The sequence below is a fragment of the Pseudomonas sp. P4_C4 genome (assembly GCF_056402055.1).
The window spans coordinates 1-57,671 of sequence record NZ_JBFUID010000009.1 but is presented as its reverse complement, the minus strand read 5'-3'; the positions used below and the strand labels follow the sequence as shown (position 1 = coordinate 57,671).

Annotated in this window: 49 protein-coding genes and 1 pseudogene (1 of these 50 running past the window's edge); 23 read left to right on the top strand and 27 right to left on the bottom strand. The window is 59.0% G+C overall.

Annotated elements, in window-relative coordinates:
• From AC1DXW_RS07365 to AC1DXW_RS07330, 8 genes are all read left to right on the top strand, one after another.
• Window positions 1-563, top strand: partial view of an energy transducer TonB gene (locus AC1DXW_RS07365; RefSeq protein ID WP_477755166.1) — the 3' portion only. Its footprint begins 253 nt before the window's first position; only the last 563 of its 816 coding nucleotides appear in the window; the start codon falls outside the window, past its left edge; it ends in the stop codon at window positions 561-563.
• A gap of 44 nt (window positions 564-607) precedes the next feature.
• The gene (locus tag AC1DXW_RS07360) at window positions 608-1,333 is read left to right on the top strand and encodes a MotA/TolQ/ExbB proton channel family protein (RefSeq protein WP_477755165.1); all 726 of its coding nucleotides are present in this window, start codon (window positions 608-610) and stop codon (window positions 1,331-1,333) included.
• 1 nt (window position 1,334) lies between these two features.
• Window positions 1,335-1,736 (top strand): ExbD/TolR family protein, encoded by a 402-nt coding sequence (locus AC1DXW_RS07355; protein WP_477755164.1) that lies wholly within the window; start codon window positions 1,335-1,337, stop codon window positions 1,734-1,736.
• 269 nt (window positions 1,737-2,005) lie between these two features.
• Window positions 2,006-2,587, top strand: a complete 582-nt coding sequence (locus AC1DXW_RS07350) for an alpha/beta hydrolase (RefSeq protein WP_477755163.1) — start codon at window positions 2,006-2,008, stop codon at window positions 2,585-2,587.
• Between the two features lie 55 nt (window positions 2,588-2,642).
• Entirely contained in the window at window positions 2,643-3,569 is a 927-nt protein-coding gene (locus AC1DXW_RS07345) for a sigma 54-interacting transcriptional regulator (protein WP_477755162.1), read from the top strand.
• Between the two features lie 195 nt (window positions 3,570-3,764).
• Window positions 3,765-4,829, top strand: a complete 1,065-nt coding sequence (locus tag AC1DXW_RS07340; RefSeq protein ID WP_477755161.1) for a hypothetical protein — start codon at window positions 3,765-3,767, stop codon at window positions 4,827-4,829.
• Between the two features lie 32 nt (window positions 4,830-4,861).
• Window positions 4,862-9,568 (top strand): RHS repeat domain-containing protein, encoded by a 4,707-nt coding sequence (locus AC1DXW_RS07335; RefSeq protein WP_477759876.1) that lies wholly within the window; start codon window positions 4,862-4,864, stop codon window positions 9,566-9,568.
• Between the two features lie 178 nt (window positions 9,569-9,746).
• Complete coding sequence (locus tag AC1DXW_RS07330; RefSeq protein ID WP_477755447.1) at window positions 9,747-10,529, top strand: MetQ/NlpA family ABC transporter substrate-binding protein; 783 nt, start codon at window positions 9,747-9,749, stop codon at window positions 10,527-10,529.
• A 112-nt stretch (window positions 10,530-10,641) separates the two neighbouring features.
• On the opposite strand, the gene AC1DXW_RS07325 is transcribed toward AC1DXW_RS07330, so the two are convergent.
• On the bottom strand, window positions 10,642-11,838 hold the full coding sequence (locus AC1DXW_RS07325) for an AAA family ATPase (RefSeq protein ID WP_477755448.1): 1,197 nt from the start codon (window positions 11,836-11,838) through the stop codon (window positions 10,642-10,644).
• Window positions 11,839-12,013: 175 nt separating this feature from the next.
• Between AC1DXW_RS07325 and AC1DXW_RS07320 the strand changes: the two genes are divergently transcribed.
• Genes AC1DXW_RS07320 through AC1DXW_RS07310 form a run of 3 tightly spaced genes read left to right on the top strand, consistent with a single transcriptional unit; the run spans window position 12,014 to window position 17,225 of the window.
• Complete coding sequence (locus tag AC1DXW_RS07320) at window positions 12,014-13,117, top strand: efflux RND transporter periplasmic adaptor subunit (protein WP_477755449.1); 1,104 nt, start codon at window positions 12,014-12,016, stop codon at window positions 13,115-13,117.
• Window positions 13,114-14,178, top strand: coding sequence for an efflux RND transporter periplasmic adaptor subunit (locus AC1DXW_RS07315; RefSeq protein ID WP_477755450.1), 1,065 nt, complete (start codon window positions 13,114-13,116; stop codon window positions 14,176-14,178). The genes AC1DXW_RS07320 and AC1DXW_RS07315 overlap by 4 nt, the downstream gene beginning before the upstream one ends.
• Complete coding sequence (locus tag AC1DXW_RS07310; protein WP_477755451.1) at window positions 14,175-17,225, top strand: efflux RND transporter permease subunit; 3,051 nt, start codon at window positions 14,175-14,177, stop codon at window positions 17,223-17,225. The genes AC1DXW_RS07315 and AC1DXW_RS07310 overlap by 4 nt, the downstream gene beginning before the upstream one ends.
• Window positions 17,226-17,429: 204 nt before the next feature.
• Here the strand turns inward: AC1DXW_RS07310 and AC1DXW_RS07305 are convergent, their stop codons facing one another.
• Window positions 17,430-18,059, bottom strand: coding sequence for a class I SAM-dependent methyltransferase (locus AC1DXW_RS07305; protein ID WP_477759875.1), 630 nt, complete (start codon window positions 18,057-18,059; stop codon window positions 17,430-17,432).
• Between the two features lie 146 nt (window positions 18,060-18,205).
• On the bottom strand, window positions 18,206-18,562 hold the full coding sequence (locus AC1DXW_RS07300) for a DUF6124 family protein (protein ID WP_477753097.1): 357 nt from the start codon (window positions 18,560-18,562) through the stop codon (window positions 18,206-18,208).
• Between the two features lie 503 nt (window positions 18,563-19,065).
• On the opposite strand from AC1DXW_RS07300, the gene AC1DXW_RS07295 reads away from it, so the two are divergent.
• Entirely contained in the window at window positions 19,066-21,795 is a 2,730-nt protein-coding gene (locus AC1DXW_RS07295; RefSeq protein ID WP_477753098.1) for an RHS repeat domain-containing protein, read from the top strand.
• Window positions 21,796-21,804: 9 nt separating this feature from the next.
• Here AC1DXW_RS07295 and AC1DXW_RS07290 read toward each other — a convergent pair whose 3' ends face one another.
• The 11 genes from AC1DXW_RS07290 to AC1DXW_RS07240 all read right to left on the bottom strand — a co-directional run bounded on the left by AC1DXW_RS07290 (window position 21,805) and on the right by AC1DXW_RS07240 (window position 33,286).
• A complete protein-coding gene (locus AC1DXW_RS07290; RefSeq protein ID WP_007972909.1) occupies window positions 21,805-22,449 on the bottom strand; it encodes a methionine ABC transporter permease in 645 nt (214 codons plus the stop codon).
• Window positions 22,439-23,560: a methionine ABC transporter ATP-binding protein gene (locus tag AC1DXW_RS07285; RefSeq protein ID WP_477753099.1), complete on the bottom strand. Its 1,122-nt coding sequence runs from the start codon at window positions 23,558-23,560 to the stop codon at window positions 22,439-22,441. The genes AC1DXW_RS07290 and AC1DXW_RS07285 overlap by 11 nt, the downstream gene beginning before the upstream one ends.
• 2 nt (window positions 23,561-23,562) lie before the next feature.
• Window positions 23,563-24,372 carry a MetQ/NlpA family ABC transporter substrate-binding protein gene (locus tag AC1DXW_RS07280; protein ID WP_477753100.1) on the bottom strand — a complete coding sequence of 270 codons (810 nt, stop codon included), beginning with the start codon at window positions 24,370-24,372 and terminating at the stop codon, window positions 23,563-23,565.
• Window positions 24,373-24,501: 129 nt separating this feature from the next.
• Window positions 24,502-25,854 (bottom strand): LLM class flavin-dependent oxidoreductase, encoded by a 1,353-nt coding sequence (locus tag AC1DXW_RS07275; RefSeq protein ID WP_477753101.1) that lies wholly within the window; start codon window positions 25,852-25,854, stop codon window positions 24,502-24,504.
• Window positions 25,854-27,047: an SfnB family sulfur acquisition oxidoreductase gene (locus AC1DXW_RS07270; protein WP_477753102.1), complete on the bottom strand. Its 1,194-nt coding sequence runs from the start codon at window positions 27,045-27,047 to the stop codon at window positions 25,854-25,856. Before AC1DXW_RS07270 ends, AC1DXW_RS07275 begins: the two co-directional genes overlap by 1 nt.
• Window positions 27,048-27,070: 23 nt before the next feature.
• The gene (locus tag AC1DXW_RS07265) at window positions 27,071-28,303 is read right to left on the bottom strand and encodes an SfnB family sulfur acquisition oxidoreductase (RefSeq protein ID WP_477753103.1); all 1,233 of its coding nucleotides are present in this window, start codon (window positions 28,301-28,303) and stop codon (window positions 27,071-27,073) included.
• Window positions 28,304-28,521: 218 nt separating this feature from the next.
• On the bottom strand, window positions 28,522-29,286 hold the full coding sequence (locus tag AC1DXW_RS07260) for a hypothetical protein (protein WP_477753104.1): 765 nt from the start codon (window positions 29,284-29,286) through the stop codon (window positions 28,522-28,524).
• Between the two features lie 485 nt (window positions 29,287-29,771).
• Window positions 29,772-30,527 (bottom strand): L-cystine ABC transporter ATP-binding protein TcyN, encoded by a 756-nt coding sequence (gene tcyN, locus AC1DXW_RS07255; RefSeq protein WP_477753105.1) that lies wholly within the window; start codon window positions 30,525-30,527, stop codon window positions 29,772-29,774.
• Between the two features lie 4 nt (window positions 30,528-30,531).
• On the bottom strand, window positions 30,532-31,197 hold the full coding sequence (gene tcyL, locus AC1DXW_RS07250) for a cystine ABC transporter permease (RefSeq protein WP_046040764.1): 666 nt from the start codon (window positions 31,195-31,197) through the stop codon (window positions 30,532-30,534).
• On the bottom strand, window positions 31,197-31,997 hold the full coding sequence (gene tcyJ, locus AC1DXW_RS07245) for a cystine ABC transporter substrate-binding protein (protein WP_223457337.1): 801 nt from the start codon (window positions 31,995-31,997) through the stop codon (window positions 31,197-31,199). Before tcyJ ends, tcyL begins: the two co-directional genes overlap by 1 nt.
• 296 nt (window positions 31,998-32,293) lie before the next feature.
• Entirely contained in the window at window positions 32,294-33,286 is a 993-nt protein-coding gene (locus AC1DXW_RS07240; RefSeq protein WP_477753106.1) for a D-cysteine desulfhydrase, read from the bottom strand.
• A 190-nt stretch (window positions 33,287-33,476) separates the two neighbouring features.
• On the opposite strand from AC1DXW_RS07240, the gene epsC reads away from it, so the two are divergent.
• On the top strand, window positions 33,477-34,403 hold the full coding sequence (gene epsC / locus AC1DXW_RS07235; RefSeq protein ID WP_477753107.1) for a serine O-acetyltransferase EpsC: 927 nt from the start codon (window positions 33,477-33,479) through the stop codon (window positions 34,401-34,403).
• 376 nt (window positions 34,404-34,779) lie between these two features.
• A complete protein-coding gene (betT, locus tag AC1DXW_RS07230) occupies window positions 34,780-36,735 on the top strand; it encodes a choline transporter BetT (protein ID WP_477753125.1) in 1,956 nt (651 codons plus the stop codon).
• Window positions 36,736-36,759: 24 nt separating this feature from the next.
• On the opposite strand, the gene AC1DXW_RS07225 is transcribed toward betT, so the two are convergent.
• Window positions 36,760-37,020 carry a hypothetical protein gene (locus AC1DXW_RS07225; protein WP_477753108.1) on the bottom strand — a complete coding sequence of 87 codons (261 nt, stop codon included), beginning with the start codon at window positions 37,018-37,020 and terminating at the stop codon, window positions 36,760-36,762.
• Between the two features lie 239 nt (window positions 37,021-37,259).
• Here AC1DXW_RS07225 and AC1DXW_RS07220 point away from each other — a divergent pair.
• The 3 genes and pseudogenes from AC1DXW_RS07220 to mgrA form a co-directional block, all read left to right on the top strand.
• A pseudogene (locus AC1DXW_RS07220) lies at window positions 37,260-37,334 on the top strand (type II toxin-antitoxin system HicA family toxin); the annotation flags it as partial.
• On the top strand, window positions 37,331-37,795 hold the full coding sequence (locus tag AC1DXW_RS07215; RefSeq protein ID WP_477753109.1) for a type II toxin-antitoxin system HicB family antitoxin: 465 nt from the start codon (window positions 37,331-37,333) through the stop codon (window positions 37,793-37,795). The pseudogene AC1DXW_RS07220 and the gene AC1DXW_RS07215, both read left to right, overlap by 4 nt.
• Window positions 37,796-37,953: 158 nt before the next feature.
• Window positions 37,954-38,991: an L-glyceraldehyde 3-phosphate reductase gene (mgrA, locus tag AC1DXW_RS07210; RefSeq protein WP_477753110.1), complete on the top strand. Its 1,038-nt coding sequence runs from the start codon at window positions 37,954-37,956 to the stop codon at window positions 38,989-38,991.
• A gap of 117 nt (window positions 38,992-39,108) precedes the next feature.
• Here mgrA and tauD read toward each other — a convergent pair whose 3' ends face one another.
• From tauD to AC1DXW_RS07175, 7 genes are all read right to left on the bottom strand, one after another.
• Window positions 39,109-39,945: a taurine dioxygenase gene (tauD, locus tag AC1DXW_RS07205; RefSeq protein WP_477753111.1), complete on the bottom strand. Its 837-nt coding sequence runs from the start codon at window positions 39,943-39,945 to the stop codon at window positions 39,109-39,111.
• 133 nt (window positions 39,946-40,078) lie between these two features.
• Window positions 40,079-40,912 (bottom strand): taurine ABC transporter permease TauC, encoded by an 834-nt coding sequence (gene tauC, locus AC1DXW_RS07200; protein ID WP_477753112.1) that lies wholly within the window; start codon window positions 40,910-40,912, stop codon window positions 40,079-40,081.
• Window positions 40,909-41,703 carry a taurine ABC transporter ATP-binding subunit gene (tauB, locus tag AC1DXW_RS07195; protein WP_477753113.1) on the bottom strand — a complete coding sequence of 265 codons (795 nt, stop codon included), beginning with the start codon at window positions 41,701-41,703 and terminating at the stop codon, window positions 40,909-40,911. The genes tauC and tauB overlap by 4 nt, the downstream gene beginning before the upstream one ends.
• A 15-nt stretch (window positions 41,704-41,718) precedes the next feature.
• Window positions 41,719-42,696 (bottom strand): taurine ABC transporter substrate-binding protein, encoded by a 978-nt coding sequence (tauA, locus tag AC1DXW_RS07190; RefSeq protein ID WP_477753114.1) that lies wholly within the window; start codon window positions 42,694-42,696, stop codon window positions 41,719-41,721.
• Between the two features lie 226 nt (window positions 42,697-42,922).
• Window positions 42,923-44,506: a glutamate--cysteine ligase gene (gene gshA / locus AC1DXW_RS07185; RefSeq protein WP_477753115.1), complete on the bottom strand. Its 1,584-nt coding sequence runs from the start codon at window positions 44,504-44,506 to the stop codon at window positions 42,923-42,925.
• A 232-nt stretch (window positions 44,507-44,738) separates the two neighbouring features.
• The gene (locus tag AC1DXW_RS07180; RefSeq protein WP_477753116.1) at window positions 44,739-45,122 is read right to left on the bottom strand and encodes a PaaI family thioesterase; all 384 of its coding nucleotides are present in this window, start codon (window positions 45,120-45,122) and stop codon (window positions 44,739-44,741) included.
• Window positions 45,122-47,446 carry a Tex family protein gene (locus tag AC1DXW_RS07175; protein ID WP_477753117.1) on the bottom strand — a complete coding sequence of 775 codons (2,325 nt, stop codon included), beginning with the start codon at window positions 47,444-47,446 and terminating at the stop codon, window positions 45,122-45,124. Before AC1DXW_RS07175 ends, AC1DXW_RS07180 begins: the two co-directional genes overlap by 1 nt.
• 361 nt (window positions 47,447-47,807) lie before the next feature.
• Here AC1DXW_RS07175 and ompR point away from each other — a divergent pair, with 361 nt between their 5' ends.
• Both ompR and AC1DXW_RS07165 read left to right on the top strand, forming a co-directional pair.
• On the top strand, window positions 47,808-48,548 hold the full coding sequence (ompR, locus tag AC1DXW_RS07170) for an osmolarity response regulator transcription factor OmpR (RefSeq protein WP_007972873.1): 741 nt from the start codon (window positions 47,808-47,810) through the stop codon (window positions 48,546-48,548).
• A gap of 115 nt (window positions 48,549-48,663) precedes the next feature.
• Window positions 48,664-49,977: an ATP-binding protein gene (locus AC1DXW_RS07165; protein ID WP_414876977.1), complete on the top strand. Its 1,314-nt coding sequence runs from the start codon at window positions 48,664-48,666 to the stop codon at window positions 49,975-49,977.
• Between the two features lie 155 nt (window positions 49,978-50,132).
• Here AC1DXW_RS07165 and rimK read toward each other — a convergent pair whose 3' ends face one another.
• Window positions 50,133-51,038, bottom strand: a complete 906-nt coding sequence (rimK, locus tag AC1DXW_RS07160) for a 30S ribosomal protein S6--L-glutamate ligase (protein WP_007972871.1) — start codon at window positions 51,036-51,038, stop codon at window positions 50,133-50,135.
• On the bottom strand, window positions 51,035-51,514 hold the full coding sequence (gene rimB, locus AC1DXW_RS07155; protein WP_477753119.1) for a retropepsin-like aspartic endopeptidase RimB: 480 nt from the start codon (window positions 51,512-51,514) through the stop codon (window positions 51,035-51,037). The genes rimK and rimB overlap by 4 nt, the downstream gene beginning before the upstream one ends.
• A 216-nt stretch (window positions 51,515-51,730) precedes the next feature.
• Between rimB and AC1DXW_RS07150 the strand changes: the two genes are divergently transcribed.
• The 3 genes from AC1DXW_RS07150 to AC1DXW_RS07140 all read left to right on the top strand — a co-directional run bounded on the left by AC1DXW_RS07150 (window position 51,731) and on the right by AC1DXW_RS07140 (window position 54,988).
• On the top strand, window positions 51,731-52,135 hold the full coding sequence (locus tag AC1DXW_RS07150; protein WP_108216131.1) for an RNA-binding S4 domain-containing protein: 405 nt from the start codon (window positions 51,731-51,733) through the stop codon (window positions 52,133-52,135).
• Window positions 52,136-52,363: 228 nt separating this feature from the next.
• Window positions 52,364-53,266: an Hsp33 family molecular chaperone HslO gene (gene hslO / locus AC1DXW_RS07145; protein WP_477753121.1), complete on the top strand. Its 903-nt coding sequence runs from the start codon at window positions 52,364-52,366 to the stop codon at window positions 53,264-53,266.
• Window positions 53,267-53,446: 180 nt separating this feature from the next.
• The gene (locus tag AC1DXW_RS07140) at window positions 53,447-54,988 is read left to right on the top strand and encodes a phosphoenolpyruvate carboxykinase (protein ID WP_056726915.1); all 1,542 of its coding nucleotides are present in this window, start codon (window positions 53,447-53,449) and stop codon (window positions 54,986-54,988) included.
• A gap of 58 nt (window positions 54,989-55,046) precedes the next feature.
• Here the strand turns inward: AC1DXW_RS07140 and AC1DXW_RS07135 are convergent, their stop codons facing one another.
• The 3 genes from AC1DXW_RS07135 to AC1DXW_RS07125 are packed head-to-tail and all read right to left on the bottom strand — an operon-like array spanning window position 55,047 to window position 57,165.
• Window positions 55,047-55,400 (bottom strand): DUF1493 family protein, encoded by a 354-nt coding sequence (locus AC1DXW_RS07135; protein WP_477753122.1) that lies wholly within the window; start codon window positions 55,398-55,400, stop codon window positions 55,047-55,049.
• The gene (locus AC1DXW_RS07130; RefSeq protein WP_477759874.1) at window positions 55,397-56,674 is read right to left on the bottom strand and encodes a type II toxin-antitoxin system HipA family toxin; all 1,278 of its coding nucleotides are present in this window, start codon (window positions 56,672-56,674) and stop codon (window positions 55,397-55,399) included. The genes AC1DXW_RS07135 and AC1DXW_RS07130 overlap by 4 nt, the downstream gene beginning before the upstream one ends.
• The gene (locus AC1DXW_RS07125) at window positions 56,671-57,165 is read right to left on the bottom strand and encodes a helix-turn-helix domain-containing protein (protein ID WP_477753124.1); all 495 of its coding nucleotides are present in this window, start codon (window positions 57,163-57,165) and stop codon (window positions 56,671-56,673) included. Before AC1DXW_RS07125 ends, AC1DXW_RS07130 begins: the two co-directional genes overlap by 4 nt.
• A gap of 347 nt (window positions 57,166-57,512) precedes the next feature.
• Between AC1DXW_RS07125 and AC1DXW_RS07120 the strand changes: the two genes are divergently transcribed.
• Window positions 57,513-57,671 (top strand): transposase domain-containing protein (locus AC1DXW_RS07120; RefSeq protein WP_477759889.1); only part of this gene is annotated, 159 nt, incomplete at its 3' end.

Below are 57,671 nucleotides of genomic sequence, written 5' to 3'. Positions count from 1 at the left end.
TTCCGCCGATGACCATCGAGTTCTCGCGGCCGGCGCCACCGGTGGTCGAACCACTGCCACCACAACCCGTGCCGCCAGTGGTTGAGCCGCCTCCGCCCGTGGAAGACGAACTGGCCGTGAAACCACCGCCACCGAAGCCGGTTCCCAAGCCTAAACCGGTGGCCAAACCGATACCGATACCGAAACCGGCGCCCAAGGCGGTTGAGCAACCACCCGCGCCTGTGACACCGGCAACGCCCGTCGCCGCCCCGGCATCACCTGCACTGCCGGCGCCCGCGCCTGTGACACCGGCCTCCGCAACGGCCGGCTACTTGAAAAACCCGGCGCCGGAATACCCGTCGCTGGCCCAGCGTCGCGGCTGGGAAGGCACGGTGTTGTTGCGCGTGCACGTGCTGGCCAGCGGCAAGCCCGGCGAGATCCAGATCCAGAAAAGCAGCGGTCGTGATGCACTCGACGAGGCCGCGCTGAACGCGGTGAAACGCTGGAGTTTCGTGCCGGCCAAGCAAGGTGATGTCGCCCGGGACGGCTGGGTCAGCGTGCCCATCGATTTCAAGATTCATTAAACCGAAACCAATTTCGCGCGAAACGTTTACACGAGGAATACACCATGACTTTACTGGCATCTCCACTTGAATCCATCGAAAGCGCGGTGATCTGGCTGCTGGTGGTTTTTTCCGTCGCGACCTGGGGTCTGGCATTGCTCAAGGGCGTGCAGTTCGGTCGCCTCAAGGCACAGGATCGAAAGTTTCATCAACAGTTCTGGGCTGCGTCGAGCCTCGACTCGGCGGCCGAACTGAGCGAAACACGGCCCGGTGCCGCGGCCCGTGTCGCGCAGGCCGGTTATGCGGCCATCCAGGTGGGCGAGGCGCCGCAAGCGGCGGATTTGAGTCAGGCGATCAACCATCAGGATCGCCTGGAGCGGGCCTTGCGTCAGCAGATCGTGCGCGAGCGCCGGTCGCTGGAAACCGGGTTGGCGGTGCTCGCGAGCATTGGCAGTACCTCGCCGTTCATTGGGTTGTTCGGCACGGTGTGGGGAATCATGGAAGCGTTGAAAGGCATCAGCGCGGCGGGCTCGGCAAGCCTGGAAACGGTTGCCGGACCGATTGGCGCGGCATTGGTCGCCACCGGTGTGGGGATCGCCGTCGCGGTGCCGGCGGTGCTGGTGTACAACTATTTTTTGCGCCGTTTGAAACTGACGGCGGCGGACCTGGATGACTTCGCCCATGACTTCTACAGCCTGGCGCAGAAGAGTTCGTTCCGTGTGCTGATCCACCCGAAGGCGCACAAGGTGGCAGCCCAGGACAATGCGCAGAAAGTGAAGGAGGCGTCCTGATATGGCTTTCTCCACGCAAGACTCTGATGAGGTGCTGAGCGAGATCAACGTGACGCCACTGGTGGATGTGATGCTGGTGTTGCTGGTGGTGTTCATCGTCACCGCGCCGCTGCTGACCAACGCAATTCCGATCAACCTGCCCAAGACCGAAGCGGTGGCGCCGGTGGAGCAGAAAGATCCGTTGGTGGTGAGCATCGACGGTGCCGGCAAACTGTTTATCAACAAGGACGAGATACAACCGGACTTGCTGGAGTTCAACCTCAAGTCGGTGAAGGCCAAGGACCCCGAGGTGCGCGTGCAGTTGCAGGCCGACAATGGTGTGAATTACGGCGAGGTGGCGCGGGCCATGGCGTCGATTGAGCGGGCAGGGATTACCAAACTGTCGGTGATTACTGCGCGTTAACGGATTTTCGTTTTCCGGGGCCGTCTCCTTGGCAGGGTGCGGCCCTTTTTTTATTCCCGAAACAGAATTGACCCCTGTAGGAGCTGCCGCAGGCTGCGATCCTTTGACCTTGTTTTTTTAAAATCAAAAGATCGCAGCCTGCGGCAGCTCCTACAGAGATGGTTGTATATTCTATGTTGGTCTTAATAAATAGCTTCTTATTCCTTAACGAATATAAATCCTCTCCCTATACTCGACCGAGAACAGACACGCAGCAGGAGAGCTCCCCCATGCGCAACGAATCAATTCGCTACCTGATTGTGCCGGGCTGGCAAGGATCGCCGGAAGATCATTGGCAAAGCCACTGGCAGAACAGCCTGCCGAACAGTGCGCGGGTGGAGCAGGCCGACTGGCTGACGCCACGTCGCGAAGACTGGGTCGCGGCGCTGGCCGAGGCGATTGCCGCCGACAGCACGCCGGTCATCCTGATCGCCCACAGCCTGGGTTGCATCACCGTCGCCCATTGGGCAGCGAGCGCCCCCGTGCAGTTTTTGCGTCAAGTACGCGGTGCCTTGCTCGTCGCGCCGGCAGATGTCGAACGCCCGGCCTGCGTGCCGGCCTTGCGTAACTTCGCGCCGATTCCGACGGACCTGCTGCCATTCCCGAGCCAGGTTGTCAGCTCCGACAACGACAGCGCCGTCAGTGCACCGCGTGCCCTGGAACTGGCGCGTCATTGGGGGGCCGAGGCGGGGATTCTGGCGGGGGCGGGGCATATCAACGTCAAGTCCGGTCACCAGCGCTGGGAGCAGGGTTTTGCCTATCTCTATCGCTTGCAGAACCGCATGGAACACCACGCCCTGCGTCGCGCTTGAACACTTTCTTTATTTAACGCCCCCGTCTCCCGGCGGTTTTGGGCGGGAGTCTGCCATGAGCTTTGAAACCTTCGGTCAGCCGCTGCTGACCTTTCCCGATGCCGAAAAAAGTCCCCTGAGCATCCGCGCCAAGGCGCTAGTGTTTGTCGATCCGCGTTCGCGGCAATTGCGTGAAGACCTGGAGCAACTGGCCACGCGTTCAGTGTCAGTGCTGATCCGTGGCGAAACCGGCACCGGCAAGGAATTGCTGGCGCGGCATATCCATCGCGCCAGTGATCGCGGCGGGTTATTCGTCTCGGTCAACTGCGGCGCCATCAGCCCGACTTACGCCGACGCCGAGTTGTTCGGCTATGCGGCGGGCAGTTACAGCGGCTCGGCGAGCAGTCGTGCCGGGTGGTTCGGTTCGGCTAACGGCGGCACGCTGTACCTGGACGAAATCGGCGACCTGCCGCTGCCGATCCAGATCAAGCTGCTTGCCGCACTGGAAAACCACGAAGTCACCCGCGTCGGTGCCCAGCAGCCGAGCCCGGTGGATGTGCGGCTGGTGGCGGCCACCAGCATCGATCTGGCCCAGGCGGTTGCCGCCGGAAAATTCCATGAACGGCTCTATCACTACCTCAGCGAAGGCCCGCTCGAATTGCCGGCGTTGCGTGAGAGGGTGGGGGATATCCTCTCGCTGGCGGAGTACTTCCTCGGCATCTACAGCCAACGCCTGGACCTGCCGGTACCGCTGATCAGCGAGGAGGCGCAACAAGTGTTGGAGCGGCACAGTTGGCCGGGCAATACCAGGGAGCTGGAGAACGTCATTCACTTTGCATTGCTGGTCAGTACGGGTGACGAAATATTGCCGGAACATTTGAATCTGTCGGTTGCCCGGCCATCTGCGGTTCTTATACAAGGATGGATAGATCAACTTGTTCAACAAGGAGATGTCGCTGAAGTCCGGGCGCTGAAAAAACATTTCACAAGCATCAATATATAAACTCATTGATTATATTTATAACGAAACCAGGCAATTGATTGTTGCTTGGTTTTTTTGTGGGGGCTGATCCTTGTTTTATATTTTGTAATATTTGCAGTGTGGTTGTGACAATTTTGCGTTTTGCAGGCCGATGGGGTTTGATATATCTTTTAACTTCTCTTGGATACATTGATATCCGTCATTGTTAAATATCATATGAAAAAGGATTTTTCTGTGAGGCTTGTTGAAAATAATGCTGCGATAGCCCCGGGTGCCGACGATGAGTTGGAAGATATCAATCTCCTTGCCGAAGGTCATATGCCTGCTGATCCGGGGATGGCACCCCAGTCTTTTCAAGAGGCTGATTCTCCTGAGTGGATAGACCTCAAACGATTTCAAGTCTTCTCGACGTCGGGCGGAAATACAATTTACGCCAATGGGTATCAGCAGTTGAAATTGATGGTGGTTGTGCAAGCTGTAGACGATGGGCAAAAGGTAGTAGGCATTTCCCAAAGCGAGTTCGACAGCATTCAACTGCTGGATGCCTATTCCGGCAAAGCCCTGCCGATAGACAACATCCGAGACGGCGAGGAACTGGCATGGAAATGCGCGCTGGAACGACGCTTACCATACGAGCCGTTTCCTCACACGGGTGAACCGCGTGGCCCGGTTGTGCGGGGGAAAGCCATCTTTCTCAAGGAGTTCTACGTCAGCAGCAACTCTCCCGAGCCCATCAAGCTGATTGCAGCCATTACCCGTTCGGACGGGAAGGCATTCTATTCGGAAGAAACCTCGGAATTCGGTGAAATAAGCCTGAGGACCGTTCCACCGCCGATCTATCGAAAAGAACAGTTCAGGGTCAAACACCTATCCGGCAACTTGCAACCGACAGAGAACCTTGCCAAGGTTGATCGATATGTTCTGGATCTGTTAGTGGATCAGCACCATATAAAATTCATCGATTGCTCGATTAGCGGCGTGTTGCATGCACGCAGCGAGTATCCCGATTATCTCGGGTATTACGCCGTTGGCTATTTTAAAGGGCTCAAGGCTAATCATGGCACGGAGGTGTTGTGGGAAACAGCCGATAAACTTGCGACCTGCCATGAAGAACAAGGCAAAGTCACTTTTTTGATGCACTTTGCCAGAAAGGGCGGAACGTCCCATGTTCGATATGATCATTTGTTGGTGAGGGTGTTTGTTCGGGATATGTATGGGAACAGGCATGAAGTCGACGTCGCAATGAATACCCGAAATCCTTCGATGATCGAAGTTGTTTAATTTTACTGTGTCTGCAAAGTCAAGGAATGATGATGAGTACAGCAGTGCCAGAAGTGGAGTCCAACGCATTCAATTTTTCTGAGTTTATCCAGTCTGGAGTTGATGTCCGTACCGGCTCTTATAGTACCAGCATTAATCTCGCGGGGTGGGTGGCTAACAATATCAATGGTCCGCAGGTATCCTTTAGTATTTCATTCGATAGTTTCCGCACAACAGATCTCGGTTGGGGACGCGGTTGGTCATTGGGTTTGAGCTCCTACAATCGGAAGACCCGTAAACTGACCCTTGCAAGCGGAGTTTCTTATCGTGTCTACATCAGCCGAGGGCGGCTCGTCGTCAAGGATAAAAAGCTTCAAGACACCCTGGTCACGCTCGACGGCGACAATCTGGTTGTCAGCCATAAAAACGGTCTGATCGAGAAGTTGGTCAGGCCGGATGAAACGTATGACGAATGGTTGCCCGAACAGGTTCACTCCAACGAAGGGCGCTCGATCAGTCTGAAATACATGTTGGTACGGGGCCGCCGTGTCCTGCACGAAATTCACGATCAGCAACACCGCCTCGTGGCCCTGAGTTATGAAACGAAAGATCAACCCGCCAGCATTACCGTATGGCCTGATCATCCGCAAAGACGCTTGAAGTTTGTTTTGCGGGTTCGCGATGGATGGCTCCGGCAGATATCCCTTGATCACGGTACCGCCGAGCACCTTGCATGGTCATTCGATTACCAATTACTCAATGGTTTTCTGGTCATGACGGATGTCCGCGCGCCGGGTGGCAGTGTCGAGAGTATTGAGTACGCTCCTCAGAAGCACCGGTTACCGCTCGGGGCACCAATCAATGCTTTGCCGGCGGTGCGGCGCAGTGTTCTGGTGCCGGGTACAGGGTTGCCGACGATCACCCGTGTCTATGAATACTCCGACAAAAATTTCCTCGGCTATCAATCGGGACTTCGTTGGGTGCAGGACGGGGACCATCTGCACGGGCACAAAGGGCCTTACACCTACTCCTGTACCGAACGCCTGGTTACGGGTGTGGGCGACAAGACAGTTGAACTGAGTCGCATCGAAAGAACCTACAACCGCTTCCACCTGATGACCTCGGAAAAGTCCCTTTCCAACGGGAAGGTGCAGCAACGAACGATTACCTATCACGATGTTGACGGTCTGGACTTCTCCGATCAGCCCGCCCATTTCCAACTGCAGAAGACATCTGTCGTCAGTTATGTCGATACTTCTACGAACGCCGCGCCCCGAACCGAAACCACCCATACGACCTATGATGAATCCGGCAATCTGCTAACGCAGATAAATCCGAGCGGAGCCCGGGAGGAATACGTCTATTATCCGGCAGAAGGTGCCGAGGGTTGCCCCCCCAACCCACTGGGTTTCGTCACGGCATTGAAGGAGCGATCGGTCACGCCTTCACCTGATTTTGCCCCGGCGCCGACGGTCATTGTCCGTTTTTCCTACATTGACTTGCCCTCCATGCGCGAAGACGGTCACCGGTTTTTGTTGCCTCAAAGCGAAAGGCTGTTTGAAGGAGGGAATAAAGAGCCATGCGTGGATACTCGATTCGAGTACATCGATGATGCCAGCGATGCGTTTTACGGACGCCTCAAGAGTCGCTCGCAAGCCGAGCACAACGGCAACCGCCGTCTCGAATTCAAATATTCAATTGATGGAGATTGGGTAGAAACCCTTCAACAATTGTACGTGGGTAGCGAAAGGCATGATCGCAAAGTCTGGCATGACCGATTTATCGGACAGGAAGTCAAGCTTCGGGATGGGGGCGGCAGTGAGTTGTTGAAGAAGTACGACAATCTGAACCGTGTCGTTCGCGAGACAGCGGCATTCGATGGAACGGATATCGCGTCACGCATCACTGAATTCTACGGCGAAAGCCAGTCAGAGGACGGCGCAACCATCGGCATCACTAACATACGGGGTGTGCTGAGCAAGATTTGGCTCGACGGGGTCGGGCGCACGACCAAAGTCAAAGTTCAGGATGTCGATTCACCCGAAAAGCCAATGCGTTTGAGCTATGAGGCCCACTACGACAATTTTGGTCGACTGGTGAGCGAAGTCAGCCAGGATTGGTGCGATGACAAGGCCACTGCGTCAACCACGACCTACAGCCACGACGGCTGGGGGCGCGTATGCAGAACGGTAGGTCCTGATGGTGTCGCGGTGAACGATGTGTTTGACCCGGTTTCATTGACTCGAACATGCTGGTGCGACGGCGCTGGAAAAACCCGTTCTGTATTGAACGTGTTCGGTAAGCCAGATCGGGAAGAACGCATCGATTCCGAAGATGTGGTCACTATTACCGCGACTTTTTCCTATGACGGACTTGGGCGTTGCCTGACGCAAACCAACGAGGCAGGATTCGAAACGCGCTTGCGTTATGACCTTTTCGGTCGTCTGATCGAGACGGTTCTGCCGGATGGTACTTCGATAAAAAAAAAGTATGACCCTCTGAGCACGGGTGATCATCCGATCGAAATCAGTGCCGATGACTACGTGTTGGGCACCCGGACTTATGACGGTTTATTACGTGTCACCCGTACGACCGTCGGCGGCAGAACCGCAACAAGGACCTATGAAGGTGGGGGCGCTCAAGCTGTGCAGCAAGTGACGGCGGCGGGCGATATTTTCAGGTTCACTCTTGATCCCATGCTCAACGGGGCCGTGACCGCGCGGATGGGCAGCCACGCTCAATCAGCCAGATATCGATTTGATCCATTGACCGGGCAACTCGTCGAAACCTCCAGCCCTGCCATCCAGCGCCGGGTTGAGTACGCCAGGTCGGGCAAAGAGAAGTCCCAGGAGTGGATCTCCAGAGAAGGCCGCTTCGGCACCGCCACTACCCGTTCATTGAATGGGCTGCCCATCAGCTTTACCGATGTTAACGATGTAGAAACTACTTATGTCTATGACGCTGCGGCGCGGCCCGTAGAAATTAAGCAGGGACCGGTTCTGGCGAAGTACACCTACGGTGCCCGGGGCCAGTTGCTGACATTGAGTGTCGAGGACACCGCCTCGAAACGTTCGTTGACGACCGCCTTGAATCACGATGAATTCGGTCGTGAGATCCAGCGTATTTCGCAGTTCGGCGACGGATCTCGCCTGGAAATCCTTCAAGTGTTTGGGGCCGATGACAAACTTCAACAGCGATCGTTGGTGTCCGGTACGCAATCACGTACAGAAACCTTCGCCTACGACAGGCGCGGGCGCCTGAAGCGCTATGACTGTGAGGGCACGCAGGCACCGATCGATGCCTGGGGAAAACGCATTGATTTTCAGGAATTCACCTACGACTACCTCGATAACCTGTTGACGGTGCGTACGGGGTTCGATGGGGAGGTGAACCTGTGCAGGTTTTCCTACGATCGCCCTGATAAAACCCAGTTGAGTTCACTGACTCACAGTCACGCGCACTATCAACCCGGGCAAGTGAGCTTCGAATACGATGCCAACGGTAATCTGCTCAACGATAACCAAGGGCGCACGTTCAGATATGACACGCTGAGTCGGCTCGAAAGTGTGGCCAGCGCTGGCGGTCGTGCGCATTATCAATTCGACGGCGAAGATCAATTGCATGCGGTGGCTGCCGAATCCGGAGAGCTGATCAGGCTTTTCTATAGCGAGCATGCACTGTGCAGCGAAGTGGCCGGTAACCACCGACGCAGTCTGTTGTCAGGCGACGGCAAGTCCTTGGCCGAGCAGCAAGGTGACGACGTTGTCTTGTTTGTCACGGATGGTCAGGGCACGGCCCTTGCGCGCCTTGGATCTCAAGACGAATCTGTTTTGTCTTGTCTTCCTTATGGTGATCGCCCCGCATCGAGCGGACTTGGCGCCCTGCTGGGGTTTCAGGGTGAGCGACTGGACCCGTCAACCGGGTGCTATCTGCTCGGCAGGGGTTATCGGGCCTACAACCCCCGATTGATGCGATTTCACAGCCCCGACAGTTGGAGCCCCTTTGAGGATGGCGGCATCAATGCCTATGCCTATTGTCTGGGAGATCCGGTCAATCTCAAGGATCCCACCGGGCATATCTCGACCTTGGGGTGGGTGAAAATCGGTGTGAGCGCCGCCCTGGCTGCCGCCGCGATTGCCCTGACAGTCGTTACCATGGGCGCAACCGCACCACTCGTACCGATCTCGGCTAACGCCTTCGCCTTGTTAACGCTGGAGGTCATTTCCGCGACGGTTTCAATTGCCTCGGCGGTTGTCGATGAGCTGGCCCCGGATACCGTTGGCGCCCAGCTATTGACCTACTCGTCGATAGCGCTGGGAGTGGTGTCGCTCGGGGCCACCGCGGTTGCAAAAATTGGCAGTAAAGGCATTGGCTTTGCGTTGACGAAAAGTGTGCGCTCCCTGGAGTACGTGGCGACTGCACAACGAGGGGGCGCGCGCGCAGCCGCTGGGCGGCGTCTATATGCCGCTGCTTCTACGGCAAATGAGGCGGTGAAAAGTACCGTCAAATTGCAGAGCCGGCTCAATAACGTGTTGACGGTAAAAACGGTAATCAGTGGGGCGAGTATCGCTGCTACATCAGCGTTCGTGGCCGCGAATTCGGAAAAGTACGCCGCCAAAGTCGACGCAATTCTTCAAAAAAGCTGGCCGTCACTGGCCGAGGATTTCAGTGCTCAGGAGACTCGAAGAGATGTGGTGGACGCTCTGGAGTCATTTACCCATGAGATTGCCGAGCAGATCCTCAAACTGCGCTGCAATTGAGCAATGATGACCAGTGAGTTAGATTCTTTCAAAATGGAATATCAAAGCGAATAAAAGTTATTGTCCGGGAATAAAAAATCTCGGTATTGTCCGCTTCACACCAGCGATAGCACTTCACTGGCACTCTCGTTTTCAAGCCGTCGCCACAAGCGACTGTGATTTTCGATAAGGACACTGCATGAAAAAGGTTCTGTTGTTCACCGCACTGGCAGCTGCCCTGACCGCGGGCCTGGCCCAGGCTGGCGAGAAACTGGTGGTTGCCGCGACCCCGGTCCCACACGCCGAGATTCTCGAGCTGATCAAGCCAACCCTCGCCAAAGAAGGCGTGGACCTGGAAATCAAAGTCTTCACCGACTACGTTCAGCCGAACGTGCAGGTCGACCAGAAGCGTCTGGACGCCAACTACTTCCAGACCCTGCCGTACCTGAAGAGCTTCAACGAAGGCAAAGGCACTCACCTTGAAACCGTGATTGGCGTGCACGTTGAACCTTTCGGCGGCTACTCGAAGAAAGTCAAAACCCTGGCTGAGCTCAAAGATGGCGCGACCATTGCCATCCCGAACGAAGGCAGCAACAGCGGCCGTGCCCTGATCCTGCTGCAGAAGGCTGGCCTGATCGAGTTGAAAGACCCGAAAAACGCCGTGTCGACCCCGAAAGACATCGCCAAGAACCCGCACAACTTCAAGTTCAAGGAGCTTGAGTCCGCGATGTTGCCGCGTGTGCTGGATCAGGTCGACCTGGACATGATCAACACCAACTACGCACTGGAAGCGGGTCTGAACCCGGCTAAAGACGCCCTGGTAATCGAAGGTGCCGATTCGCCTTACGTGAACTTCCTGGTGGCCCGTCCGGACAACAAGGACAGCGTTGCCATCCAGAAACTGGCCAAGGCCCTGACCAGCCCGCAAGTGAAAGCATTCATCGAGAAGAAGTACAGCGGCGCGGTACTGCCGGCGTTCTGATTCGCGAAGCAAACCCCTTTAAGGTTTCAAACGCCGACGGCTGATTTAGCGTCGGCGTTTTTTTTGGGGCGATGGATTGCTCAGACTGGCGTCCCGGCAAATCACGCGTCGTTCAATCCGGCCAATACCATGCCGGTTCATCCAGCATGCGCTGGCCGACAATTGCGGTCTGGCCAAGATCTTTCTCCAGCACGATGCAGTTGCAGTCGGGGTCTTGCTGCAATGCCGAAATCAATCGCCGGGCATGGGACACCACCCACACCTGGCACTGCCCGGAGGCGCGGATGATCAAGCGCGCCAGCGCCGGCAGCAGATCCGGATGCAGGCTGGTTTCCGGCTCGTTCAACACCATGAGTGTCGGCGGCCGTGGTGTCAGCAGTGCGGCGACCAGCAGCAAATAGCGCAACGTCCCGTCCGACAACTCCGCCGCCGACAACGGCCGCAACAACCCCTCCTGATGAAACTCGATGGCGAAGCGCCCGCCCGGCAGCGGTTCGATAGCCAGCCTGGCGCCGGGAAACGCGTCGCTGATCGCGGCTCGCAATGCCTCGGGATCGCCGATTTCGATGATCGTTTGCAAGGCCGCCGCCAGGTCGCGTCCGTCGTGGTGCAGCACCGGCGTGCGGGTGCCCAGTTGCGGCTGGCGCACCGGGGCGTCGGTGTCGCTGCGAAAGTGATCGTAAAAGCGCCAGCGGCGGATGAACTCGCGCATCTCCAGCACTTCCGGCGAACTGCGCAAGCTGCCGACCTGATCGAACAGACTGTCGAACATCGGCGTGTGCTGCGCCAGCACATCCCACTTGCGATCGGCGCGGGCGCGGATCATTGGGCCGTCACGATCGACCAGCAGACTGGCCGGACGATAGAACGCTCCAGCCCAGAGGCATTCGCGCTTGATCTGCGGGTCGAGGCCGAAGCGTGACGGTATGGGCGAACTGTGCCCGGGGAGCATGAAATGGCCATTGGAATCGGGCAGGCCCAGGCTGATCGAGTAGCCAAAATCTTCCCCGGCAAACCCCAGCCGCAGGCGTTTGACGCCCTGGCGCACCGTGGCCTCGACGGGCACTTCGCCATTGCGCATACGCCGGGTGATGGTTTCCGGGCCCGCCCAGAAGGTCGAATTCAGCCCACCTTCGCGGGCCAGCGCATTGACCACGCCGCCCTGAGCGGTTTCCGCCAGCAGGCGCAGTGCACGGTAAAGGTTGGATTTACCGCTGCCATTAGGGCCGGTGATCAGATTCAGCCGGCCCAGCGGGATCACCAATTTGTTGATCGAGCGGTAATTGGCCACCGCGAGGGTCTTGAGCATATTTGTTCCTGAGGCGAGATCGAGCGGGCTCATTTTCAGGTACGTGCAGGCGTCTATGACACGTGTTTTTTGGGGAAAACGTTATGAATTGTTTCTTCATAAAGGGAGCGTGCGCCGTTGAAATCCTGTTCTAAGCTCTCTGTCGAGTTGTCCATAAAAAGGCCAAGGAGTTTGCATGGCGGTTCCCGGATTGAAAGTAGTCATGGCCTTGAGTGTCGTCACCCTGCTAACGGCTTGCGAGGAGAAAAAGCCCGTACAGGAATACCTGCCACGGGTGTTCGTGCAGGTCGTCAAGCCAGCGGATTACGCGGCCTCGGTCACCCTCACCGGTGATATCCAGGCGCGGGTACAGACGGAGCTGTCTTTCCGCGTCGGTGGCAAGATCATCCAGCGTTCGGTTGACGTCGGTGATCGTGTGACCGCCAAGCAAGTGCTCGCCCGGCTCGATCCCAAGGATCTGCAGACCAATGTCGACTCGGCCCAGGCACAAGTGGTCGCCGAACAGGCGCGGGTGAAGCAGAGCGAGCTGGCGTTCGTACGTCAGCAAAAACTCTTGCCCAAGGGCTACACCAGCCAGAGCGAATATGACTCTGCTCAGGCCGCCTTGCACAGCAGCCAGAGCGCCCTGAGCGCGGCCCAGGCGCAGTTGGCCAATGCCAGGGATCAGTTGAGCTATACGGCGCTGATTGCCGATGCGCCGGGGATCATTACCGAGCGTCAGGCGGAAGTCGGCCAGGTGGTGCAGGCGACGATGCCGATCTTCAGCCTGGCCCGGGACGGCGACCGGGATGCGGTGTTCAATGTCTATGAATCGCTGCTGGCCGAGAAGCCGGGAGATCACACCATTGTCCTCAGCTTGCTCGACAACCCTGCGATCAAAACCACCGGCACCGTACGCGAAATCACCCCGTCGGTGTCGGCGCAATCCGGAACCGTGCAGGTCAAGGTCGGCCTCGACAAACTGCCCGACGGCATGCAGTTGGGTTCGGTGGTGAGTGCCACAGCCAGGGGATCGGGCAAGCCGGTCATCGAGTTGCCGTGGTCGGCGCTGACCAAAAACATCAGCAATCCTGCTGTCTGGATTGTCGACGACAAGGGCAAGGCGCAATTGCATTCGGTGACGGTCAGCCGCTACCTGACGGGCAAGGTCATCATCAGTGGCGGGTTGAAGGACGGGGACAAAGTCATCATCGCGGGCGGGCAACTGTTGCACCCGGACATGGAAGTCGAGATTGCCGAAAACACTTACAAGGACCTGACGTGGGGAGCAAAGCCATGAAGCCTTTATGGGCGTTGTCCATCGGGCTGGTGCTGAGCGCCTGTTCCAAGAGCGAACCGCCGCCGGCGCCGGTACGGCCGGTGCTATCGATCAAGGTCCAGGCCTTGAGCGAAGAGGACCTGGGTCGCTTCGCCGGCAGTATCCAGGCACGCTATGAAAGCAATACCGGGTTCCGCGTGGGCGGGCGAATCGCCAGTCGTAACGTCGATGTCGGCGCCGAGGTCGAGAAGGGCACATTGCTCGCCACCCTCGATCCTTCAGATCAGCAGAACCAATTGCGCTCGGCCCAGGGCGATCTGGCGAAAATCCAGGCGCAACTGATCAACGCCAAGGCCACTGCCCAGCGTCAGCAAGCCTTGTTTGACCGCGGGGTCGGCGCGCAAGCACAACTCGACGAGGCCAACACGGACCTGAAAACCACCCAGGCCTCCCTCGATCAGGCCCGGGCAGCCGTCAACCAGAGCAAGGACCAACTGGGCTACACCGAGTTGCGTGTCGACCATAAAGCCGTGGTCACCGCGTGGAGCGCCGAGGCCGGGCAAGTGGTGACGGCCGGTCAGCAAGTGGTGACCCTGGCGCAGCCGGACATCAAGGAAGCGGTGATCGACCTGCCCGATACCCTGGTCGATCAACTGCCCAGCGATGTGGTGTTCCTGGTTGCTGCACAACTTGATCCAAGCATCAACACCACCGCCATCATCCGCGAAATCGAACCCAAGGCTCAAAGCGCCACACGCACCCGTCGCGCCCGCCTGACCCTGGCCGAAACGCCACAGGGCTTCCGCTTGGGTACGGCCATCAGCGTCACCCTGAGCTCGGCGATCAAGCCGCGCATCGAGTTGCCGCTCACCGCGCTGCAGGAGGTCGATGGCAAGCCACGCATCTGGGTGATCGATGCACAGAGTAAAACCGTCTCTCCCCGTGACATCACCGTGATCAGCCGTACCGACAGCACCGTGGTGCTGGCCGGCGGCGTGAAGAACGGCGAGCGGGTGGTCAGTGCGGGCGTGAACAGTCTCAAGCCGGGGCAACAAGTGAAAATCGACGAGGACAGTCAATGAAAGGGCCTTTCAATCTCTCGGAGTGGGCCCTCAAGCATCAGTCGTTCATCTGGTATCTGATGTTCGTCGCATTGCTGATGGGTGTGTTCTCGTACTTCAACCTGGGGCGCGAAGAAGACCCTTCGTTCACCATCAAAACCATGGTGATCCAGAGCAAATGGCCGGGGGCGACCCAGGAGGAAACCCTCAAGCAGATCACTGACCGGATCGAGAAAAAGCTCGAAGAACTCGACTCCCTCGACTATGTGAAAAGCTACACGCGCCCCGGTGAGTCCACTGTGTACGTGTACCTGCGCGACACCACCAGTGCCAAGGACATCCCGGAAATCTGGTACCAGGTGCGCAAGAAGATCAACGACATCAAATACCAGTTCCCGCAAGGCATACAGGGGCCGTCGTTCAACGACGAGTTCGGTGACGTCTTCGGCTCGATCTACGCCTTCACCGCCGACGGCCTGACCCTGCGTCAGTTGCGCGACTACGTGGAACAGGCGCGCATGGAAATTCGCGGCGTGCCGGGGCTGGGCAAGATCGAGATGGTCGGCCAGCAGGACGAAGTGCTGTACCTGAACTTCTCCACGCGCAAACTCGCCGCGCTGGGCATCGATCAGCGTCAGGTGGTGCAGAGCCTGCAAACCCAGAACGCCGTGACCCCGGCAGGTGTCATCGAGGCCGGGCCGGAGCGGATTTCGGTGCGCACTTCAGGGAAGTTCGCTTCGGAGAAAGACCTGGCCGAGGTCAACCTCAAGCTCAACGACCGCTACTATCGTCTGGCCGACATTGCCGAAATCAGTCGCGGCTATGTCGATCCGGCCTCGCCGGAATTCCGCTACAACGGTAAACAGGCCATCGGCCTGGCGATTGCCATGCAAAAGGGTGGCAATGTCCAGGCGTTCGGCAAGGCCTTGCACGAGCGTATCGAACAACTGACCGCCGACCTGCCGGTGGGTGTTGGCATCTACAACGTCTCGGATCAGGCCGTGGTGGTGGAAGAGGCCGTCGGCGGCTTTACCCGTGCGCTGTTCGAAGCGGTGATCATCGTGCTGGTGGTTAGCTTCATCAGCCTCGGTGTGCGTGCCGGGCTGGTGGTGGCGTGCTCGATCCCGTTGGTGCTGGCGTTGGTCTTCGTGTTCATGGAGTACAGCGGCATTACCATGCAGCGGATCTCCCTTGGCGCACTGATCATTTCCCTCGGCCTGATGGTGGACGACGCGATGATCACCGTGGAGATGATGGTCACGCGTCTGGAATTGGGCGAGACCAAGGAGCAGGCGGCGACCTTCGCCTACACCTCCACGGCGTTCCCGATGCTCACCGGTACGCTGGTCACCGTCGCGGGCTTCGTGCCGATCGGCTTGAACGCCAGCTCCGCCGGTGAATACACCTACACCCTGTTTGCGGTGATTGCCTGTGCGATGCTGGTGTCGTGGGTGGTGGCGGTGCTGTTTGCGCCGGTGATCGGCGTGCACATCCTCAGCACCAACGTGAAACCCCACGAAGGCGAACCCGGGCGCATCGGCAAGGCGTTCAACGGCGGGCTGCTGTGGTGCATGCGCAATCGCTGGTGGGCCATTGGCATTACGGTGCTGTGTTTTGTGCTGGCGCTGTTCAGCATGCGCTACGTGCAGAACCAGTTCTTCCCGTCTTCGGATCGTCCTGAAATCCTGGTGGACCTGAACCTGCCGCAAAACGCCTCGCTCGACGAAACCCGCCGGGCCGTCGATCGACTCGAGGCCACGCTCAAGGACGATCCGGACATCGTGCGCTGGAGCACCTATGTCGGTCAGGGCGCGATCCGCTTCTATCTGCCACTGGACCAACAACTGCAAAACCCGTTCTACGCGCAGTTGGTGATCGTCAGCAAAGGCCATACCCGTGAAGCCATGATGCAGAAGCTTCGCGAGCGCTTGCGCAACGACTTCGTCGGCATCGGCAGTTATGTCCAGGCACTGGAAATGGGCCCGCCGGTAGGGCGTCCGATCCAGTACCGGGTCAGCGGCAAAGACGTCGATCAGGTGCGCCGCCATGCCATCGACCTGGCCACCGAGCTGGACAAGAACCCGCACGTTGGCGAGATCATCTACGACTGGAACGAACCGGGCAAAGTCCTGCGCATCGACATCGCCCAGGACAAGGCGCGGCAGTTGGGGTTGTCTTCCGAGGATGTGGCCAACCTGATGAACGGCATCGTCAGTGGCCAGGCGGTGACCCAGGTCGACGACGACATCTACCTGATCAACGTGGTCGGTCGCGCGGTAGATTCCGAACGCGGTACGCCGGAAACCCTGCAGAACCTGCAAATCGTCACGCCTAGCGGCACGTCGATTCCGTTGCTGGCGTTCGCCACGGTGCGCTACGAACTGGAGCAGCCGTTGGTATGGCGTAGGGATCGCCTGCCGACCATCACCATCAAGGCGGCGATACGCGACGAGATCCAGCCGACGGACCTGGTGAAAATCCTCAAGCCGTCCATCGACGCTTTCGCTGCCAAACTGCCGGCGGGTTACAAGGTCGCCACCGGTGGTACGGTGGAGGAAAGCGGCAAGGCCCAGGGGCCGATTGCCAAGGTTGTGCCGTTGATGCTGTTCTTGATGGCCACGTTCCTGATGATCCAGTTGCACAGCGTGCAGAAGATGTTCCTGGTCGCCAGCGTCGCGCCACTGGGCTTGATCGGCGTGGTGCTGGCGTTGGTGCCAACCGGAACGCCAATGGGCTTCGTGGCGATCCTGGGGATTCTGGCGCTGATCGGTATCATCATCCGTAACTCGGTGATTCTGGTGACCCAGATCGATGAGTACGAGAATAAAGGCTATGAGCCGTGGGACGCGGTGGTCGAGGCCACTGAACACCGACGCCGGCCGATCCTGCTGACGGCAGCCGCCGCGAGCCTGGGGATGATCCCGATTGCCCGGGAAGTGTTCTGGGGGCCGATGGCCTATGCAATGATCGGCGGGATCGTCATCGCCACCTTGCTGACGCTGCTGTTTTTGCCAGCGCTGTATGTGGCCTGGTACAAGATTCGCGAGCCGAAGAAAGAGGCTGTTTAAAAAGCGAGCGCATCGCGCTCATCGCGAGCAAGCTCGCTCCCACAGGGATTGCGCTGAACCCTGTGGGAGCGGCGGTGCGGCGATCCGACTTGCTCGCGAAGACATCGGCTCTGGCAACAAAAGCAAAAGATCGCAGCCTTCGGCAGCTCCTACATCCCACCTACTGTAGGAGCTGCCGAAGGCTGCGATCTTTTGATTTGCGCTTTAGTCAGCGCGCCGCCAGACACTCGCCAACCAGGGCTGCTGCTCCCGCGGCAGCCCTGCCGGCCGGTAGTAATGCTCCAGCTCCACAAACCCCGCCTCGATCAACAATTGCTGCCAGGCCGCCAGGTCGTGATACGACCCATAACGCGGCCCGTTCCAGCCTTCCTGATTCTCGCCACGGGGATTGGAACTGAACAACACCCCACCCGGTTTCAGCGCTCCCCACAACTGTTTCAACACCCGCGGTAATTCCTGACGCGGAACATGAAACAGCACCGCGTTGGCAAAAATCCCGTCGAAACGCTCGGCTGGCAGATCAAGCTTCAAGAAGTCTTGCTGCCACACCTCGCAGCCGCTGTCCTCACGGGCCATCTGCGCGAATTTTTCCGAACCGTCGAGGCCGACCGCCTTGTGGCCCATACGGGTGAACGTCTGCAGATCACGTCCAGGCCCGCAGCCAAAATCGAGAATGTCGAAAGGCGCTTCGCCCTGAATGTGCCGCAGCAGGGCATCGATGTTCTGGCTGACGTCGTGATCGCGGGTGCCTTCTCGGAAACTTTCGGCCGTCGAGTTGTAGTGGCCCAGGGTCGTGGAGGTGATCTGTTCGAGGTCGTCGGGTGTTTGCTTCATGGTCGGCTGCGCAGGAAAAAGGAGATGGGTTGACTATAAGCGCTTTCGCGCTTTGAAAGATCGCAGCCTGCGGCAGCTCCTACAGAGCCTGAGTCGGACGTGAATTCTGTAGGAGCTGCCGCAGGCTGCGATCTTTTGATCTTGGCTCAGTCCTTCTTCATCCCCAAACACTCAATGGAGTGATCCACCATCGCCTTTGCAATCTCCAGCAAATGCCAGATCGAGTACACCATCGCCCGGTCGGCGCCTTTGAGTTGATCGCCACACTGATACGCCGTGACCGAAGCACAGCGCAGCAGGTCGGCGACATAGAGTTGGGTGTCTTCAAAACTCACGTCTTTGCTGACGTTGTAGAAGCGCATTTCATCGGTTGGTGCGGGTTGCTTGCCGGTGAGGTGGAAATCGATGGCACGGTAGAGTGCGGAACGATCTCTGAGCAAATCGTCGGTGACGGTTTCGTTGGTAGGGTTTTCGGGAGGAGGATCGGGTACGGGTTTCTTCATTGGTAAAACTCCGATGTAGTTGGAGCCAACCGATATCGCGACTAAACGAATAGGGGGTGGCAGCTGCACGCAGGTTAGTCGACCGGACATCGGGAACCGGCGCACCCGAAGGTGCCCTGCGCACAGCCACCATAAATTTCAGGCAATAAAAAACACCTGAAGAAAGGTGGCGCTGTGCGCCCGATGATATCCGGGCGACTAAACCCGATCACTGATGAGCAGTGACGGACCGAGACTAGCCACGGAATTCGGCAGGCGCAAGCGAGCGAAATGATCTAGGAAATTTCCTGCAAAGGAAAGGGAACAGGCATGCAAAACCGCTGATTTTCCTGTACGAAAACTTCCCTCTGGAAGTCTGTGATCACCTGTGGCGAGCGAGCCTGCTCCGGGCGGCGTTCCGACGATGGCCATTTCACGGACATCGACCTGTTACTTCTTACAGTTTCGGTCCGGCCAAAAAAAGCCCAGTCTTTCCTCAGTCAAAGCGAAGGACCGTCAATGCCGTGAACACTCATCACCACACCGCGACACCGACGCTGTCGGTCATCGATCCACGCGCCCTGACGGTTCGCAGCGTCGGCTATTGCCGCCATCCCGACAGCCTGGAGATTGACCCACGCATCACTCGGCAACGCTTCGACGCGGCCGGCCGCTTGGTCGAGTCTTGCGACCCACGTTTGTGGGGCACGGCGCCGATGCCGAACCTGACCACGCTCTACGGCTTGAACGGGCAACCGTTGTTGACGGACAGCGTCGATGCCGGGTGGCAGTTGAGTGTGCTGGATCAGGCGGGTTCGCCCTGTTCATTCTGGGATGCACGAGGCAGTCAGCGTCACACGGTGTTCGACGAACAACAGCGGCCCGTCACCGTCACGGAACAGGCCGTGGGGGAACGACCTCGCGTGGTGGAGCGCCTGACCTATGGCGGCTCCGAACCCGCGTACGCAGCGCACAACCAGTGCGGACAGATGATTCGCCATGACCATCCGGCAGGCACACAATGGGTGGCCGACTATGGGCTCGCCGGTTCAGCGCTGGTTGAAGAGCAACGCTTGCTCCTCGAACTTGAAACACCCGACTGGCCGCCCAAACTCGATGCCAGAGATGAGCACCTGGAAGCTCAATCATTCATCACCCGCCACCGTTTCAATCCCACTGGTGAGCTTCAGGAGCAAACCGATGCCATGGGCAATGTTCACACCTTTGGCTATGACGTGGCGGGCAAGCAGGGTGAGGCCTGGTTGCAATTGGTCGGCGAGGGTAAGCGAGCGCAACGCCTGGTCAGCGACATCCGCTACAACGCCCAGGATCAAGTCGAACGGGAAACCGCCGGCAATGGTGTGCTGACCCACGCCGAGTACGCCGCCGATGACGGACGGCTGATCCGGCTGGTGGCGGCGGTCGGCAACCAGAAGCCCTTGCAGGACCTGAACTATGTCTACGATGCGGGAGGCAACATCGTCGAACTGCACGACCTGTCCCAGCCCGTGACCCATTTCAACAACCAGCGCATCGACCCGATCAACCGCTACCGCTACGACAGCCTCTATCAACTGGTCGAAGCCCAAGGCTGGGAGGTCAGCCAGCCGAGCCATGGCCCAGCTCTGCCGACACTGTTGCCCACGCCGCTGGACCCCAACCAGCGGCGCAATTACACCCAACGCTTCGAGTACGACCGGGGCGGAAACTTGATCACCCACCAGCACAGCGGCGCGCCTAGTTTCTCGATGTTCACCTCGGCACGGAGCAACCGCAGCCTCGCGCAGCGCGATGACGGCTCGCTGCCGGGCGAGCCTGAAATCGCCTCGGGTTTCGACGCCTGTGGCAATCAACGGGAACTGCAACGCGGGCAAGCCATGCTCTGGGACCGCCGCAATCAATTGAGCCGCGTGACGTTGGTCAAACGCGAAACTGAGCCCGACGACTACGAATGCTACCGCTACGACCGCCCCGGCCACCGCTTGCGCAAAACGGGATTTGCCCACAGCAGCGGCCGCACCCTGCGCAGCGAGGTCCGTTACCTCCCGGGTCTGGAAATCCACCGCCAAGCTGATGGCGAAGAGCACCACGTCATCAGCGTCGAAGCCGGACGCAGCAACGTGCGGGCGCTGCATTGGCCCGAAGGTGCGCATAGTGACCAGCTGCGCTACAGCCTCAGTGATCACCTCGACTCCAGTACCCTGGAACTGGATGACGAGGCGGGCGTGCTGACCCAGGAACACTATTACCCCTTTGGCGGCACGGCGTGCTGGGCGGGTAAAAGTGCGCTGGTGGCGCAGTACAAGACCATCCGTTATTCGGGGAAAGAGCGGGATGCGACGGGGCTTTATTACTATGGCTATCGGTATTACGCACCGTGGTTGCAGCGCTGGATTTGTCCGGATCCGGCGTGGGACGTAGATGGGGTTAATCTGTTCAGAATGGTTAGAAATAATCCGGTGATACTTGAAGATGTAGATGGACGAATGCCCTTTGGAACGCCGAATAATAAATCGATTGCGACTGGTGAGAACTCTGAATCACCTGAAAACGCAGCAGAATCCTATGTGGCAGCGATAGCGCGCAACACTGAAAGCCTGACTGTTGGGGCAAGTTCTCGGGATAAACCTTCAACAGGAATACTGGAGGGGGGTGTAATGAGACCTGACCGACGAGGACGCAAAAGAAGCAACTCTGTACGGGATATAAATACAGTGTACCGATATGACTTCCGTTTCCCCGGGGAAATAATGAGACGCGGATTTGAGGGAACCAATTCTGATGGGCACGCCTTTGCCCGATACGGCAGTCGGACCGTTTTTACCTCTACCCTTCGGGCAGGAGCTGATATGTTTAGAAAAAGTTTGGAAAAGGTAGCAAATAAAAAAACTTCTCTATTTTTATATAAGATTTCACTTGTGGATATGAATTATTTTGATTTTTATCGTGGGTTTTTAGTGTCGGGGGATAAGTTTGTTGGAGAGGTTGCCCGGTTGCTGTTTGAGCAAAACTCTGCGGCATATACAGCAACAAATAAATACAAAAAAATAGGACGTCAAGCTTTTGAAAGCTATCTCACCGATAAGTTACGCGATCGAATAGTTGATGGCTTTGTTGCAGTCAATGAATTACATGTTGAAGGCCCTGTGCAGCCTCGGAATATAACTCCACTCATGCCCGCAAGACTCGAATATCTTGATCTGGCAGTTCAAAGCCATGGTGTTAAATCTACTAGTGTGGGCCTAAAGGCATGACGTAAGATTTTATCTTTTGTTCAACCCCCGAGCCAACCGGTCCCCGCCCAACTGAATCACCGCCACCAACGCCACCAGCAGCACAATCACCGTCAACATGATCTGGCTATCAAACCGCTGATACCCATACCGATAGGCAATGTCCCCCAGCCCACCGGCGCCAATCGCCCCGGCCATGGCTGATGAGTTGATCATGGTCACCAAGGTAATGGTGAACCCGCCGACAATCCCCGGCAGCGCTTCCGGCAATAACACGTGCCACACGATGTGCCAACGCCGGCAACCCATGGCTTGCGCCGCTTCGATCAAACCGTGGTCGACCTCGCGCAAGCTGACCTCGGCGATGCGCGCAAAGAAAGGCGTAGCCGCGATGGTCAACGGCACAACCGCCGCCCACACGCCGTAAGTGGTGCCGACGATGAGCCGGGTGAACGGAATCAACGCCACCATCAAAATCAGAAACGGAACCGAGCGAAACAGGTTCACGAACGCGCCCAGTGCGCGGTTCAGCGCCGGGGCTTCGTAGATGCCGCCCTTGGAACTGGTGACCAGGATCACCGCCAGCGGAATGCCCGCCAACAGCGCGATCAACGACGACACGCCGACCATCAAGAACGTGTCGATGAAACCCTGTAGCAAGCGATCAAACCACATAGCCCAGCACCTCCACCTGTTGCGCCCATTGGCCGGCGCGTTGACGCAATTGCTCGGCACCGAGCGGTGAGCCGGTCACCGCCAGCAGTAGTTGCCCCAGGGCATGACCCTGAATCCGTTCCACGCCGCCTTGGAGCAATCGCACACGGCCTCCGAGGGCGCTGAACAGTGCCGCCAGGTCCGGTTCATCGCGTTGACTGCCGGTGAACTGCAAGCGCAGGACCACGGCGGCGTCCGAGGATGTTGGCTGCGCCTGCAAACGGCTTTGCAGCTCTTTGGGCAATGCGTGTTGCAACGGCGCCAGCAATGTCTTGCTGACCTCATGCTGTGGATTGCCGAACACTTCCCAGACCGGTCCCTGCTCGACGATGCGCCCGTGTTCCAGCACCACGACCCGATCACAGATCTCACGGATCACCGCCATCTCGTGGGTGATCAGCACAATGGTCAGCCCCAGGCGTTGATTGATCTCGCGCAGCAGGCCGAGGATCGATTGCGTGGTCTCGGGGTCCAGTGCCGAGGTGGCCTCATCGCACAGCAGAATCTCCGGGTCATGCACCAGCGCCCGGGCAATGCCTACACGCTGTTTCTGCCCGCCAGACAACTGTGCCGGGTAAGCCTTGTGTTTGGCCTGCAAGCCCACCAGATCCAACAGCTCACGGACTTTCTGCTCGCGTTTTTCCTTGGGCACGCCAGCGACTTTCAACGGCAACTCGACGTTCTGCCAAACGGTCTTGGCCGACATCAAGTTGAAGTGTTGGAAGATCATGCCGATGCGCCGACGCAGCGCCACCAGGCGGTCTTCGTCGAACTCGCCGATGTCGACCTGATCGATCAGCACCCGGCCGCTGCTCGGTTGTTCCAGGCGGTTGATGGTGCGGATCAGCGACGACTTGCCGGCGCCGCTGCGGCCGATGATGCCGAACACTTCGCCGCGCTGGATCGCCAGGTCGATGCCGTGCAACGCGGCCACCGGTCCTTGTTGGCCGTTGTAGGTTTTACCCAGGCCAATGAATCGAACATGGGCACGATTGAGCTCGGGATGCAGCTCGGTTTGTTCAGCACGTTGAGGCTCTGGAATCTCCAGTCGCCGTTGGAAGGCGGCGGTCATGCTCAGCTTTCCCARCCGGCTTGATAGAGCTTGCCGTGGGCTTTATCCAACGCGGCGCGCACAGCGGGCGAGTGCTGGTAGATGTCGACGAACTTGATCAGGCGCGGGTCGGTTTTGCTCTTTGGCTGGATCACGAACTGAATCACGTACTCTTTGTGATCGAGGCCGTCGAACAGCAGCGCGGAGCCCGCGTCGAAGGTTTTCGACAAGCGAATGTAGGCCGGGTAGCCCTGCACCAGATCGGCGTCGTCATAGGCGCGTACCAGTTGCACGGCTTCGACCTGGAGGATCTTGATGTGCTTCGGGTTGGCGATGATGTCTTCTTCGGTGGCCTTGTAGCCGACGCCGGGCTTGAGGGTGATCAGGCCAGCCTTGGCCAGCAGCTGCAAGCCGCGCCCACTGTTGATCGGATCGTTGGCGATGGCCACGCTGGCGCCTTGCGGCAGTTCGTCGAAGCTTTTGTATTTCTTCGAGTAGAGGCCGACGTTGTTGATGATCCCCGGCGCGAATGGCACCAGGTCGAACCCTGACGCAGCCTTGGCGTTTTCCAGGAACGGGATGTGCTGGAAGTAGTTCACGTCGATGTCGCCAGCGGCGAGGCTGACGTTCGGCGCGATCCAGTCGGTGAACTCCACCAGTTCGACTTTCAGTCCTTGTTTGGAGGCCTCTTCGACAGCTGCTTCAAGGGGAATGGCGAAAGCGGCGGTGGTGCCAATTTTCAGGGGGGCGTCGGCGGCGAAGGTCACCGAGCTGAACAGACCGAGGGCCAGGGCCAGTGCTTTGACTGGGTGGAAGAGGTAGTGCTTTTTCATGATGAGTAATCCAGTCAGTGCATTAAGTTTGTGTTGTCTGTTCGGGCCTCATCGCGAGCAAGCTCGCTCCCACAGGGGTTATGTGAACACCCGAGATCCACTGTGGGAGCGAGCTTGCTCGCGATGCTTTTAGCGTCGGAAAGCGGAGCCAGTGTGCTGCTCAGGCAAATGCGCCTCCCGCTGAAACAGCTTTTCGCGCAAGGTGCCGCTGTCGTACGCGGTCTTGTACGAGCCCCGCCGTTGCAACTCGGGAATCACCAAATCAATGAAATCCACATAGCTTTCCGGCGTAACAATGCGGGTCAGGTTGAAGCCATCCAGACCCGTCTCGGCGATCCACGATTCCAGTTCATCGGCTACCTGCTCAGGCGAGCCAACCACCGTGATGTAACGACCGCCGAGAGCGTGCTGCTCCAGCAATTTGCGCCGAGTCCAGTCGTTGTTTTGCAGGTGTTTGGTGGCGGACTGGATGGCGTTGCTCTTCACGTACTGGATCGGCTCGTCGATTTCATATTGAGAAAAATCGATCCCGGTGGACGCCGAAAAGTGCGCCACGCCGGCCTCTGCACTGGCGTAGCTCAGGTATTCGGCGTGCTTGGCCCAGGCCAGCTCTTCGGTGGAGCCAACGATCACGTTCAGGCCCATGAACACTTTGATGTCCTCGGGATTGCGCCCGGCTTCGACGGCACTGGCGCGCACCTTGTCCACCTGCGCCTTGGTCGATGCCTTGGTCTGACCACTGATGAACACGCACTCGGCATGTCGCCCGGCGAACAGCAAACCGCGATCCGAGCTGCCGGCCTGGAACAGTACCGGCGTGCGCTGCGGCGAAGGCTCACAGAGGTGATAACCGTCGACCTGATAGAACTCGCCCTTGTGCTCGACCTTGTGCACTTTGTCCGGCTGCGCGTAGATCCGTTGCTGCGGATCGTTGAGTACCGCGCCGTTTTCCCAACTGCCTTCCAGGAGTTTGTAGAGCACCTCCAGGTACTCGTCGGCCTGGTCGTAGCGGCGGTCATGCTCGACCTGTTCGCTCAGGCCCATGGCCTTGGCGGCGCTGTCGAGGTAGCCGGTGACGATGTTCCAGCCGACCCGCCCACGGCTCAGGTGATCCAGGGTCGACAGGCGGCGGGCGAACAGGTACGGCGCTTCGTAGGTGAGGTTGGCAGTCAGGCCGAAGCCGAGGTTTTTCGTCACTGCCGCCATCGCTGAAACCAGCAGCAGCGGATCGTTGACCGGCAACTGGATCGACTCTTTCAGCGGCACGTCCACCGAGTTCTGGTAGACGTCGTAGACCCCGACGATGTCGGCGATGAACAGGCCGTCGAACAACCCGCGCTCCAGCAACTGCGCCAGTTCGGTCCAGTATTCGATCGTGTTGTAGCGGGTGGATGTGTCGCGCGGGTGCGCCCACAAACCGTGGTTGATGTGCCCGATGCAATTCATGTTGAAGGCATTCAGCAGAATTTTCTTCTTGGCCATCAGATGGTCCCCCGCAGTGGCGGGTTTTCATCGTTGAGGTAGTAATTGCCGACGGCGTGATATTTCCAGCGTACCGGGTCGTGCAGGGTATGCACCCGGGCGTTGCGCCAGTGGCGGTCGAGGCCGTGTTCAATCAGGGTCGCCTGGCTGCCGGCCAGTTCGAACAGCGTGCTGCCGGCGGCCAGGGAGATTTCTGTGCTGAGGGCGCGGGCTTCGGCGACGGCAATCGAGGCGGCAGCGACAGTCTCGGCGTTCGTGTCGGCCTGGGCCTTGTCGAGGTATTCACCGGCACGTTCCAGCAGCGCCTCGGCGGCGTGCAGGCGAATGCTCAGGTGGCCGAAGCTCTTGAGGGTCAGTGGATCATCCGTGGCTTTTTCGTGGGTGGCGTCAATCCACGGCCGGGTTTTGGTGCGCACGAAGTGCAGCGCATCTTCATACGCGGCGCGGGCGATGCCGGTGTCGATGGCGGCATGAAGTATCTGCGCCAGCGGACCGACCGGAGTCGGGCGCTCGAAAGCGCTTTGAAAGGGGATCACATCTTCGGCGGCAACAAAGACATCTTCGAACACCACCGAACCGCTGCCGGTGGTGCGCTGGCCGAAGCCGCTCCAGTCGTCGATCACCGTCAGGCCCTTGCTGTTGCGCGGGACGAACGCCAGTTGCTGCACGCCGTTTTCATCCACCACCGAGGTGGGAATGCGCTGGGCGTAAATCGCACCCGTGGCGTAGAACTTGCGACCATTGATGCGATAGCCGCTGGCGTCGCGAGTCAGGCTGGTGACGCGATCGTGTGCGGTTTTGGTGCCGAGTTCGGCCAACGCATTGCCGAAGCGCTGGCCGGCCAAGACTTCGGCGTACAGGCGTTGCTTCTGCTCGTGGCTGCCGTTCACCCGCAGTACTTCGAGTGCATAGAAATGGTTCTGCGGGATCTGCCCCAGGGAGCCATCGGCCCGGGCAATCAGAGCGATGACTTTGGCCAGGGTCACGTTGGATACACCGGCGCCGCCGTATTCCTTTGGCACGCTGATGCCCCAAAGACCCGAACGGGAAAAAACCTCCAGTTCCGGATGTGGCAAACGGCGCTCGCGGTCGCGTGTGGCGCTGTCGCGTTTGAAATCTTCGGCCAGGTCGCTGGCGACTATCAGGGCTTGTTCATCGCTGGTAATGACCGCGACGTGCTGAGAACTTGTCATGTGTTTCTCCAGATGTCTGGTCGTCAGATCCAGGAATGGCGATTAGGCAGCGTGCTATTGAGGCGATAGGCGCCAACCGCGTGATACTTCCAGCGCACCGGGTCGTGCAGGGTGTGCACCCGGGCGTTGCGCCAGTGGCGGTCGAGGTTGAATTCGGCGAGGGTCGCGCGGCTGCCGGCCAGTTCGAGCAGCTTTTCGCTGGCCAGCAACGAGATCTCGGTGGTCAGCACTTTGGCTTCGGCCACGGCAATCGAGGCGCGGGCGGCAGACTCGGCGGTGAATGGTGCGGCGCTGACGTCATCGAGTACTTGCCCTGCTTTGCGCAGCAGCGCTTCGGCAGCGTGCAGTTCGATTTTCAACTTGCCGATATCGGCGATCACGTACAGGTCATCGCTGGCTCGCTCGACCTTGGCGTCGATCCACGGCCGGGCGCGGGTTTTCACGAAGTCGATGGCGTCGTCGATGGCGCCTCGGGCGATACCGGCGTCGATGGCTGCTTGAATCAGTTGCGAGACGGCACCCTGAATGTTCGGCGTGTCGTTGATCCGCCAGTTATCCACCACCAGTTCGGGATCGACCTGCACGTTGTTAAGCAAAATCGTGCCGCTGGCGGTGGTGCGCTGACCAAAACCGGACCAGTCATCGACGATGCGCAATCCCGGTGTGCCGCGACGGATGAATGCCAGCACTTGCTTGCCGTCATCGTTCAACGCCTTGACCGCGACCCAATGGGCGAACAGTGCGCCAGTGGAATAAAACTTCTGGCCATTGAGGACGCCGTCAGCGGTGATGCGCGCCTTCAGCTCCAGGGTGTTTTTGGTGCCGCGTTCCGGCCCGGCATTACCGATGCGCCAGCCATCAAGGACACTTTTGAACAGTTGTCCTTTCTGCGCTTCGGTGGCGCTGCCGAGTATCAGGTTAAGAATGCCGAACTGGTTTTGCGGGATCTGCCCAAGCGCCGGATCGGCCGCGGAAATGATCGCGAAAACCTCGGCCAGGGTGACGAACGAAACCTGCGGGCCACCGTACTCGCGGGGGATGGAAATGCTGCCCAGGCCGCTGCGGGTGAACTCTTCGATTTCCGCCCACGGCAGCTTGCGCTGCCGGTCACGTTTGGCTGCTTGCAGGCGGGCGACCTGCGCCAGTTCGTGGGCTGCCTTGATGGCTTGAGCGTCATTGCGCAAGACTTTTGCGGGCAACAACAGCGGGGCGATGTCCAGGTCACTCTGGACGATTGCATCTGCCAGACTGGACATCAGTGCCGCTCCTTGGCTGCACGCAATGCCCTGGCGATCTGCACTGGGGTGATTGTGTTCCGGACCATACCTACCTCACATCTTATGGAAGCGCTGCTTGTGGCGGCGCATGAAAACAAGGATGTCCGGTGGTCCGGTTTATATACCCTAAACGTGTATAAATATTTTATGAACTAACTTTTTGGAATATGCATAGAAGGGCGTTCTCGGTGTTTTTATCATTTCTCGCGGGGTTCAGCGGCCTTGATGTGCTGTTTCTTCGGAACTTTCAGATAAGGATTGGCACAACCGATCTTCAGCACCCGAGCCGGCGCCCAGCGGGAGTTGTTGCCCACCCTGTCGAGAATGCAGTACGTCACTTCCAGCCGCAGATCTTCGCCGGCTTCGAGGATGATGGCCGGCGGTATCCAGACCTGAATCGGCTGGCCCACATCGGCGGACTTGAGCCGTGGCAGATCCATGCGCACATCACCCCAGCGCAGGGTGATTTCGTCGTCGACGGCCATGTTCAGGTACGGCTCGATGGTCAAGGGAACACCGCGTTTGACCTGGCTCGGATTGACCCCCTGACGACGAATCGCCTCGGGAATGCCCACCGGTGCCAGGCACTGGTTTTCATCGCCGCACAGCGCGGAGGGTTGGCCGCCTGGGCAGTCGAGTTTGATCTGCACGTTGCGGCTGGCCGATATCGCCGGGCCCCTGCCAACCTGCATGACCCGGTAGTGAATGCACGAGGTACCGTTGGCGACAAAACTTTCAGGCACCCGCAGCTGCACCGGTTGGCCGACATCGCTGGCCGTCAGCACGCGGGAGGCCACGTAGCAGTTGTCCCAGAACAGTTCAATCAGGTCGCCTTCGTCCATGGCGGGGTAGGGCGCGACCTCGATCAGCAGGTGCGCCGCGCAAGTGACGTTGATGCCGGTCTTGTTGGATTGCGCCAGGGTTGGGGCCACAAGCCCGGATTTGTTCGAGGTGCTGTTCATGAAGTCTCCTTGAAGTCTTGCAACGAAGTCCGTTTCTGGAATATCAAAAACCAATAATCGAACAGAAAAACCATTCATTACTTTGAGTTGAAATAATGATTTAAGCGTGATGAGTGTCGCTGGCAAGAGACTAGATAAGAGTCAGGAAGATCAGGTGTCAATAAGATTTGTTAGTTGTGGGTGGTGTGTGGTGCTATTCAGAAAGTTCCTACGCTCCCAAGTAAGTAAACCACGCCGTTGCGTCGAATTTATCTGCTGAAATCGGGGAAATACGGGCGGGTTTGTGCAAGTCACAAGCACTGTCTTGCGATGGGTGATCTGATTGGATTGGCACTGTTTAATTGTTGCGATGCATATGTATGTGCCGCGTGTGCGCACAAGATATGCATCTCGAGTAGATTGGTTTAGTTTGATATTAATGGCGCGTATTTCGAAGGGGTTGGTAACTTCCATCCGTGGAAGATTACCGTTGTTGCGCAGGATTATTAGTTGTGAGCGTTATTCAGGAACTTGCTAAGGAACTGTTTGGTTCGTTCTTCTTTCGGGTTGGCAAACAACGCCTTCGCTTCGCCTTGCTCGACGATCACACCCTTGTCGAAAAACACCACACGGTTGGCCACGTCCCGGGCAAAGCCCATTTCGTGGGTGACGATCACCATGGTGCGCTTCTCTTCGGCCAGGCCGCGGATGGTCGCCAATACCTCACCCACCAGCTCCGGGTCGAGGGCCGAGGTCGGTTCATCGAACAGGATCACTTCCGGTTCCATCGCCAGCGCCCGGGCAATCGCCACGCGCTGTTGCTGGCCACCGGAGAGGCGACGCGGGTAAGCGTCTTCCTTGCCCGCCAGGCCAACCTTGGCCAACAGCTTTTTACCCAGGGCAACGGCATCGGCGTGCGGGATCTTCTTGACGATGATCGGGCCTTCGATAACGTTTTCCAGAGCGGTGCGATGGGGGAACAGGTTGAAGTTCTGGAACACGAAGCCCACATGCTGGCGCAAACGCCGCACCAGGCTCTGCTGCTGGTTCAGGGGACGGCTGGTATCGACCTCGATATCGCCGACCTTGATCCGGCCGCTGGTGGGTTCTTCCAGAAAGTTCAGGCAGCGCAGGAAGGTGGTCTTGCCCGAACCGCTAGGGCCGATGATCGCGACCACCTCGCCTTCCTTGACCTCAAGATCGATGCCGTTGAGCACGACTTGACCCTTGAACTGCTTTGTCAGTTTTTCCACGACAATCATTGGGTCAGGACTCCTGGTCGTGCCGATTGACCCGCGCTTCCAACTGGTTCTGCAGGTGCGAAAGCACCGTGGCCAGGACCCAGTAGATCAGTGCGGCGGCAAGATACATGGTGAAGATTTCGAAGGTGCGGGCGGTGATCAGCTGTGCCTGGCGGAACAGTTCCGGCACCTGGATGGTGGCGGCCAGCGCGGTGTCCTTGACCAGCGAAATGAAGCTGTTGCCCAGCGGCGGCAATGCGGTGCGCATCGCCTGCGGCAGGATGGCCCGGCGCAGGGTCTGCGCGCGGGTCATGCCGATACTGGCAGCCGCTTCCCACTGGCCACGCTCGATGGAACTGATCGCGGCACGCAGGATTTCACAGGCGTAGGCGGCCATGTTCAGCGAGAAGCCGATCAGGGCCGCCGGCAGCGGATCCAGTTCCAGACCCAATTGCGGCAAGCCGTAATAGATCACGAACAGTTGTACCAGCAACGGCGTGCCGCGAAAGAACGACACGTAGATGCGGGCGATCCAGCTCACCAGTTTGAAACGCGACAGGCGCATCAGCGCCAGGCCGAAGCCCATCACCAGGCCGAAGAACATCCCGCCCAGGCTGAGGATGACCGTGTAATACGCGCCCTTGAGCAGAAAGGGCGCGGAGTCCAGTGCGAGTTGGAAAGCTTCTCCCATTACTGAGTGACGTCTGCGTTGAAGTATTTTTCCGAGAGCTTTTTCAGGGTGCCATCGGCGCGCAGCTTATCGATTGCCTTGTTCACCGCGGCCAGCAGTTCAGGCTCGCCTTTGCGCAGGGCAATGCCGGCTTCCTGACGGGAGAACGCATCACCGGCGGCGGTGGTGTCCTTGGCCTTCTTGGCGTATTCCAGCGCGGCGAGGCGGTCGATCAGAATGGCGTCGATACGGCCGACACGCAGGTCCTGGAACTTGGTCGGATCATCTTCGTAGGTGCGGATGTCAGCGGTTGGGACATTGGCTTTCACCCACTCTTCGTAGTTGGTGCCCAGGCCTACGCCGACTTTCTTGCCAGACAGGTCGGCGGCGGACTTGATGTTCAGCTCGGCGGCCTTCTTCGTCAGCACCAGTGCCTGAATACCGGAAACGGTGTAGGGCTCGGAGAAGTCATACTTCTTCTTGCGCTCTTCGGAGATGGTTACCTGGTTGATCACTGCGTCCAGGCGCTTGGATTCCAGGGCCGCGAGGATGCCGTCCCATTTGGTCGGTTGCAGTTTGACTTTGACACCCAGCTCTTTGGCCAGGGCTTCGGAGAACTCGACTTCGAAGCCGGTCAGTTTGCCGTCGGCGTCGACGAAACTGAACGGTGGGTAGGTGCCTTCCAGGCCAACGTTGATCACGCCAGCGTCTTTGATTTTTTGCAGTTGCTCACCGGCAACCGCCTGGCCAATCAGGCCGGCGCTCAGTGCCAGGCCCAGCGAGCCCACCAGCAGATTGCGACGTAGTGCGGAAAAATTCATGACAAGCCCCTGTGTTTTCTTATGGAAGACGCTTAAGGAAAGTTGGCAAATTCGGGATTCGGACGACTGCAATATCCTGCCTTAATGCAGCTTATGCGTCTCCTTGCAAATTCGCCTGCGGCGTGACTATAAGACGACACAGTTAGATAATAAAATAATAAATATTCTATTTGTTATTCGTTAATTGAATATTCGGTGCCATAGGAAAAGATCGCAGCCTGCGGCAGCTCCTACAGGTGCATGCCGATCCATGTAGGAGCTGCCGCAGGCTGCGATCTTTTGGTCTTCTGAATCGCTTACAGAAAATCCTTATAGGCAAACAACGCCGGCGCCCCACCGGTGTGCAGGAAGATAATCGGGCCTTCGTCGAAACGCTGACGCCCGATCCCATCCAGCAACCCCGCCATGGCCTTGCCAGTGTAGACCGGGTCCAGCAGCAAGCCTTCCTGACCTGCCAGCAGCTTCACCGCCGCCAGTGTCCCTGCGTTCGGTTCGCCATAACGCGGGGCGAAATACTCGTCCCACAACTCGACTTTGAAAGCGTCCGGCAGGTTCACGCCCAGCAGCTCGGCGGTGCGTTCGGCCAGGCCTTGAACCTTTGGCCGCTGATCTTCATCGCTGCGCGAAACCGTCACGCCGATCACTGGCAGATCCGGCAGCGCTTCACTCAAGGCCAGTGCCAGGCCGCTGTGGGTACCGGCGCTGCCCGAGGCCAGGACCACGGCGGCGAACTTCAGGCCGGTGTCCTTGATCTGTTCGGCCAGTTCCAGCCCGGCGCGCACGTAGCCCAGGGCGCCCAGCGCATTTGAACCACCGATCGGCACCAGATAGGGCTTCTTGCCGTTGCTGCGCAGTCGGCCAGCCAGGGCTTGCAGTTGTTCGTCGGCGTTGTCGAGGTTTTCCACCAATTCGACCTTGGCATCGAACAGGTCAAGCAGCAGGCGGTTGCCGTTGCCGGTGTAATTGCTGTCGTTAGTGCCGAGAGGGTTTTCCAGAAGGGCTACGCAGCCCAGACCCAACTTGGCGGCAATGGCGGCCGTCTGGCGTACATGGTTCGATTGCAACGCGCCGGCGGTGATCAAGGTGTCGGCACCCTGGGCCAAGGCATCGGCGGCCAGATACTCGAGTTTGCGCAGCTTGTTGCCGCCCATCGCCAGCGGCGTCAGGTCATCGCGCTTGACGTACACGTCGCGGCCCAACCAGGTCGACAGGCGTTCGAGTTTTTCCAGGGCGGTGGGCTGACCGAGCAGGTCGAGGCGGTTAAAGCGGGCGAGTTGTTGTTTGATCATGGGTCCGTACTGGCCGTGGAAGATCTCAGGACTATAGGCAGGCCCCAAAGCCTGGGCAACCGTCAATCGCTTATAGCCAATCGAACTGAGCACAGCACTATTGGTTCTTAATTTGCCTCGTGACCCTTGCCGTAAAGTAATCGCCGTCAGTGCGGCCAGACAGTCCGGTCGCCCGTGAGGAGTTTTTACCGTGAGTGAGCGTTCCAGCCATTGGCAATTGCAGACCATCGTCAGTCAGCTGCGCACGGCACGTGAGCAGTGGCGTGCACAAAACGGCCGGGCCAGCGGCGAGCAGGGCGGTCGCGAACTGCCCTCCCGGGCGGCCATGGCAGAGATTCTCGAAGCCCTGTGCGGCGCGCTGTTCCCGATGCGCCTGGGGCCGGTGGACTTGCGTGAGGAGAGTGAAGACTTCTACGTCGGTCATACGCTGGATGTGGCGCTGAATGCGCTGTTGGCCCAGGCGCGACTCGAATTGCGCTACGCCGCGCGCCACAGCGCCCAGGCCGATACCGAGGTCGAAGCCAAAACCATCCAGATCATTCAGGACTTCGCCCTCGCTTTGCCTGGGTTGCGCAGCCTGTTGGACACCGACGTGCTGGCGGCCTATCACGGTGACCCGGCGGCCCGCAGTGTCGATGAGGTGCTGTTGTGCTACCCGGGGATTCTGGCGGTGATTCACCACCGGCTGGCCCACCATTTGTACCGTGCCGGGCTGCCGTTGCTGGCGCGGATCAGCGCGGAAATCGCCCACTCGGCCACCGGCATCGACATTCACCCCGGCGCGCAGATCGGCCGCAGTTTCTTTATCGACCACGGTACCGGCGTGGTGATCGGCGAAACCGCGATCATCGGCGAGCGCGTGCGGATTTATCAGGCGGTGACTTTGGGCGCCAAGCGCTTCCCGGCGGACGAAGACGGTCAGTTGCAGAAGGGCCAGCCACGGCATCCGATTGTCGAGAATGACGTGGTGATTTATGCCGGGGCGACGATTCTTGGCCGGATCACCATCGGTCAGGGTTCGACCATCGGCGGCAATGTCTGGCTAACCCGTAGCGTGCCGGCGGGTAGCAACCTGACCCAGGCGAATCTGCAGTTGGATGATGGGGCGCAGAAGTAATGCCCCGGCTTTTTGGTGAGAGATAGTTTTCGCTGGCTGTAGGAGCTGTCGAGTGAAACGAGGCTGCGATCTTTTCAAGTGCACCGCAAAAGTCAAAAGATCGCAGCCTGCGGCAGCTCCTACAGAATCCCCCAAATCCGGCCTCATCCCCTTCCTTAAGCTAGTGTAGGAAAGCTACCGCCGAGCCCTGCGATTAGTCCTTAGCCCCCTATCCATGTTTAACTTGAACGTTCATTCAAGTTAAACCGGCGGTTCGCTGCCCGCTCACAACAGGAGGCTTGCCTTTGCTGAGTCCGATTTCTACAGCCACGATTTTCCCCTCCGAGGTGCACCGAACGTGAGTGCATCGTCCATCCCTCCAAGCGGTCTGATCCGCATGAATCCGCCGGTGTTCTGGTTCTCGGCGAGTTTCATCCTGTTGTTTGGTGTCGTTGTCATCGCCATGCCAGAGCAGGCCGGTGCCTGGTTGCTGGCGGCGCAAAACTGGGCGGCCAACACGGTCGGCTGGTATTACCTGCTGGCGATGACCCTGTATCTGGTCTTCGTGGTGGTCACCGCCTTGTCCGGCTACGGCAAGATCAAGCTCGGTGCCGACCACGACGAACCCGAATTCAGTTACCTGTCCTGGGCCGGCATGCTGTTCGCCGCCGGGATCAGCATCACACTATTTTTCTTCTGTGTGTCCGAGCCGCTGACCCACATGCTGCAACCGCCCCAAGGCGAGGCCGGTACGGCGGAGGCGGCGCGCCAGGCGATGCAGATTCTGTTTCTGCACTGGGGCCTGCATGGCTGGGGCGTGTTCGCCTTTGTCGGCATGGCGCTGGCCTACTTTGCCTACCGGCATAACCTGCCACTGGCCCTGCGCTCGGCGCTGTATCCGCTGATCGGCAAGCGCATCAATGGCCCCATCGGTTATGCGGTGGATGGCTTCGGCATCATCGCCACGGTGTTCGGCCTCGGCGCAGACATGGGCTTCGGCGTGTTGCACCTCAACTCGGGCCTGGACTACCTGTTCGGCATCGCCCACACACAATGGGTTCAGGTCGGCCTGATCACCTTGATGATGGGCGCTGCGATCATTGTTGCCGTATCCGGCGTCGACAAGGGTGTGCGGGTGATGTCCGACATCAACATGCTGCTGGCCTGTGCGCTGTTGCTGTTTGTGTTGTTCGCCGGCCCCACGCAGCACTTGCTCAACACGCTGATCCAGAACGTCGGCGACTATCTCGGCGCCTTGCCGATGAAGAGTTTTGATCTGTACGCCTACGGCAAACCCAGCGACTGGCTGGGCGGCTGGACGGTGTTCTACTGGGCTTGGTGGATCGCATGGTCGCCGTTCGTGGGCCTGTTCATCGCACGGATTTCCCGTGGCCGGACCATTCGCGAATTCGTCTTCGGCGTGCTGCTGATCCCGCTCGGCTTCACCCTGGCGTGGATGTCGATTTTCGGCAACAGCGCCATCGATCAAGTGCTCAACCACGGCATGAGCGCGCTCGGCATGTCGGCCATCGACAATCCGTCGATGACGCTCTATCTGCTGCTGGAAACCTACCCGTGGAGCAAAACCGTCATCGCGGTCACGGTGTTCATCAGCTTCGTGTTCTTCGTCACATCCGCCGACTCCGGCACCGTGGTGCTCTCGACGCTGTCCGCCAAGGGCGGCAACCCGGATGAAGACGGGCCGAAATGGCTGCGGGTGTTCTGGGGGGCGATGACCGCACTGGTGACCAGTGCTTTGCTGTTTTCCGGCAGCATCGATGCGTTGAAGTCGGCGGTGGTGCTGACCTCGCTGCCGTTCTCGCTGATTCTGCTGTTGATGATGTGGGGGCTGCACAAGGCGTTTTATCTGGAATCGCAGAAGCAGATTGCGCAGATGCATTCATTGGCACCGGTGTCCGGTTCACGGCGGGGTGGTTGGCGCCAGCGTTTGAGTCAGGCGGTGCATTTTCCGTCGCGGGATGAGGTCTATCGCTTCCTCGATACGACGGTGCGCCCGGCGATTGAAGAGGTCTCGGCGGTATTCATCGAGAAGGGCCTCAAGGTCATCACGCATCCAGAACCGGTCAACGACAGCGTCAGCCTGGAAATCGGTCACGGTGACGAACATCCATTTATCTACCAGGTGCAAATGCGCGGCTACTTTACGCCGTCGTTTGCCCGGGGTGGCATGGGTTCCAAGGAACTCAACAACCGTCGTTACTACCGCGCCGAAGTGCATTTGAGCGAGGGCAGCCAAAACTACGATCTGGTGGGTTACACCAAGGAGCAGATCATCAACGACATCCTCGACCAGTACGAACGGCACATGCAGTTCCTGCATCTGGTGCGTTGATCGCGGGCAGGGCGCCGGGGCTTTTCAGGTCTCGGCGCTCAGCACCATGAACAACACCAGCGCCGCCACCGGAATGCTGAACACCATCGTGCCGATCCCCAGTTCCGTACTCAATGCCTGTCCGGCGGTCACCACGCCGATGGCGCCGTTGATCACTGTCAACGCCAGCCACAGGATCACGAAACTGTAGGTGAGTGTCTGACGGCTGAAGCCGAGTTTCTCGCCGATGAACAGCATCATCGCGAGCAGGACCAGGCCGAAGGTGATGATGATCGTGGTGTGCATGGCTTGCTCCATCCTTGCGATAGCTATCGCTTCTTCGTTGCTTCGGCGACTTTGTTCCTGCCGGGCCTGATTGCGCAAGTGCGCCGTCAGTCTGAGAGAGGAAGTCAGTCTCGCCATGATCGACTAATATTTTTCTGAGTGTGTATGGTGTGTATTGTTGTCGCGCTTCGCCGCTTAAAGTACGCAGCCGTTGCTGTCGAAAAAAGGCGAAGGACATGCGTAGCCGGGAAATGATCAGGACGATCAAACACCCCGACTCGGATCTTCCTAAAGGAACGATCAACAGCATATTGAAACAGGCGGGTCTGAAATGAAGCCCGTCATCGGATACGAAAGTCCCAATGAGGACACATCACAGGAAGGATTTATCCACATGCAATTTCCGGTCGTTCTGCACAAGGATGCCGACTCAGAGTACGGCGTAATCGTCCCGGATGTGCCGGGATGTTTCTCGGCTGGTAGCACTGTGGCGCAGGCACTCGAAAGCGTGAAAGAGGCGTTGTCCCTGCATTACGAGGGGCTGGTCGCCGATGGCGATGCATTGCCGCAGGTCCGTGAGATCGATGCTCATCTCGATAACCCCGATTACGCCGGCGGTGTGTGGGCAGTAGTCGAATTCGATATCACGCCCTATTTCGGCAAGTCGGTGCGCTTCAATGCCACGCTGCCTGAGCAATTGCTTGAGCGAATCGACCAAACGGTCAGGCGGGATCAGCGATACAGTTCCAGATCAGGATTTTTGGCTGCTGCCGCCTTGCGCGAACTGTCAGCGTAAAGGGGCGGATTTGGTCGAAACGTCGGGGCCGATTAAATAAAATGTGAAACGTTTCAGCAATTCATCGAGTCTCAGGTTTTCTGGCGTTTGTCCGGGCGTATGCTGGGCGACTGGCGAAGCAGTCGATACCAGATTCAAGACCGACAAGAGAGGATTCGATGACTTACACCGCTGCCGAAAACCGCTACGACTCCATCCCTTACCGCCGCGTGGGCCGCAGCGGGCTGGTGCTGCCGGCGCTGTCGTTGGGCCTGTGGCACAACTTCGGCGACAGCACGCCGATCGATACCCAGCGCGCGTTGTTGCGCACGGCATTCGACTTGGGCATCAACCATTTCGATCTGGCCAACAACTATGGCCCGCCGTACGGCAGCGCGGAGATCAACTTCGGCCGTTTACTGCGTGAAGACTTCAAGCAGTACCGCGACGAACTGATCATTTCCAGCAAGGCCGGTTGGGACATGTGGCCTGGCCCTTACGGTCAGGGCGGTGGTTCGCGCAAGTACGTGCTGGCCAGCCTTGACCAGAGCCTGCAACGCCTGGGCGTSGACTACGTCGACATCTTCTATTCTCACCGTTTCGATCCGGACACCCCGCTGGAAGAAACCGCCAGCGCACTCGCGACAGCGGTGCAACAGGGCAAGGCACTGTACATCGGCATCTCGTCCTATTCCGGGGTGAAAACCCGCGAAATGGCGACGCTGCTCAAAGAGTGGAAAGTGCCGCTGCTGATTCACCAGCCGGCCTACAACCTGCTCAATCGCTGGGTGGAAAAAGACCTGCTGGATACCACCGACGAACTCGGCACCGGCGTGATTGCCTTCACCCCGTTGGCCCAGGGTTTGCTGACCGACAAATACCTCAACGGCGTGCCGGCGGATGCGCGGGTCAACCGTCCGGGCGGTGGTTCGTTGCAGGCATCGCATTTGTCCGAGGCCAACATCGCCCAAGTGCGGGCACTCAACGAAATCGCCAGGCGTCGTGGACAGAGCCTGGCGCAACTGGCACTGGCCTGGACCCTGCGCGATCCACGGGTCACGTCGGCATTGATTGGCGCGAGCCGGCCGGAGCAGATCATCGAGAACGTCGGGGCGTTGAAGAACCTGAGCTTCAGTGCAGAGGAACTGGCGGAGATTGACCGCTTTGCCCGGGAGGGTGGGGTCAATCTTTGGGAGAAGCCTTCGACGGCGAAGTAACCCTGAAAAGCAAAAGATCGCAGCCTTCGGCAGCTCCTACAGGATCAATGTTCGACCGTAATATTTGCGGCGAACGCAGTCAATGTAAGAGCTGCCGAAGGCTGCGATCTTTTGATCTTAAAATGGCACATCCCCCAACACCGTCGCCCGCTGCATCACCCGCCGCGCCGGCCGGTAATCATCCACCGCATAATGCTGGGTCACGCGGTTGTCCCAGAACGCAATGTCGTCCTGCTGCCAGCGCCAGCGAATGGTGAACTCCGGCCGCGTTGAATGGGCGAACAGGAACTTCAGAATCGCCTCGCTCTCGGTTTCCGACAGTTCGTTGATCTTCGAAGTGAAACCTTCGTTGACGAACAGCGAGCGGCGCCCACTCACCGGGTGCGTGCGGATCACCGGGTGCGACAACGGCGGATTCTTGCGTCGTGCCTCTTCCCACTGGACCAGCGCCTCGGGCGTGTTGCCATAGCGCTCCAGCGGGAATGAACGAGTGAAATCGTGGGTGGCAGTCAGCCCTTCGAGCAAGGTTTTCATCGGCGCCGACAGGGCTTCATACGCCGCAATCCCGCTGGCCCACAACGTGTCGCCGCCAAACGCCGGCAGCAACTTGGCGCTGAGCACCGCGCCCATGGCCGGGGTCGGCAGGAAGGTCACGTCGGTGTGCCAGATCGCGTTATCGCGTACGTCGGTGACGGCGGTGTCGAGGATCAGTACCTCTGGTTGTTCTGGCACATTGGGGTAGATCGGATGAATGTGCAGGTCGCCGAAATTCGCGGCGAATCGCGCCTGTTGCTGTGGCGTGATCGGCTGCTCGCGAAAGAACAGGACCTGATGCTTGAGCAGGGCCTGTTCGATGGCATCGCGCTGCTCCAGGTTCAGTGGCTGGCTAATGTCGATGCCACTGATTTGCGCGCCTAGGGCAAAGCTTAGAGGAACGATGGTCAGTTGGCTCATGGTGGTTCTCTTCAATCCGGTGTGCCGAGCTTTTTGTGGGAGCGAGCTTGCTCGCGATAGCGGATTGTCAGGCGACACAGGTGTTGAATGTGCAACCGTCATCGCGAGCAAGCTCGCTCCCACATGAATACTGTCAGTGATTTTGGCCGTGCCACGGCACCAGTTTGCGTTGCAGGGCACGCAGGCCCAACTCCATCGCGAAGGCGATCAGCGCGATCACCAGAATCCCCAGTACCACCACATCGGTGACCAAAAACTGCGCAGCCGATTGCACCATGAAGCCAAGACCGCTGGTGGCGGCAATCAATTCGGCGGCGACCAGGGTCGACCAACCCACACCGAGGCCAATGCGCACACCGGTCAAGATATCCGGCAAGGCACTCGGCAAAATGACGTGGCGAATCAACTGCACGCGCGTTGCACCGAGCGACTGCGCGGCACGCAATTTGGCCGGGTCGACCGTACGCACACCGGTGGCGGTGGCGATGGCAATCGGGGCGAAGATCGCCAGGTAGATCAGCAGCACTTTCGACAATTCGCCGATGCCGCACCAGATCACGATCAGTGGCAGATAAGCCAGCGGCGGAATCGGCCGGTAGAACTCGATCAGCGGGTCGAGCACGCCACGGGCGATACGGTTGGCGCCGATGGCGATGCCCACCGGCACGGCGGTGAGAATCGCAAAGCCGAGGCCCAGGCCGATGCGGTCCAGACTCGCGCCGAGGTGCTGCCACAGGGTTGAATCCATGTAGCCCGAAGTCGCCAGCAGCCAGCCTTTTTGCAGCACGGCGGAAGGTGGCGGCAGGAACAGCGGTTCGATCAAGCTGGTCGCCGTCACGGCCCACCAAATAGCAACGAGAACGAACAGTGTCAGCACACTGATCCAGCGCGTGCTCAAGCTGCGTGGCACCGGAGTCACGGGAGTGCCTGGCTTGATCGCTGCGACGGGAGTTTGGTAACTGCTCATGCGCGCTCCTGCCACTGGGCGGCACTGCGTTGGGAGAACACTTTGGCGAGTACGTGTTCGCGGGTTTCGATAAAGCGTGGGTCGGATTTGATCGAGCGGGCCGATTCACCGGCGGCATAGCGCTGACCGAAATCGAGGCTCAGGCGCTCGACGATTTGCCCCGGGTTTGGTGCCAGCAGAATCAGGTCGGTGGCGAGGAACACGGCTTCTTCGATGTCGTGGGTAATCAGGAACACCGGTTTGGCGGTACGTTGCCAGACTTGCAGCAACAGTTCCTGCATCTGCTCGCGGGTGAAGGCGTCGAGGGCACCGAAAGGCTCATCCATCAGCAACACACGCGGGTCGGCGGCGAGGGCGCGGGCCAGGCCGACACGCTGCTTCTGGCCACCGGAAAGCTGCCAGATGCGGCGCTGTTCAAAACCGGAAAGGTCGACCAGGGCGAGCATTTCCCGGGCGTGGGCTTCGCGTTTGTCCCGTGCGATACCGGCCAGCTCAAGACCGAACCCGACATTGGCCAGTACGTCTTGCCACGGCAGCAACGCGTCGTCCTGGAACACCACGCCACGCTCGGCACTCGGGCCTTTGACGGGCACGCCGTCGAGGGTGATGCGCCCGGCGCTGGGCTCGACGAAACCGGCAATCAGGTTCAACAGCGAAGTCTTGCCACTGCCGGACGGGCCGAGGGCGACCAGCAATTGCCGGGGTCCCAGGCTCAGGGAGATATCCGCCAACACCGGTTCCGGATTGCCGGGGTACTGTGCGCTGATGCGCTCCAGCTGTAGCAAGGCCATCGCATTGACTCCCGATCAGTTGGTGATGAACTTGGCGCTGACGTACGGTGCGTAGTCCGGCAGCACCGCCTCGACCTTGCCTTGTTCCTTGAGGAACGCCGCGGTGTCGGTGATGGCTTTGGTGGTTGGCGCGCCGAGGGTGAGCACCTGGTCAGCCGCCAGCGGGTAGACGTTGCCTTGCAGCAGCAACGGAATGTCGCTGGCCTTGGCGCCGGAGAGCTTCACCAGTTTGTCGACGTTGCCCTGGTTGGCGAGCCAGGCTTGCGGGTCTTTGCGGTAATCGGCATAGGCGTCCAGGGTCACTTTGGCGAACGCGGTGACGATTTCCGGATGCTTCTCGGCGAAATCCTTGCGCACGATCCAGGCGTCGAAGGTCGGTGCACCGAACTTGGCCAGTTCGCCGGAGGTGATCAACACCTTGCCGTTTTCCTTGGCGACACCGAGGGCCGGATCCCAGACGTAAGTGGCGTCGATGTCACCGCGTTTCCAGGCGGCAATGATCGCGGGTGGGGCCAGGTTGAGAACGGTGACTTTCGACGGATCGATGTTCCAGTGCTTGAGCGCAGCGAGCAGGCTGTAGTGGCCGGTGGACACAAATGGCACGGCGATTTTCTTGCCGATCAGGTCTTGCGGGGTCTTGATCCCGGAACCGTCGCGGGCGACCAAGGCTTCAGCGGCGCCGATCTGGGTGGCGATGAGGAAGGTTTCTACCGGGACTTTGCGAGTGATGGCGGCGGTCAGAGGGCTGGAACCGAGGTAGCCGATCTGCACGTCGCCGGAGGCGATGGCAGCGATGATATCGGCACCGTTGTCGAATTTGCGCCAGCTGATATCGGCCTTGGTGGCTTTTTCGTAAGCGCCGTCGGCCTGGGCGACTTTCGCCGGATCAACGGTGGTCTGGTAGGCGACGGTGAAGTCGGCCGCCTGGGCAAAAAAACTTGCGGTAACCAAGGAAGCGGCCGCCAGCAAGCGTAGAGGGAAAGTCAGTTTCATCAGAAAGCTCCTTGTCAGGCGACCGAGAGTCGGCGTGAGAAAGAGACTAAATGATCTAAGAATTCGAAAATAAATAACTTTTTCGAATTAGCTTATGAGGGGAACACCCGGTGAATCATTGTGAATGGGCTGGAAACAAAAAGATCGCAGCCTTCGGCAGCTCCTACAGGAAACGCATTCCAATGTAGGAGCTGCCGAAGGCTGCGATCTTTTTTACAGGCGCCGATTAGTTACTGATCGCCAGAATGCTCGCCTGATACGCCCCGACAAACACATCGAAATCACCGACTTCGTTCTGCTCCAGCTCAGCCTGTTGAGCCAGGGACGAACGTGCCCGCTCTTCAAACTGCGCCTGTTCTTCAGCCGCCAATGGCTCGCTGCGGAAGAACTCGGCATGGGCCTGGCTCTGGCGCAGTGAGAACTGGGTAAAGCTCTCCTTGTGCTCGGCCATCGCTGCCAGCACCTGGGCCGAGGGCGTCAGGGACGGGTCCCGAACCTTGGCCATCTGGGCGTCCAGCGCTTTGCTGTGGGCATCGCCGCCATGGCTCTGGTCGAGCATCGCGGCCAATGGAGCAATTTTCTCCAGCAACTCGCCGGCCCATTCCTTGAGGTCAACCGGCTGGCCATCCCGTTGCAGCTGCAGGCCTGGACGACGACCTTCCTTGACCACGCTGAGGAAGTTCGAGGTCGCGTTGCCGCAATTGGTGTTGGTCAGCAGCGGGCTGTCATTGAGCGCGCAGTACAGCAGGAACGCATCGAGGAAACGCGACTCGGTGAGGTCGATGCCCATCGGCAGGAACGGATTGATGTCCAGGCAGCGCACTTCAATGTACTGGATACCTCGGGCCATCAGTGCCTGGATAGGGCGTTCACCGGTGTAGGTCACGCGTTTCGGGCGGATGTTGGAGTAGTACTCGTTTTCGATCTGCAGGATGTTGGTGTTGAGCTGCACCCACTCGCCATCCTGGTGGGTGCCGACTTCGACATAGGGTGCATACGGCGTGGCCACCGCTTTGCGCAGGCTGTCGGTGTAGCTGTTCAGATCGTTGTAGCACGGCGTCAGGCCGGCCTGGGCGCTGCTCTGATAACCCAGGTCGCTCATGCGCAGGCTGGTGGCGTAAGGCAAGTACAAAGTCTGCGGATCCAGTTGCTCCAGCTGATGCGAACGACCGCGCAGGAAGCCGGCGTCCAGTGCTGGCGAGGCGCCGAACAGGTACATCAGCAGCCAGCTGTAGCGGCGGAAGTTACGGATCAGGGCGATGTAGGAGGACGACTGAAAGTCGCGGTCAGTGCCGACAAAACCCTCGGCCTGCCTGAGCAACGGCCAGAGCTTTTCCGGCAAGGAGAAGTTGTAGTGAATGCCGGCAATGCATTGCATGGTTTTGCCGTAACGCAGGGCCAGACCCTTGCGGTAGACGTACTTGAGCTGCCCGATATTGGACGTGCCGTAATAGGCGATCGGGATGTCTTCCTCGGCCGGCAACGGGCACGGCATCGATGGACTCCACAGATACTCGTTGCCGAGCTTGCTGTAGGCAAAGCGGTGAATGCTGTCCAGGCTCGCCAGCGTATCGGCAGGATCGGGCAGGGCCGGGGTGATGAACTCCAGCAGCGACTCGGAATAGTCGGTGGTGATCTGTTCATTGGTCAGCGCGGAACCCAATTCTTCCGGGTGCGGCGTTTGCGCCAGGCGACCTTCATCGGTCACGCGCAGGCATTCACGTTCGATGCCGTGAAGGCACTGTTCGAGCAGAGAGAGGTTAGCGCGCTCGCCGAGCAGAGCCAGGCGGCGGTTGAGAAGTTCGCTCAAGTTGGATTCCTTCACGCGTCAGTCGCCCCAATATGGGGGTGGGCAAGACGGTCTACAAGGGTGAAGTTAAAACTGGCGTTTTCGCCTGGTTTTGTAGGAGCGAGCTAGCTCGCGATGGAGGTTAACGATAACGAGGGGTGCCTGATTGAAAACGGCGCCCTGACGTTCATCGCGAGCAAGCTCGCTCCTACAGGTCATTGCGCCGAAATTAACTCAAATCGGGGAAGACTATCTACAGGACAGCGAACGTGCCTTGTGCTTTTGCGACGAGTTTGTCGCCTTGCATCACGTCGGCTTCGACCACCAGCGTGCGGCGGCCCGGATGGATCACCCGCGCCGTGCACATCACCTCGCCACCTTCGACGGCGCGGATGTAGTTGATTTTGCACTCGATGGTCGCGCTCTGCTGGTCAAAACCGTGGGTGCTGGAACAGGCCAGCCCCATGGCAATGTCCACCAGGCTGAACAAGGCCCCGCCGTGCAGCTTGCCACCGCGATTGCGCAGCTCGGGTTCCAGCGCCAGGGCGACTTGCGCCACCCCGGTTTCCAGACTGTGCAAGCGGCAGCCCAGCAGCTTGAAAAACGCGCTTTCGGTCAGCCCGGCGGGAATGTCCATCAGCGTTTCTTCAACTGCTTGGCATTGGCGAACAACGAAGCCATGGCATTGTTGCCCGGTGCTGCCGCCGTGGTTTCCTTGCGCGGTGCGGTGTTCTGGGACTGGCGTGGAGCCGACCCCGGACGCGCGCCGCGAGCGCCGTCGATTTTCTCGCCCGGGGTGTCGCTCATGCGCATCGACAGGCCAACGCGTTTGCGCGGGATGTCGACTTCCATGACCTTCACTTTCACCACGTCACCGGCCTTCACCGCTTCCCGTGGATCCTTGATGAACTTCTCCGAAAGTGCGGAGATGTGCACCAAACCGTCCTGATGAACGCCGATATCGACGAAGGCACCGAAGTTGGTCACGTTGGTCACCACGCCTTCGAGGATCATGCCCGGTTGCAGGTCCTTGAGGTCTTCGACGCCTTCCTGGAACTCGGCGGTCTTGAACTCGGGACGCGGATCGCGGCCGGGTTTTTCCAGTTCCTGGAGGATGTCGGTGACCGTCGGCAAACCGAAGGTTTCATCGGTGTACTTCTTCGGATCGAGACGCTTGAGGAACGTGGCATCGCCAATCAGCGAGCGGATGTCACGGTCGGTTTCGGCGGCGATGCGCTGAACCAGCGGATAGGCTTCCGGGTGAACCGCCGACGAGTCCAGCGGGTTTTCGCCGTTCATGACGCGCAGGAAGCCGGCGGCCTGTTCGAAGGTTTTTTCACCCAGGCGGGCGACTTTCTTCAGCGCAGCGCGGGTTTTGAACGCGCCGTGCTCGTCGCGGTGGCTGACGATGTTCTGCGCCAGGGTCGCGTTGAGGCCGGAGATCCGTGCCAGCAGCGCCACGGAGGCGGTGTTCACGTCCACGCCGACGGCGTTCACGCAGTCCTCGACCACCGCATCCAGGCCACGGGCCAATTTCAGCTGCGACACGTCGTGCTGGTACTGGCCGACGCCGATGGATTTCGGATCGATCTTCACCAACTCAGCCAGCGGGTCTTGCAGGCGACGGGCAATCGACACGGCGCCACGGATCGACACGTCGAGGTCCGGGAATTCCTTGGAAGCCAGCTCCGATGCCGAGTAAACCGATGCACCGGCCTCGGACACCATGACCTTGGTCATTTTCATGGCCGGGTATTTTTTGATCAGTTCCGCGGCCAGCTTGTCGGTCTCGCGGCTGGCGGTACCGTTGCCGATGGCGATCAGGTCCACCGAGTGCTTGGCGCACAGGGCGGCGAGCACGGCGAGGGTCTGCTCCCACTTGTTGTGCGGCACGTGCGGGTAAACCGTGGCGTGATCCAGCAGCTTGCCGGTGGAGTCGACCACGGCGACCTTGCAACCGGTGCGCAGGCCCGGGTCGAGGCCCAGAGTGGCGCGCGGGCCGGCCGGGGCCGACAGCAGCAGGTCGTGCAGGTTGTGGGCGAATACGTTGATCGCTTCGGTTTCCGCGCCATCGCGCAGCTCGCCCAGCAGGTCGGTTTCCAGATGGGTGTAGAGCTTGACCTTCCAGGTCCAGCGCACCACTTCGCCCAGCCATTTGTCGGCGGCGCGGTTCTGGTTCTGGATGCCGAATTGCTGGCCGATCATGCCTTCGCACGGGTGCATGGTGCCCGGCAGTTCCTCGCCGACTTTCAGCGCGGAGCTGAGAATGCCTTCGTTGCGGCCGCGGAAAATCGCCAGGGCGCGGTGCGACGGCATGCTTTTGAGCGGTTCGTCGTGTTCGAAGTAGTCGCGGAACTTGGCGCCTTCCTCTTCCTTGCCGGCAATCACGCGGGCACTGAGGGTGGCTTCCTGCTTGAGGTAGTTGCGCAGCTTTTCCAGCAGGCCGGCGTCTTCGGCGAAGCGCTCCATCAGGATGTACTTGGCGCCTTCGAGGGCTGCCTTCACATCGGCCACGCCTTTTTCGGCGTCGATGAAACGTGCGGCTTCGGTTTCCGGGCTCAGGGCCGGGTCGTTGAACAGGCCGTCGGCCAGTTCGCCGAGGCCGGCTTCCAGGGCGATCTGACCCTTGGTGCGGCGCTTCTGCTTGTACGGCAGGTACAAGTCTTCGAGACGGGTCTTGGTGTCGGCGAGCTTGATGTCGCGTTCAAGTTGCGGGGTCAGCTTGCCCTGCTCCTGGATGCTGGCGAGGATGCTGATACGCCGTTCGTCGAGTTCTCGCAGGTAGCGCAGGCGCTCTTCCAGATGACGCAATTGCGTATCGTCGAGGCTGCCGGTCACTTCTTTCCGGTAACGGGCGATGAAGGGAACGGTAGAGCCTTCATCGAGTAGCGCGACGGCCGCTTCGACCTGTTGTGGGCGTACACCGAGTTCCTCGGCGATGCGGCTGTTGATGCTGTCCATAAAACCACCTGACAAATTGTGAAAGCAGGCTCGCAGGCGCAGAGATAGGGCCTCGGCGAGTCTGGTTGAGCGGCCTGGCCTGCACCGCTACCTGGATCAAAAGGTATCCCGTTGACCCGTGAAATCGAACAATTACTGCCGACGCCATGAAAATAAATGGAGTCCGTCTGTAGTACCTGTCTGATGTTGCCTGACACAAAAGGCCGGGCATTATAACCAGCGTTACGGCATTCGGGGCATCGCGGGTTGCCGGTGCAATGGCCGGTTTTCTGGCGGTATAGGAAAAATCTGCTAACAATGCACACGGTGCGTATAACGGCAGCTACGCCATAATGCGCGCCGAGATCAAAGGGAGCATCCAATGAGCAGCACTGCACAAACTGCTGAAGGCGAAAAAATTCTTATCGTTGACGACGATCCGGGGCTGAGCAGCCTGCTGGAACGTTTTTTCGTCAGCAAGGGCTACCGCGCCCGCGCCGTACCGAATACCGAGCAAATGGATCGCCTGCTGGCGCGCGAAGTGTTCAACCTGGTCGTCCTCGACCTGATGTTGCCCGGCGAAGACGGCCTGACCGCCTGCCGCCGTCTGCGCAACGCGAACAACCAGATTCCGATCATCATGCTCACCGCCAAGGGCGACGAGCTGAGCCGCATCAAGGGCCTGGAACTGGGCGCCGACGATTACCTGGCCAAGCCGTTCAACCCCGATGAGTTGATGGCTCGCGTCAAGGCGGTATTGCGTCGCCAGTCGGCGCCGGTGCCTGGCGCTCCGGGCAGCGAAGACGAAAGCGTGACCTTCGGTGACTACGAGTTGTCCCTGGCCACCCGCGAGCTCAAGCGCGGCGAAGAAGTGCACATGCTCACCACCGGTGAATTCGCTGTGCTCAAGGCCCTGGTGATGAATGCGCGTCAACCGCTGACCCGCGACAAATTGATGAACCTGGCCCGTGGTCGCGAGTGGGATGCCCTGGAGCGTTCCATCGATGTGCAGATTTCCCGTCTGCGCCGGATGATCGAGCCCGATCCGTCCAAACCGCGTTACATCCAGACTGTCTGGGGCGTGGGTTACGTGTTTGTACCGGATGGTACCGCCACCAAGTGATTGGCGATTTGTAGGAGCGGGTCATGCGGACAACGGATCAATCGATCCTGTCCGCAGACTCGCGATCCGCAATATGCGAGCATCGCTCGCTCCTGCAAGTGTTTAACGGCTATCCATGAAAACCCCCGTTTGGTTTCCCCAGAGCTTCTTCTCTCGCACCCTTTGGCTGGTGCTCATCGTCGTTCTCTTCTCCAAGGCGCTGACCCTGGTTTATCTGCTGATGAACGAAGACGTGCTGGTGGACCGCCAATACAGCCACGGTGTCGCCCTGGTGCTGCGTGCCTACTGGGCGGCTGATGAAGAGAACCGCGCAAAGATTGCCGATAGTGCACCCCTGATTCGGGTAGTAGGCGCCGGTGTCCCGGAAGGCGAGCAACATTGGCCATACAGTGAGATTTACCAGCGACAGATGCAGACCGAGTTGGGGCCGGACACCGAAGTGCGACTACGCATGCATTCTCCCCCGGCACTGTGGGTTCGCGCTCCGAGCCTGGGTGAAGGCTGGCTGAAAGTGCCGTTGTATCCGCATCCGTTGCGCGGTCAGAAAATCTGGAACGTGCTCGGCTGGTTCCTCGCTATTGGCCTGCTGTCCACCGCTTCGGCCTGGATCTTCGTCAGCCAGCTCAATCAACCTTTGAAGCGTCTGGTGTATGCCGCGCGGCAACTCGGCCAGGGCCGTAGCGTGCGCCTGCCGATCAGCGATACGCCGAGTGAGATGACCGAGGTTTACCGCGCCTTCAACCAGATGGCCGAAGACGTCGAGCAGGCCGGTCGCGAACGCGAGTTGATGCTGGCCGGGGTGTCCCACGACTTGCGTACGCCGTTGACCCGCTTGCGGCTGTCCCTGGAGCTGATGGGCGACCACAGTGACCTGACGGACGACATGATCCGTGACATCGAAGACATGGACGCGATTCTTGACCAGTTCCTGGCGTTCATTCGTGACGGACGTGATGAGTCGGTGGAAGAAGTGGACCTGAGCGATCTGGTTCGTGAAGTCGCCGCGCCGTACAACCAGAACGAAGAGAAAGTGCATTTGCGCCTGGAGCCGATCCAGCCGTTCCCGCTGCGTCGGGTATCGATGAAGCGGCTGCTGAACAACCTGATCGGTAATGCTCTGCATCACGCCGGCAGCGGGGTGGAAGTGGCGGCATATGTGTCCGGGGATACCAGTGCGCCGTATGTGGTCCTGAGTGTCATGGACCGTGGCGCGGGGATCGATCCGTCAGAGCTGGAGGCGATTTTCAACCCGTTCACCCGCGGCGATCGTGCCCGCGGCGGCAAGGGCACCGGGTTGGGATTGGCAATCGTGAAGCGGATCGCTTCGATGCATGGCGGGAATGTCGAACTACGCAATCGCTCGGGTGGTGGGCTGGAAGCGCGGGTGCGGTTGCCGTTGGGGTTGATGCTGCCGCGGGATGCGGTTTAACCGCTGACTTTTTTGGTGTGGCTGATGGCCCCATCGCGAGCAAGCTCGCTCCCACATTGAATCGCATTGGATGCGAAATTTGCATCCACTCATATCCACTGTGGGAGCGAGCTTGCTCGCGATGGCGGCCTTCCAGCCGCCAAAAAACTCAGGGTTTAACCTTTCCCTTTGGTCCGCGTCATATTCGGCCCACCATTCTTCTCCAGATGCTCAATGATGATCCCCGCCACATTCTTCCCGGTGGTGGTCTCGATCCCCTCAAGCCCCGGCGACGAGTTCACTTCCATCACCAGCGGCCCGTGATTGGAGCGCAGGATATCCACTCCCGCCACCGCCAGCCCCATGACCTTCGCCGCACGCAACGCTGTCATGCGCTCTTCGGGTGTGATCTTGATCAGGCTCGCGCTGCCACCGCGATGCAGGTTGGAGCGAAACTCGCCGGGTTTGGCCTGGCGCTTCATCGCCGCAATCACCTTGTCACCGACGACGAAGCAGCGAATATCCGCCCCGCCAGCCTCCTTGATGTACTCCTGAACCATGATGTTCTGCTTGAGGCCCATGAATGCCTCGATCACCGATTCCGCGGCCGTGGCGGTTTCGCACAGCACCACGCCGATGCCCTGGGTACCTTCCAGCACCTTGATCACCAACGGCGCGCCGTTGACCATTTCGATCAGGTCGGGAATGTCATCGGGGGAGTGGGCAAAGCCGGTCACCGGCAAACCGATCCCGCGACGAGACAGCAATTGCAGCGAACGCAGCTTGTCCCGCGAACGGGCAATGGCCACCGATTCGTTGAGTGGAAATACCCCCATCATTTCGAACTGGCGCAGCACTGCGCAGCCATAAAAGGTCACGGACGCACCGATCCGTGGAATCACCGCATCGAAACCCTCCAGCGGTTTGCCGCGGTAGTGGATCTGCGGCTTGTGGCTGGCGATGTTCATGTAGGCGCGCAAGGTGTCGACCACCACCATTTCATGGCCACGCTCGGTACCGGCTTCGACCAGACGACGGGTGGAATACAGACGCGGGTTCCGCGACAGCACAGCGATCTTCATGCAACACCTGTGGAGGAGGTAGATACCGGGAACACCGGCTTGTCTTGTACATACTTGATGCCCGGATTGACCACCAACTGGCCGTGGATCAGGGCTTTGGAGCCGAGCAGCAGGCGATAACGCATGGACTTGCGGCAGGCGAGCGTGAACTCGACCCGCCAGACCCGATCACCAAGGGCCAGGGTGGTGCTGATCACGTATCGCACCTGCGCGTGACCGTTTGAGCTTTTAATGGTTTTCCTTGTCACCAGCGGTGCTTCGCAGCGACGGTGACGCAACTGCACCACCGTGCCCAGGTGTGCCGTGAAACGCACCCACTGCTCGCCGTCGCGCTCGAACGGCTCGATTTCGGTGGCGTGGAGGCTTGAGGTGCTGGCGCCGGTATCGATTTTTGCCCGAAGGCCGGCGACTCCCAAATCAGGGAGCGCCACCCACTCGCGCAGACCGATAACGGTCAAATGGTCAAATGTCTTCAATATTGCTCAACCGGTAGAAGCCGCGGTGGCCGCRGGCGACCGAATTCGCGGTATTCACGCAGAATAATGATTAAAAGGCGACAGATATCTACGGCCCGGATTTCCAGCCCCGCAAGGAGGTTATGGAATGTCAGCATTGTAGTCCGGGACGGAGTAATTCTTGGTACGACAGAAACGGTAGTACAGTTCACCAATATTTCAGAATGAGGAAATTCCATGGCACAAAAAAACGAAGAGGACGACAAAGTCCGCCTCGATAAATGGTTGTGGGCTGCGCGTTTTTACAAAACCCGGGCCTTGGCCAAAGCGGCGATTGAAAGCGGCAAGGTGCATTGCCGGGGTGAGCGCTGCAAGCCCGGCAAGGAACCACGTATCGGCGATGAATTCGTGATTCGTACCGGTTTCGACGAGCGCACGGTGGTGGTTCAGGCGCTGTCGATCGTTCGCCGTGGCGCGCCGGAAGCGCAGATGCTGTACGCCGAAACCGAAGCCAGCATCGCCAAGCGCGAAAACGCCGCCGCCGAGCGTAAAGCAGGCGCTCTGGGCGTGAGCACCGATGGCAAACCGAGCAAGAAACAGCGGCGGGATCTGTTCAAGTTTCGTGGCAGCAGCAACGAATGATTGACCGGGTCCGTCGATCACTCATACAGGCAAAGACTTGTAATTGTGCTTGCGCGTAGCCATATGTGGTAATTCGCCTACCCTGCATGAGCCATTGGCAGTGCCATTCGTCGTAAAGCGCACGCAGTCGCCGGCCTGTAAGCCATAACCAGACAGCAAGACGCTATGGCCAAGGCGTAACCTCGAATTCTGTAATCACTTTTGTCACCACTTCAGATACCCAGACTTATGACCGACCTATCGGATAACGACTTCACCCAACGCTTCATCTTCGATGACAGCGACACCCGTGGCGAGCTGGTCTCTTTGGAGCTCAGCTACGCCGAAGTCCTGGCCAAACACGCCTACCCGCAGCCGGTCGCGCAACTGCTCGGCGAGCTGATGGCGGCTGCATCGTTGCTGGTCGGCGCGTTGAAGTTCGATGGCTTGCTGATCCTGCAGGCCCGCTCTGAAGGTCCGATCCCGCTGCTGATGATCGAGTGCTCCAGCGAGCGCGATATTCGTGGCCTGGCCCGTTACGAAGCGGACCGCATTGCCCCCGACGCTACCCTGGCCGACTTGATGCCGGATGGCTCGCTGACATTGACCGTCGACCCGAAACAGGGCCAACGCTACCAGGGCGTCGTCGATCTGGATGGCGAAACGTTGTCCGACTGCTTTACCAACTACTTCGTCATGTCGCAGCAGATTGGCACGCGTATCAAGCTCTGCGCCGATGGCCGCCGCGCCCGTGGCCTGTTGCTGCAGCAACTGCCCGCCGACCGCCTTAAAGACGAAGAGGACCGCGCTGCCAGCTGGCAGCACCTCACCGCATTGGCCACCACCCTGACCGCCGATGAACTGCTGGGCTTGGACAACGAAACCGTGCTACATCGTCTCTACCACGAAGAGCAGGTGCGTCTGTTCGATGTGCAGAAGTTGCGCTTTCGCTGCAGCTGCTCCCGCGAACGTTCAGCCAATGCGCTGGTCAGTCTGGGTATGGAAGACGCGCAGCAATTGGTTGTCGAGCACGGTGGCAACATCGAGATCGATTGCCAGTTCTGCAACCAGCGCTACCTGTTCGATGCCGCCGACGTGACTCAATTGTTCGCCGGTGCGGGTATCGAGACGCCGTCAGATACCCGTCACTAAAACGATTCAGCGCAGGTAAATTCACTGGCTGCCGCCGGATTAATGCCGTTACGACAGGAGGGGCCTACTCTTTTTGGGCTTTTCTGGCATAATCCGGCCCACTTTTTTCGCGGTAGTAGTGCACGACTTTCTACTACAAAAACGTTTGGAGCACTCGGCCACTGGCCGACGGGGAACCTCATGACGCAAGCCAACAATGCCGTGTACACCGATCTGAGTGTTGATGATCTGGTTAAAGAAGCCCTCAACCGCGGTGAAGGCGAGCTTGCCGATACCGGCGCACTGGTTGTTCGTACCGGTCACCGTACCGGCCGTTCGCCAGTCGATCGTTTCATCGTTGAAGAGCCAAGCACCCAGGCCGCCATCGCCTGGGGCCCGATCAACCGCAAGTTCCCGGCCGACAAGTTCGACGCCCTGTGGGCTCGCGTTGAGGCATTCAATAACGCGCAAGAGCATTTCGTTTCCCACGTGCATGTAGGTGCGGCTTCCGAGCACTATCTGGCCGTGAAGATGACCACCCAGACTGCCTGGCAGAACCTGTTCGGCCGTTGCCTGTTCATCAACCCGGCTCAGTACAACCCGGCGGGTCGTGACGAGTGGCAGGTCCTCAACGTTGCCAACTTCGAGTGCGTGCCAGAGCGTGACGGCACCAACTCCGACGGCTGTGTGATCCTCAACTTCGCACAGAAGAAAGTGCTGATCGCCGGCATGCGTTACGCCGGTGAAATGAAGAAAGCCATGTTCTCGGTGCAGAACTTCCTGCTGCCGGCTGCCGACGTACTGCCAATGCACTGCGCCGCCAACATCGGCGAAGAGGGCGACGTGACCCTGTTCTTCGGTCTGTCCGGCACTGGTAAAACCACCCTGTCCGCCGACGAAAGCCGTTACCTGATCGGTGACGACGAGCACGGCTGGGGCGAAGGCGTTGTGTTCAACATCGAAGGCGGTTGCTATGCCAAGTGCATCGACCTGTCCGAGAAGAACGAGCCGGTTATCTGGAAAGCCATCAAGCACGGCGCGGTATTGGAAAACGTCGTCATCGATGACGCCAAGCACGCCGACTACGCCGATGTCAGCCTGACCCAGAACAGCCGTGCCGCCTACCCGCTGGAGCACGTTGCCAAGCGTTCCGAGAAGAACCTCGGTGGCGAGCCGAACGCTGTGATCTTCCTGACCTGCGACCTGACCGGCGTGCTGCCGCCAGTGTCGATCCTCAACGAAGAACAAGCGGCTTACCACTTCCTGTCCGGTTACACCGCACTGGTCGGTTCGACCGAAATGGGTTCGGGCAGCGGCATCAAGTCGACCTTCTCCACCTGCTTCGGCGCACCGTTCTTCCCGCGTCCGGCCGGTGAATACGCTGAGCTGCTGATCAAGCGCATCCGCGGCTTCGGCTCCAAGGTCTACCTGGTCAACACCGGCTGGACCGGCGGTGGCTACGGCGTCGGCAAGCGCTTCAACATCCCGACCACCCGCGCCGTGATCGCAGCGATCCAGAGCGGCGCGCTGATCGGTACCGAGACCGAGCACCTGGACACCATCAACCTCGACGTGCCAGTGGCCGTACCGGGCGTTGAGACTGGCCTGCTGAACCCACGCAACACCTGGGCCGACAAAGCCGCCTACGACGAAGCCGCCAAAGCATTGGCCGGCCTGTTCATCGAGAACTTCAAGAAGTTCGAAGTGAGCGACGCGATCAAGGCTGCTGGTCCAAAGCTGTAAGCGTTGGTTTGATGCAATGAAAAAGCCGCCCTTCGGGGCGGCTTTTTCGTGCGCGTCGTTACAGGCCTTCCAACTCCTGCGTGTCCCAGCGCTGAGCCTGAACGGCCCGGTAGAGCATGCCGATGGTCAATGGCACCTTCTCGCCGCGACCCTTGGCTTTTCGCTTTAGATTCACATCGTGGCCGTCGGGCTGGAAATAGCGATAGCTGTCGAAATCCACGAAATCGATGGCAAAGTGGTTTTCCAGGGTTTCGATCAGGTGTTGAGCATCGGTGCCGTTGCAACCCAGGTCGAAGTTTATCGAGGTGCCGAGGCTGATGGTTTTGCGTTCGGGCAGGCCGAGTTCTTCATGCAGCAGTTGCATGAGTTGCTGCATCAAGTGGTCGTCAGGGAGGTTGGGGGCGAGGTTCATTGCATAGGTTCCGCTAATCGAAATGCAGGCGCCATATTATCCTGCTCACGTTTCGATAGCCCCAAAGCCCCCGCTAGTGTTGGCCATTGGCTGACAACTTCTTTGAAGCTGTCGATGATGTTTTCTGCATCCGCACGACCGACCCGAAAATACTCTGCCACTTCCCGGGCCAGCTCCAGATCCAGTGCGTTATCGGTATCGGTGATGTTGAGCTTCAAGCCGTCGGCGTGGGCCACCGGGTTCATGTCATAGGCGGCAGACAATCGCCATCCACGATCCGGATCAAGGATAAAACCATGGTTGCGCAGATGGTCGTCGGTGTTGGAGACCAGGATGTTGAAAACAATCCGAGACCACAACTCTCGAAGGTCAGCGTTGGTTTGCGAGCCATGTTCCATGAGCACTTCGGCTAACTCAAGGTAGCTTGCGCCGACGGAGGCATCGTCACCGTCAACGCGATCAGTCATGGTCATGCCTGAGGCAAAATGCAGTCGGCCACCCCGTTCAGTACGATCGAATCGCTTGACCATGAAGCAGTGATGATCACTGGCATAGCGTCGGGCGATACCGGTCGCGACTCGCAGGCCACAATGACTGGCCAAGGCATTCACCACCAGTTCCCAAGCGCCAATGTCATAGTCGTCGCGGGTGCTGGGGAACTTGGCAATCCACAAGTGACCGTGCTCGTCTGCAACGCTGGCCTTGGGGCGGGCGCCACCCAGTGAGCCTCCAGGTGCGATCAGCATTCTCAGCCACTCGCGGCCATCGAGTGAGGTGTTGTCCGGATCGTTTTCCAGAGCTCGGCTTGCTTGTTCCAACGCCCGCAACTCAATGAAGGGTGGGGCGGCCACGCCATCGCGATCATCGAGAAAGTTGCCTTGGTCATTGAGCTTGTAGCGGATTGCACCGACCCGATAGAGGTCATGTACGCCTAACAGGAAATCCGACTCGTGGAGCTTGCTGCCTTTGGCAGCCAAGCCGTCGCGGATATCGCGCTCCAGTCGCCGCTTCATCAACAGTTGACCCCACCGATCCGGGCTTGAGTCAGCGAACACGCCAAATCGGCTTTGATGTTGCCCCGGGAACTGACGACCCTCATAGAGCCCGATTCGAGGGTCCAGGGGTGTGAAGTTCAACTCGGGGTCAGCTAACGCAGCGGCGTCGTATTCAAACTCGAAGACGTCCGTGGAGCGGGCTTTTCGGGCATGCAAGAAACCGAGACGTCTGGGCCCATTCAAGGATTCCCAATCGGCATACACCGCAATTTGCGTCATTTTTCACCTGTCGCGGGCTTGGTTTTTTTCTTGGTCAACAGACTGGAAAGTGAGTGGGTGTTGAAGGGGAAGTCAGCGGATAGCTCTTCTGTGTGGGTGGTACTTTCAATCACTCCAGTATCTTTTTCAGGTATTGGGGAGGCTTTTTTTACTGCGCTTATTCGGCGTACTCGTGGGTTCGAGTCTTTGACTGAGGTTGCCTTGGGTTTGAGTTGTGCGTCCTGCAGTTGCCGCCCCACCTCATCGGTTGCCGCGAGTTTGTTCAAGTCTTTTTCCAGACCCAGAACTTGCATGACAGACAGGTAGGCGCCGATGGTCACCCCTGAGCCACCTGATTCCAGAGAGCGCAAGGTTGTCAGTGACATTCCCGACCTCTCAGCGACTTGTTTAGCTGTGAGTTTGCGGCGTAGGCGAGCGAGTTTCAGTCGCTCGCCGAACTCGGAAAGTAGTCTGGAAGCGGCGGGCAAGAGTGGAGCTGTCTTCTTGGCCATATGCCAATATTCCTTCATTAAGGCGCTATAACTGCCAGAATAATAGCACTTAAAGGAAAAAATGAGCGGCGATTGGGGCATTGAAAAAGACACCATTCTCGTGACGCTGATTTCCTTTAGGAAGACATGCTAACTGCCATTATTCCAGCTGTTTTATATTTAAACAGCCAGAATAATTCCACTTTAGTGTACTGTCCCGTCCTGAAACAGGTGTAAACCTATTTCAGGACGGGACAATGAGCCACAAAAAAGCCCCGAACCAACCGTAATGCTGTTCACTTAAGTATTTGAGTCCCAGCCGGGCTTCCCCGAAAATCCGATGCCAGACCTCTGGCATCGGATTTTTTATGTCTGTTCAACAGGACCTGCTCGACCTCGGCGACCTTTTCAACTTTTGCGACCTGAGCACCTTCACCCAAAACATCCCGATTGAGTGGGTAGCGTCTGCGCTGGATCTATCCAGTCAGGCCACCATTCGCCGACGGCGCCTGCCCGCCGATCAGGTG

Bases quoted from the DNA above. Each gene is read 5' to 3' on its own strand.
- AC1DXW_RS07165 (WP_414876977.1), top strand. From the start codon at position 48,664: ATGAAAACCCCCGTTTGGTTTCCCCAGAGCTTCTTCTCTCGCACCCTT.
- ompR (WP_007972873.1), top strand. From the start codon at position 47,808: ATGAGCAGCACTGCACAAACTGCTGAAGGCGAAAAAATTCTTATCGTT.
- AC1DXW_RS07275 (WP_477753101.1), bottom strand. From the start codon at position 25,854: ATGGCCAAGAAGAAAATTCTGCTGAATGCCTTCAACATGAATTGCATC.
- betT (WP_477753125.1), top strand. From the start codon at position 34,780: ATGAATCCGCCGGTGTTCTGGTTCTCGGCGAGTTTCATCCTGTTGTTT.
- AC1DXW_RS07360 (WP_477755165.1), top strand. From the start codon at position 608: ATGACTTTACTGGCATCTCCACTTGAATCCATCGAAAGCGCGGTGATC.
- AC1DXW_RS07340 (WP_477755161.1), top strand. From the start codon at position 3,765: ATGAAAAAGGATTTTTCTGTGAGGCTTGTTGAAAATAATGCTGCGATA.
- AC1DXW_RS07345 (WP_477755162.1), top strand. From the start codon at position 2,643: ATGAGCTTTGAAACCTTCGGTCAGCCGCTGCTGACCTTTCCCGATGCC.
- AC1DXW_RS07225 (WP_477753108.1), bottom strand. From the start codon at position 37,020: ATGCACACCACGATCATCATCACCTTCGGCCTGGTCCTGCTCGCGATG.
- hslO (WP_477753121.1), top strand. From the start codon at position 52,364: ATGACCGACCTATCGGATAACGACTTCACCCAACGCTTCATCTTCGAT.
- AC1DXW_RS07240 (WP_477753106.1), bottom strand. From the start codon at position 33,286: ATGATCAAACAACAACTCGCCCGCTTTAACCGCCTCGACCTGCTCGGT.
- tauC (WP_477753112.1), bottom strand. From the start codon at position 40,912: ATGAGCAGTTACCAAACTCCCGTCGCAGCGATCAAGCCAGGCACTCCC.
- AC1DXW_RS07150 (WP_108216131.1), top strand. From the start codon at position 51,731: ATGGCACAAAAAAACGAAGAGGACGACAAAGTCCGCCTCGATAAATGG.
- AC1DXW_RS07175 (WP_477753117.1), bottom strand. From the start codon at position 47,446: ATGGACAGCATCAACAGCCGCATCGCCGAGGAACTCGGTGTACGCCCA.
- AC1DXW_RS07305 (WP_477759875.1), bottom strand. From the start codon at position 18,059: ATGAAGCAAACACCCGACGACCTCGAACAGATCACCTCCACGACCCTG.
- AC1DXW_RS07270 (WP_477753102.1), bottom strand. From the start codon at position 27,047: ATGACAAGTTCTCAGCACGTCGCGGTCATTACCAGCGATGAACAAGCC.
- AC1DXW_RS07355 (WP_477755164.1), top strand. From the start codon at position 1,335: ATGGCTTTCTCCACGCAAGACTCTGATGAGGTGCTGAGCGAGATCAAC.
- AC1DXW_RS07140 (WP_056726915.1), top strand. From the start codon at position 53,447: ATGACGCAAGCCAACAATGCCGTGTACACCGATCTGAGTGTTGATGAT.
- rimK (WP_007972871.1), bottom strand. From the start codon at position 51,038: ATGAAGATCGCTGTGCTGTCGCGGAACCCGCGTCTGTATTCCACCCGT.
- AC1DXW_RS07330 (WP_477755447.1), top strand. From the start codon at position 9,747: ATGAAAAAGGTTCTGTTGTTCACCGCACTGGCAGCTGCCCTGACCGCG.
- tcyL (WP_046040764.1), bottom strand. From the start codon at position 31,197: ATGGGAGAAGCTTTCCAACTCGCACTGGACTCCGCGCCCTTTCTGCTC.
- AC1DXW_RS07290 (WP_007972909.1), bottom strand. From the start codon at position 22,449: ATGTGGTTTGATCGCTTGCTACAGGGTTTCATCGACACGTTCTTGATG.
- AC1DXW_RS07315 (WP_477755450.1), top strand. From the start codon at position 13,114: ATGAAGCCTTTATGGGCGTTGTCCATCGGGCTGGTGCTGAGCGCCTGT.
- AC1DXW_RS07260 (WP_477753104.1), bottom strand. From the start codon at position 29,286: ATGAACAGCACCTCGAACAAATCCGGGCTTGTGGCCCCAACCCTGGCG.
- tcyN (WP_477753105.1), bottom strand. From the start codon at position 30,527: ATGATTGTCGTGGAAAAACTGACAAAGCAGTTCAAGGGTCAAGTCGTG.
- AC1DXW_RS07135 (WP_477753122.1), bottom strand. From the start codon at position 55,400: ATGAACCTCGCCCCCAACCTCCCTGACGACCACTTGATGCAGCAACTC.
- tauB (WP_477753113.1), bottom strand. From the start codon at position 41,703: ATGGCCTTGCTACAGCTGGAGCGCATCAGCGCACAGTACCCCGGCAAT.
- AC1DXW_RS07300 (WP_477753097.1), bottom strand. From the start codon at position 18,562: ATGAAGAAACCCGTACCCGATCCTCCTCCCGAAAACCCTACCAACGAA.
- AC1DXW_RS07265 (WP_477753103.1), bottom strand. From the start codon at position 28,303: ATGTCCAGTCTGGCAGATGCAATCGTCCAGAGTGACCTGGACATCGCC.
- AC1DXW_RS07285 (WP_477753099.1), bottom strand. From the start codon at position 23,560: ATGACCGCCGCCTTCCAACGGCGACTGGAGATTCCAGAGCCTCAACGT.
- AC1DXW_RS07350 (WP_477755163.1), top strand. From the start codon at position 2,006: ATGCGCAACGAATCAATTCGCTACCTGATTGTGCCGGGCTGGCAAGGA.
- tcyJ (WP_223457337.1), bottom strand. From the start codon at position 31,997: ATGAATTTTTCCGCACTACGTCGCAATCTGCTGGTGGGCTCGCTGGGC.
- tauD (WP_477753111.1), bottom strand. From the start codon at position 39,945: ATGAGCCAACTGACCATCGTTCCTCTAAGCTTTGCCCTAGGCGCGCAA.
- AC1DXW_RS07320 (WP_477755449.1), top strand. From the start codon at position 12,014: ATGGCGGTTCCCGGATTGAAAGTAGTCATGGCCTTGAGTGTCGTCACC.
- AC1DXW_RS07335 (WP_477759876.1), top strand. From the start codon at position 4,862: ATGAGTACAGCAGTGCCAGAAGTGGAGTCCAACGCATTCAATTTTTCT.
- AC1DXW_RS07130 (WP_477759874.1), bottom strand. From the start codon at position 56,674: ATGACGCAAATTGCGGTGTATGCCGATTGGGAATCCTTGAATGGGCCC.
- tauA (WP_477753114.1), bottom strand. From the start codon at position 42,696: ATGAAACTGACTTTCCCTCTACGCTTGCTGGCGGCCGCTTCCTTGGTT.
- AC1DXW_RS07180 (WP_477753116.1), bottom strand. From the start codon at position 45,122: ATGGACATTCCCGCCGGGCTGACCGAAAGCGCGTTTTTCAAGCTGCTG.
- AC1DXW_RS07215 (WP_477753109.1), top strand. From the start codon at position 37,331: ATGAAGCCCGTCATCGGATACGAAAGTCCCAATGAGGACACATCACAG.
- AC1DXW_RS07125 (WP_477753124.1), bottom strand. From the start codon at position 57,165: ATGGCCAAGAAGACAGCTCCACTCTTGCCCGCCGCTTCCAGACTACTT.
- AC1DXW_RS07325 (WP_477755448.1), bottom strand. From the start codon at position 11,838: ATGCTCAAGACCCTCGCGGTGGCCAATTACCGCTCGATCAACAAATTG.
- AC1DXW_RS07310 (WP_477755451.1), top strand. From the start codon at position 14,175: ATGAAAGGGCCTTTCAATCTCTCGGAGTGGGCCCTCAAGCATCAGTCG.